The following is a 57,671-nucleotide window of genomic DNA, read 5'->3' as shown; positions in this document are numbered from 1 at the left end:
AGATAGCTGTGAAGTCCCATAGCGCCAAGACCAAAGGTATGCGCTTGGCTATTTCCGTGGTCAATTGTTGGAACAGCGACGATGTGAGAACTATCCGTCACAAAGGTCAAAGCACGAACCATAGCACGAATGGAACGACCAAAGTCAGGTGAGGTCATCATGTTAACCACATTGGTTGAACCAAGGTTACATGAGACGTCAGTCCCCATTTTAATGAATTCTTGAGCATCGTTGATCAAGCTTGGTTCTTGAACCTGGAGGATCTCTGAACACAAGTTACTCATGATGATCTTCCCTTCAACTGGGTTTGCGCGGTTAGCAGTATCGATGTTGACTACATAAGGGTAACCAGATTCCTGTTGCAATTTAGAAATTTCAGTTTCTAAATCACGGGCCTTGATTTTTGTCTTGCGGATGTTTGGATTAGCAACCAACTCATCGTATTTTTCAGTGATGTCGATGTAGTTGAATGGTACTCCGTATTCACGCTCAACAGAGTATGGGCTGAAGAGATACATTTCTTCATTCTTACGAGCCAACTCGTAGAACTTGTCTGGCACGACGACACCAAGTGAAAGGGTCTTAACACGAACTTTTTCATCGGCATTTTCCTTCTTAGTAGAAAGGAAGGAGATGATATCTGGGTGGAAGACGTTGAGGTAAACCACCCCAGCCCCTTGGCGTTGTCCCAATTGGTTAGAGTAAGAGAAGCTATCTTCAAAGAGTTTCATAACAGGAACGACCCCAGAGGCAGCTCCTTCATAGCCCTTGATCGGTGCTCCAGCTTCACGAAGGTTGCTAAGGGAAATTCCTACTCCACCACCGATACGAGAAAGTTGAAGGGCAGAGTTGATAGAACGTCCAATCGCATTCATATCATCGGTTACCTGGATCAAGAAACAAGAAACCAATTCCCCACGGCGGGCACGTCCAGCATTTAAGAATGAAGGAGTAGCTGGTTGGTAGCGTTGGTGGATGATTTCATTTGCGATGTCTTTTGCAATGTCTTCATTTCCATCCGCAAAATAGAGAGCATTGAAGAAGACGCGGTCTTCCATGCTTTCGAGATAGTATTCTCCATCATTTGTTTTCAGAGCGTACTGATTATAGAATTTATAGGCAGCCATGAAGGACTTGAATTGGAAGTTTTGATCTTTAATAAATTGATAAAGTTCTTCCAAAAATTCAGGACGGTACTTCTGAATGAAGGCTGTTTCGATATAGTTGTGTTCAATAAGATAGTTGATTTTATCCGTTATTGAATCAAAGGCCATGGTATTTGGCACAACATTTTCTTTGAAGAAAGCATCCAAGGCTTCTTTATCTTTATGAAGCATGATTTGACCGTTAACTGGACGGTTGATTTCATTATTAAGACGGAAGTAGGTTACGTCTTCAAGTGATTTTAATCCCATAATGTTCCTTTTTCTAATTCAAAAACAAAGGGGAGGCAAGCTCCCCTGTACAAGTAAAAGGGCCAGGGGAACACTGTAGTCGAGAACTACAGCAATCCATTCCCTAGACCAATCAGATCCTGTTTGATAATGTTAAGATAATTTCTTGAGCTTAGCTGGTTGGAAGCCAGAGAAGACTTCATCTGCCGTTTGGATAACTGGCGCAGCATTGAAACCAAGGTTTTTCACATGGTCCACAAACTCAGGTTGCTCATCTAGATTAATTTCACGGTATTCAACGTGATTGGTATCTAAAAAACGTTTGGTCATTTTACATTGAACACAATTATTTTTTGAATAAATTGTCACCATAATGTGATCTAACTCCTCTAAATTCATAAATCTGTATCTAGTATAAACAAAAGGTTTTTTCTTGTCAAGAGTTTTAACTAAATATTGTGCACATAAATTAACTATACCTAAGGATACCACAATATGTAGTGTTGTAAGAATTAGTGAAAATTGAGGAAAACGTGATAAAATATAGGTTTTTTAAGTCAAAGGAATTCCTATCTTTTTCCTAAAATTCTATATACTGTGTCCAAGAAAGCAATTCTAATTATTTAATAGAAGAAAGTAAAAAAAGAAGTTCAAAAGAAGAGAAAATTGAGTGCTTCTTGTAAGTATTTTCAGTAAGTGTGTGATAAAAATCTTGAAAAATAATGAAGAAGATGATATAATAGCAAATTGTAAGGGTTATCACAGATAACTCAAAACTAATTATAAAAGGAGAGTCAAACTATGGCTTCTAAAGATTTCCACATCGTGGCAGAAACAGGTATCCACGCACGTCCAGCAACTTTGTTGGTTCAAACTGCTAGCAAATTTGCTTCAGATATTACTCTTGAATACAAAGGTAAATCAGTTAACTTGAAATCAATCATGGGTGTTATGAGCCTTGGTGTTGGTCAAGGAGCTGACGTTGTAATCTCAGCTGAAGGTGCTGACGCTGATGATGCTCTTGCAGCAATCGCTGAAACAATGGAAAAAGAAGGATTGGCATAAACATGACAGAAATGCTTAAAGGAATTGCAGCATCTGATGGTGTTGCCGTTGCTAAGGCATATCTACTTGTTCAACCCGACTTGTCATTTGATACAATCTCAGTTGAAGATACAAATGCAGAAGAAGCTCGTTTGGATGTAGCTCTAGAAGCTTCACAGAACGAGCTTTCTCTTATTCGGGAGAATGCAGTAGCGAGCCTTGGTGAGGAAGCAGCACAAGTATTTGATGCTCACATGATGGTTCTCTCTGACCCTGAAATGGTTGGTCAGATCAAGGAAACAATTCGCACGAAGAAGGTGAATGCTGAGGCTGGATTGAAAGAAGTCACAGATATGTTTATCACCATCTTTGAAGGAATGGAAGATAACCCATACATGCAAGAACGTGCGGCAGATATTCGCGACGTGACCAAACGTGTTCTTGCAAACTTGCTTGGTAAGAAATTGCCAAACCCAGCAACTATCAATGAAGAAGCAATCGTGGTTGCGCATGACTTGACTCCATCAGATACAGCTCAATTGAACAAACAGTTCGTTAAAGCCTTTGTTACAAACATTGGTGGACGTACCAGTCACTCAGCCATCATGGCGCGTACACTGGAGATTGCAGCTGTTCTTGGTACAAACAACATTACCGATCTTGTAAAAGATGGTGATATTTTGGCTGTATCTGGAATTACTGGTGAAGTAGTCATCAACCCAAGCGAAGAACAAATTGCAGAATTCAAAGCAGCTGGAGAAGCTTACGCTAAACAAAAAGCTGAATGGGCTCTTTTGAAAGATGCGAAAACAGTGACTGCAGATGGGAAACACTTTGAGTTGGCAGCTAATATCGGTACACCTAAAGACGTTGAAGGTGTGAACGAAAATGGTGCTGAGGCTGTTGGTCTCTACCGTACAGAATTCTTGTACATGGATTCTCAAGATTTCCCAACGGAAGACGACCAATACGAAGCTTACAAAGCAGTTCTTGAAGGTATGAACGGTAAACCTGTTGTCGTTCGTACAATGGATATCGGTGGGGATAAAGAACTTCCTTACTTCGATCTTCCTAAAGAAATGAACCCATTCTTGGGTTACCGTGCTTTGCGTATCTCTATCTCTGAAACTGGTAACCAAATGTTCCGTACGCAATTGCGTGCATTGCTTCGTGCATCTGTTCACGGTAAATTGCGTATCATGTTCCCAATGGTTGCTTTGTTGAAAGAGTTCCGTACTGCTAAAGCTATTCTTGAAGAAGAAAAAGCAAAATTGGTTGCTGAAGGTGTCGCAGTTGCAGATGATATCCAAGTTGGTATCATGATTGAAATCCCAGCTGCAGCTATGCTTGCAGACCAATTTGCCAAAGAAGTTGATTTCTTCTCAATCGGTACAAACGACTTGATCCAATACACAATGGCTGCTGACCGTATGAACGAACAAGTTTCATACCTTTACCAACCATACAATCCATCAATCCTTCGCTTGATCAACAATGTTATCAAAGCAGCTCACGCTGAAGGTAAATGGGCTGGTATGTGTGGTGAGATGGCTGGTGACCAAACAGCTGTTCCACTTCTTGTCGGAATGGGCTTGGATGAGTTCTCAATGTCAGCTACTTCAGTACTTCGTACACGTAGCTTGATGAAGAAACTTGACACAGCTAAGATGCAAGAATACGCTAACCGTGCTCTTACTGAATGTTCAACAATGGAAGAAGTTCTTGAACTTTCTAAAGAATACGTGAACGTAGATTAATTGATTTTAAGAATCTGATAACAAAGTTATCACCTTGGAAGAGGTGGTAGCTTTTTTATTTTAAACCTGTATTTGTTTCTTTAAATGAAGTAGCTGAACAAAAATGGAGTAGGTGTTGCTATATCAAAACAAAAAATTTAAATTTTCCAAAAAAATTCGGAAATAGGTTTAATTACAATTATTTTTATAGTATAATATTGGAAAGATAGTTTGAAAACTGAACAATTATGAATCTGCTTTAGGAAATTTCAGGGAAACAATGAAAGTTTCAAATTCTTTTCATAATTTTTCATCGTAATATTCAAGAAAAAATCTTGAATATTTCAACTATTTATAGTAGAATAATATTAATAGGAAGCGCTTACATAAAAGCGAGAGAGGTGAGTGAATGGATACGAAACAAGCATTGTATACATTTGGAACCGGTGAGAACTTTCATCTTCAACATTATCTAGGGGCTCATAAAGAGCAAGTAGATGGTGTGGAAGGGTATAGTTTCCGTGTATGGGCTCCAAATGCTCAGGCAGTACACCTGGTAGGTGATTTCACCCAATGGGAAGAAAATGAAATTCCTATGGTGAGAAACGAAGCTGGTGTTTGGGAAGTTTTTACAACTGCACCTCAAGTTGGCGATATCTATAAGTACCATGTTACAAGACAAAATGGGCACCGCTTGATGAAGGTGGATCCTTTAGCAGTCCGCATGGAAAAACGTCCAGGAACTGGAGCGGTGATTACAGATATTCCAGAGCGGAAATGGAAAGATGGACTCTGGATGGCCAGACGGAGAAAACTTGGCTTTAGATCTCGTCCAGTAAATATCTATGAAGTTCATGCCGGTTCTTGGAAACGCAATGAAGATGGCAGTCCCTATTCATTTGCTCAGTTGAAGGAAGACTTGATTCCTTACTTGGTAAAAATGAACTATACCCATGTGGAGTTTATGCCGGTGATGGCTCACCCGCTTGGGCTAAGTTGGGGCTATCAATTGATGGGTTACTTTGCCTTAGAGCATACCTACGGAACTCAGGAAGAGTTTCAAGATTTCGTTGAGGCCTGTCATTTGAATAACATCGGGGTGATTGTGGATTGGGTGCCAGGTCACTTTACCATCAATGATGATGCCTTGGCTTATTACGATGGGACACCAACCTTTGAATATCAAGATCATCATCGTGCCCACAACTATGGCTGGGGAGCAATGAACTTTGATCTAGGGAAAAACCAGGTCCAATCCTTCCTTATCTCTAGTGTAAAATTCTGGATTGAGTTTTATCATTTGGATGGAATCCGGGTCGATGCGGTCAGCAACATGCTTTACTTAGACTACGATAGTGGTCCATGGACACCTAATATCGATGGTGGAAATCTCAACTATGAGGGAATTCATTTCCTTAAGCGGATGAATGCTGTGATTAAATCAGAACATCCGGATGTCATCATGGCAGCGGAGGAAAGTTCATCTGGCACCAAGATCACTGGTCCGGAAGAGTATGGTGGTTTAGGATTTGACTACAAGTGGAATATGGGTTGGATGAATGATATCCTTCGCTTCTACGAGGAAGATCCTATTTACCGGAAATTTGATTTCAACTTGGTGACCTTTAGCTTTATGTATGCCTTCTCTGAAAACTTCTTGTTGCCATTCTCTCATGATGAAGTGGTCCACGGGAAGAAGAGTCTCATGCATAAGATGTGGGGAGATCGCTACAACCAGTTCGCTGGCTTGCGCAATCTCTTGACCTATCAGATTTGTCATCCAGGTAAGAAATTGCTCTTCATGGGTTCAGAGTTTGGCCAATTCTTAGAATGGAAGTCTGAAGAACAGTTAGAATGGTCTAATCTGGAAGATGACATGAACCGCAAGATGCAAGAGTTTACTTCACAACTTAATCAATTCTACAAAGACAACAAGATGTTGTGGGAAATTGATGATAGCTATGACGGTATTGAGATTATTGATGCGGATAACCGAGATCAAAGTGTCTTGACCTTTACTCGTAAGGATAAAAAAGGAAATCATTTGCTTTGTATCTTTAATATGGCACCAGTAGAGCGCAAGGACTTTACAGTCGGCGTCCCTGTTGCTGGGGTCTATGAAGAAATTTGGAATACAGAATTAGAGAAATGGGGAGGTGTCTGGAAAGAGCACAACCAGGAAGTGAAGACTCAAGAGGGATTATGGAAAGATTATCCACAAACCTTGACCTTCACCTTACCGGCTCTTGGAGCTAGTGTATGGAAAGTGAAACGAAAACTTCGTTCCAATGTGTCTAAAACAAAAAAATAGTTGTTGGTGATCTACTGATCGCGGTCTATGATCCCCTTCCTAACTCTGTAGAAGAGGTCATGGTGCCTCTCGAAGTGGGAAGAAGGTCTCGTCAATCCAAAAAGGAGTAATCAATGAAGAATGAAATGCTAGCTCTGATCCTTGCTGGTGGGCAAGGAACTCGCCTTGGAAAACTCACTCAAAGCATTGCCAAACCTGCAGTGCAATTTGGGGGACGTTATCGTATTATTGACTTTGCCTTATCCAACTGTGCCAACTCAGGTATCCACAATGTTGGCGTGATTACTCAGTATCAACCGCTTGCCTTAAACAACCATATCGGAAATGGTTCAAGTTGGGGTCTTGATGGCATTAATACTGGGGTTTCTATCCTTCAACCGTATTCTGCAAGTGAAGGAAATCGTTGGTTTGAAGGAACAAGTCATGCGATTTTCCAAAATATCGACTACATCGATAGTATCAATCCAGAGTACGTGTTGATCCTTTCTGGAGACCATATCTACAAGATGGACTACGACGAAATGCTTCAGTCTCACAAAGATCACAATGCAAGCCTTACAGTAGCTGTATTGGATGTACCTTTAAAAGAAGCTAGCCGTTTCGGAATTATGAATACGGATGCTAACAATCGAATTGTCGAATTTGAAGAAAAACCTGCAGAGCCAAAATCAACAAAAGCTTCCATGGGAATCTACATTTTTGACTGGTCTCGCCTGCGCAATATGCTAGTGGCTGCAGAGAAGAGTGACATCGATATGTCTGACTTTGGTAAAAACGTTATTCCAACTTATCTTGAATCTGGTGAAAGCGTCTATGCTTATGAATTCAAGGGCTATTGGAAAGATGTGGGGACTATTGAATCTCTTTGGGAAGCGAATATGGAATACATTGATCCAAACAATGCCTTGGATAGCCGCGACCGTCACTGGAAGATCTATTCTCGTAACTTGATTTCACCACCAAACTTCTTTGGCGAACATGCCCATATTGAAGATTCCTTGGTAGTGGATGGGTGCTTGGTAGATGGAACAGTAAAACGTTCTATCTTGTCTACGGAAGCACAAGTTCGTAAAGGTGCAGTCGTTGAAGATTCTGTCATCATGAGTGGTGCCATTATCGGACAAGGTGCTGTGATTAGACGTGCCATTATCGGTGAAGGAGCAGTCGTTTCAGAAGGTGTTGTCATCGATGGAACGGAAGAAGTACAAGTCGTTGGATATAACGAAAAAGTGGGGGTAGCAACAGATGAAGATTGATAAGTATTCAGCTATTTTAGGAAACACAGTAGGCTTCCATGATATGTCGTCATTGACAGATCATCGTCCTGTTGCCAGTCTGCCATTTGATGGGAAATATCGTTTGATTGACTTCCCGCTTTCTAGCCTTGCTAACGCAGGAATCCGTAGTGTATTCGGTATTTTCCAACAAGAAAATATCAGTTCTGTCTTTGACCATATCCGCTCTGGTCGTGAGTGGGGCTTGTCAACTCTTTTGAGCCACTACTACCTTGGAATTTATAACACACCAGTTGAAAGCTCTAATGTTGGGAAAGAGTACTATGAGCAGTTATTAACTTATTTAAAACGCTCAGGATCTAATCAAACAGTCGCTCTCAACTGTGACGTCTTGGTAAATATTGATTTAAACCAGGTTTTCCATTTGCATAATACCGTTGATGCACCTATTACAGTCGTGTACAAAAAGTTGCATCATCGTGACATCTCTGAAGTAAATGCTATCTTGGATATTGATGAGACTGACCATGTTACGGGTCAAAGATTGTTTGATGGAACAGATTCAGATGCTCTCTATAATATGTCAACGGATATCTTTATTGTGGATACACCATGGTTGATTGAAAAATTAGAATCAGAAATCCATAAAGAACATCCAGAAAAATTGCGTTATATTCTTCGTGATTTAGCAGTAGAATATGGAGCCTTCGCTTTTGAATACACCGGCTATATTGCCAATATTCATTCAGTTGAATCCTACTATCGTGCTAACTTGGATATGTTGGAAACCAATAAATTTATGTCCCTCTTCTCACCAAATCAAAAGATTTATACCAAGGTAAAAAATGAGGAACCAACCTATTACGCTGCTTCAGCAGAAATTCGCAATTCGCAATTTGCATCAGGAAGCATTGTCGAAGCTTTGGTGCATGATTCTATCATTTCTCGTCGCGTTCATCTACACCAGGGGGCAGAAATTCGTAGCAGTCTCCTGTTTCCAGGTGTCGTTGTCCATGAGGGAGCAGTCGTTGAGCATGCGATTCTTGACAAGGGCGTCGTAGTTGAAACTGGTGTAACCATTCGTGGAACCAAAGAGGCACCTCTTGTAATTAAAAAAGGTGCTGTGATTACAGAGGATATTGGATAATGAAATTATTGTTTGTTGCCGCAGAAGGAGCTCCCTTTTCAAAAACAGGGGGGCTAGGAGATGTGATTGGAGCACTCCCTAAATCCTTGGCTAAAAAAGGACATGATGTTCGTGTCGTCCTCCCCTACTACGACATGGTAGAGGCGAAATTTGGCGACCAAATTGAAGATGTTTTACACTTCGAGACCAGAGTGGGTTGGAGAAGCGAATATGTTGGTGTGAAACGCATCCATCGTGATGGTGTTACCTTCTATTTTATTGATAACCAGAAATATTTCTTTAGAGGACATGTCTACGGAGATTTTGATGATGGGGAGCGCTTTGCCTACTTCCAATTGGCAACGCTTGAGATGATGGAACGAGTGGATTTTATTCCTGATATCATCCATGTTCATGATTATCATACAGCCATGATTCCTTTCCTACTAAAAGAGAAATACCGTTGGATTCAAGCTTACAATGGAATTAAGTCTGTCTTGACCATTCATAATCTGGAGTTCCAAGGTCAGTTTGACCCAGGAATGTTGTGGGATCTGTTTGGCGTTGGATTTGAGCGCTACGAAGATGGTACCCTTCGGTGGAAGGATTGCTTGAACTGGATGAAGGCTGGGATCCTTTATGCTGATCGTGTGACCACTGTTTCACCAAGTTATAGTTATGAAATCAGGACAGCTGAATATGGTTGTGGCCTTGATCAAATCTTGCGCATGGAGTCTGGTAAATTAACGGGGATTGTGAATGGAATCGATACAGACCTTTATAATCCTGAGACAGATCCGCTTTTGTCCTATCATTTCAATATAGATGATTTATCAGGAAAAGCAGTAAGCAAACGAGCTCTTCAGGAACGTGTTGGACTTCCAGTACGTGATGATGTACCTTTGTTTGGAATCGTTTCTCGCTTGACTCGCCAAAAAGGCTTTGATGTGGTGGTTGAAGAACTCCATAACCTTCTACAAAAGGATATCCAAATCGTTCTTTTGGGAACAGGAGATCCTGGTTTTGAACATGCCTTTGCTTGGTTTGGTCAAGCTTATCCAGATAAACTCTCTGCTAACATCATGTTTGATGTCCAGTTGGCGCAAGAAATCTATGCCGCTTCGGATGTCTTCTTGATGCCAAGTCGTTTTGAACCATGTGGACTATCTCAAATGATGGCTATGCGCTATGGTACGCTACCATTGGTTCACGAGGTAGGCGGACTGAGAGATACAGTTCAAGCCTATAATGTACTTGATGGTAGTGGTACTGGCTTTAGCTTTAACAACCTATCTGGTTATTGGCTAAACTGGGCTGTAGATCAAGCTTTGACGGTCTATACTCATGATAAGGATGCTTGGTATGGTCTCCAAAGAGAAGCCATGAATCGTGACTTCTCATGGGATACAGCTAGTCAACATTATGCTGATCTGTATCAATCATTATAAGATGAATGAGAGAGTGGGACAGAAATCGGTAATTCGTTAGAATTCGATTTCGTCGTCCCACCTCCGCATAGTTGAGTAGGGCTGTAAAAGCTGATGAAATCAGCGTAGTAGAGCCCACTCAACCACTGCGACTTGCTCGACAATCCAAAAACAATTGAGAGGCTAGGACTTTTGTCCCAGCCTCTTTTGCTTGTAGAAGGAAGAGTTTACTATTGAAATATAGGGAATCAAAAAAGGGAAGAAATCTGAGTAAGATAAGTTGATAAAAGATGCGAAAAAAGATAAGATAGATAAAGGTAATAATCACGGGAAGTGTTTTAGGGAAGTGTCATTCTTCTCCAAACATAAATGAGACTTCCTATGATTTACAAATATTACTATGTAGGAAATTATAGGATGAAACAAAGAAGACAAGCTTTTGAAAAGATCACCAAGTATTCGATTCGGAAATTATCCGTCGGAGTAGGTCCGGTTGCTATTGGAGCCTTTCTTTTTGCAGGGAGTGTATTAGGAGCGCCTTCTGTACAAGCTGACCAATTCACGGCAGAAGCGACAGTTCATATGGGGTATGTCACGGAAAATGAGTTGACTCCTGAGGAACAAGCTCAGGTGATTCGTGCAATTCCTGAAGAATACCAAAATGAAGATACCTTTTATCTGGTGTATAAGAAAAAAACACCTAGTCAAGGGCTACTACCACAAACAGGGACGACCGAATTGGCGGTTGCTGGCCTTAGTTTAGCGACTGCCTCTTTAGCAGTTCTTTTGCTGTCAAAAAAACACCGCAAAAAAGTAATGGGACTCCTATTAATTGGTTCCATGGGGCAAAGCCTGCTCTTATCCATTGATGCCGTAGCCTTGCAAAATATTGAATTAGCAAGCTACAATCAGACTCTTTCAATTGCAAGCAGTAAAGAACTAGCCAATGGTGTCATCCAGATAGAAGGCTATGACTATGTTGGCTACCTTCGTTGTCCAGTTGATCCAAGAGCTACGGGCCAAGAACCCCATGTAAGAGTGGAGGAGAAGCCGGTATCCCAACCTGCAACAGAAGGAAAGACTCTATCGCAGGTAACACCTGAAGAGGGTCCTGCTTTCCCTATAGTGGACAAGCCAAACGTTGAAGTTTCAACAGAAAGTATTCCGTTTGAAACTGTAGAACAAGCAGATCCTACTTTAGCAAAAGGTCAAACAGCAGTTTTAAGAGCTGGACAAAATGGTGAACAGACTGTTTTAACAGAAGTCAGTACGGTAAATGGTCAGGAAGTTCGCAAAGTAGTTGAAAGCAAGCTTACTAAAGAACCAGTTTCACAAATTCTTGCTGTCGGGACAAAAGAAGATGCCCAACCAACCCCTCAACCAAGTCCACAACCTGCTCCAGTAGTTACAGCTAAGGGAACGCAGGAAGAAGGTAATGTGGGAGAAGCGCCTGTTCAACCGGAAGCCCCAGCCTATACCGGTGTTGTGGAAGCCAAAGGGACCCAAGAAGAAGGCCATGTCGGTGAAGCCCCAATTCAACCGGAGACTCCATCCTATACCGGTGTCGTTGAAACCAAGGGAACCCAGGAAGAAGGTCATGTCGGCGAAGCTCCCGTTCAACCGGAGAACCCAGTTTACCAAGTGACTGAAGGGACAGTGACGGAGACAGAAACGGTGCTCCTTCCGTATGAATTTGAATATGTACCAGATGCGGACCGCTATACTGATGAAGAAAGTATCCTTCAAAAAGGAGAGGCAGGTAGCCAGGAAATTCGCCGTGTTTATAAAACAGTCAATGGCGAGAAGATTGGAGAGCCCCTCAGTACGACAACTGAAACGGTAAAAGCTCCTGTGACAGAAAAAATTAGTCGTGGAAGTAAGGCGATTGAAGGCCAAACAGAGGATGTTTCGTTTGAGGAAATTCCATTTAAGACGGTAACCGAACAAGATGTCACCTTGCTAAAAGGAACCGAAAGGGTTTCTCAAGCCGGTAAGAATGGGAAGAAGAAAATCACCAAGGTTTACAAGACTTTTAAAGGTGTAAAAACGGCGGATGCTCCAACGGTTTCGGAGGAAGTAGTTGAACAAGCCCAAGATCGGATCATTCAAAAAGGGACCAAAGAACTTGAAAAGCCAACCTTAACCTTGACCCAGGTCGAGAAGGAAGAGTTGAAGCGCAGTGCCAAAGCTACTTATCGTTTGGACAAACCAGACGGTGTGACCATCAAGTCTATCCAGGCTGTATTGAAGAAGGGTGATCAAGTGGTTAAAACATTTGCCCTTTCAGAGACGGACTTAGCAGCTGCCTTAGCGGACTTGGACTATTACAAGGATTATACGCTTGCGACGACTATGGTGTATGATCGCGGTAATGGTGACGAAGAAGAAGTTCTTAAGGAAGAACCACTGAGAATCGACCTTAAAAAAGTTGAAGTCAAAAATATTAAGGAAACAAGCTTAATCAGTGTGGATGACCAAGGTAATGAGACCGATAGTAGTCTCTTGTCCGAGAAACCATCGAATGTTAAGCCTTACTACTTAAAAGTTACGACTTACGATAACAAGGTTACAAAACTAGCAGTTGATAAAATCGAAGAAGTTACTGTAGATGGAAATAAACTATACAAAGTAACGGCTAAGGCACCTGATTTGATTCAACGTACTGCAGAAAATCGTTTCACTGAAGAGTATGTACACTATTTGCCTAAGCCAAAAGCTCATGAAGGTGATGTCTACTACGACTTTAATGAACTTGTGAAAGCTATGCAAGCCAATCCTACGGGGACCTTTAAGCTTGGTAGCAATATGAATGCTAATAATGTACCGCCAGCTGGCAAATCTTATGTAACCAATGCCTTTAAAGGTTCATTGGGAAGTACTGATGGTAATAAATTTGCTATTCATAATATCACTAAACCATTATTTGGAAACATTGAAGGTGGTTCAGTTAAGGATCTCATACTGGAAAATGTCAATATTGATATGCCTGGAGTTGATCGAGTAGCTCCAATCGCCAATATCATTAAAAACAATGCGACTATCGAAAATGTCAAAGTAACAGGAAGTGTTGTCGGTAACAATGATGTAGCTGGTATTATCAATAAAATTGATGGTAGTGGAAAAGTAAGTAATGTCGCCTTTATCGGTAAACTTCACGCTGCCGGCAATAGAGGAGGCTATTTAGCTGGTGTTCTTGGTGAAAACTGGAAGGGTGTTGTTGAGAAAGCCTACGTTGATGCTGAAATTACTGGTAATAAAGCAAAAGCTGCAGGACTAGTCTATTCATCTCAAAATGGTGCTAATAACTACACGGTCGGTAAAGAAGGGGTCCTCAGAAATTCAGTTGCTAAAGGTTCTATCGAACTGAAAGAAGCTGTTCAATCTGGTGGATTGCTGGGTACCAACTGGGCCTTGGGTACTATTGAAGACAACATCACTATGATGAAAGTCAAAACAGGTGAGATGGTATTTGGTCACTCAGATATTGATGCTGACGACTACTTCACCTATTCAAGAACCAAACGTAATTATAGTGTTGATGGCGTGAGTGAAGGGAAGAAATCCTTTAACAACTCCCGTAAAATCCCTAGCATCTCGCTGGCAGAAGCTGAGCAGAAAATCGAAGCAATGGGAATCACTGCTGATAAATTCACCAGCAGCAAACCGATTGAAGACAAGCTTAATAACAGTCTTAACAAAGACGATCAATACAAAGCAATTGATACTTATGATGCGAATCGTGAGCTAGCTTATCGCAATATTGCTAAATTGCAACCTTTCTACAACAAAGAATGGATTGTCGACCAAGGTAATAAATTAGCTGCAGGAAGTCCTCTCTTGACTAAAGAAGTATTGTCTGTAACTGCCATGAAAGGTAATACTTTCGTGACGGAATTAGCTGATGCTGATCATATTATGATCCACTATGCAGATAAGACAAAAGATATCTTTAGCATTACGCCGAAAGACTCTAAAGTCAAACAAGTGAAAGAGTACGGTATTGCAGAACTCGGTGAAGTAGTCTATACGCCGAATATGGTGGACAAAGACCGTAGTGATCTCATTGGCGCCATCGTAGGGAAATTAAGTCCTGTCGAATTGCAATCTGATCCGATCTACACTCATCTTGGTAGAACAGGACCAAACAAAGTCAATGCCATTAAGAACCTTTACCTCGAAGAAAGTTTCCAAGAAGTCAAGGACAATCTGACTCACTTGGTGAAACAACTAGTTGAAAACCAAGACCATCAATTAAACACGGATGAGGCTGCCAAACGTGCCCTTATCAAGAAGATTGATGATAACAAGGCAGCGGTTCTCCTTGGTCTTTCTTACCTGAACCGTTATTACGGAGTGAAGTTTGATGATTTTAATATTAAGCAACTCATGTTGTTTAAACCAGACTTCTATGGTAAGAATGTAAGTGTGTTAGACTTCTTGATCAAGGTTGGTTCCAAAGAAAATAACATTAAAGGTGATAGAACTTTAGAAGCTTATCGCGAAACTATCGGTGGAGTTATCGGTATAGGCGAGTTAAACAGTTTCTTAGACTATAATATGCGTCTATTCACAGAAGACAAAGATCTAAATGATTGGTTCATAAAAGCAACCAAAGACAATGTCTATATTGTCGAGCCTGAGACAACCAATCCAGCATTCGCATCTGCTAAGCATAGAGCCTATGAGGGCTTAAACAATGATGTTCACGGTAAAATGATTTTACCACTCTTGAACTTAAAAGATGCCCATATGTTCTTGATTTCAACCTATAACACCATGGCCTATAGTTCATTTGAAAAATATGGTAAGAACACTGAAGCAGAGCGTAATGCCTTCAAATCTGAAATTGATAAGGTTGCTAAAGGACAACAGAATTACCTAGATTTCTGGTCACGTCTATCTCTAGATAAAGTACGTAATCAGCTCTTGAAGAGCAATAATATGGTTCCAACACCTGTACTGGACAACCAGAATTATAAAGGCATTAGTACTGACCGTTATGGCCATACAAACAGTGGTAAAGATGTGGCACCTATCCGTGAATTGTATGGACCTACAGACCGTTACCATGCGACTGATTGGCGTATGGGAGCTGTTGCTCGCGTTTATGCGAATCCATATAAGGATGATTCTGTCTTCTTTATGGTGACGGACATGATTAGTGATTTTGGGGTATCTGCCTTTACTCATGAAACAACTCACGTAAATGACCGAATGGTTTACCTAGGTGGCTCAAGACACCGTGAAGGAACAGATCTTGAAGCATTTGCTCAAGGAATGTTACAAACTCCGTCAGTATCAAATCCAAATGGTGAGTACAAAGCCCTAGGTCTCAACATGGCTTATGAACGTCCAAACGATGGAAATCAATGGTATAACACTAATCCAAATGACCTTAAATCACGTGACGAAATTGATCGTTACATGAAGGGCTATAATGACACTCTCATGCTTCTAGATTATCTTGAAGGAGAAGCTGTCCTCAATAAAGCAAATCAAGATTTAAACAATGCTTGGTTCAAGAAAGTAGACAAACAGTACCGAGGAAACAAAACAAAGAATCAATTCGATAAGGTTCGACCTTTAAGTGATGAAGAAAAGACTATTCCTTTGCATACAGTAAATGACCTCATTACCAACAACTTCATGACCAATCGTGGTCCTGGAAATGGAGTCTATAATCCATCAGACTTTGGTTCAGCTTATGTGACCGTACCGATGATGACAGGGATCTATGGTGGGAACACTAGTGAAGGTGCTCCAGGAGCGATGTCATTTAAACACAATACTTTCAGAATCTGGGGTTACTATGGCTATGAAAAAGGCTTCCTGAACTATGCTTCTAACATGCTAAAAGCTGAATCTAAAAAAGCTGGTAAAGATACTCTAGGTGATGATTTCATCATTCACAAGATTTCTGATGGTAAATTTAGTACCCTTGAAGATTGGAAGAAAGCTTACTTCAAAGAAGTTGTGACAAGTGCTAAAAATGGAATACAATCTTTTGAAATTGATGGTAAAACATACAATAGCTATGAAGACTTGAAACAAGCCTTTGCTGAAGCAGTTGATAAAGATAAAGCTACCCTAAGTAACGGCTCTGTCAAATTTGATCATACTGTTTCACTGAAAGAAAAAGTCTTTAAGAAATTGCTGCAACAAACAGACAGTTTCAAAACCTCTATTTTTAAATAGGAAGAAAATGCTCATCTGCTCGTCAGGTGAGTTTTTTCTATCCTTGGTAATAATGCCTCCTCTTCTGATGAAAATAATATAAATTTGTGTGAAATACAAAAATAGACAAAGTGTCTAAAGATAATGAGAATCTTTTGAAAGCTAGTGGTAAGAGAAATTTTAAAAGTGGTGACAGAATTGCCGTAAAACGTTTTCTTTCTGAGCAAACATTTGACTATTATATTTTTTAGGAGTAAACTAAGGGAGTAAAATTTATTTAAGGAGAATTCATCATGAATTTAACATTTTTAGGTCTTTGTTTTGCCTGCTTCGGCGTATCCATTGCTGAAGGATTGATTATGAGTAATCTTTTTAAAGCTGCTTCTCGTCAACCAGAGATTATCGGTCAATTACGTAGCCTTTTGATCCTTGGGATCGCCTTTGTAGAAGGTACCTTCTTCGTAACCTTGGCCATGGCCTTCGTTATTAAATAGACTTCTCTATTTAGGAAAGGAGGTGTCAAACCTTGGAAGAAAGTGTGAATCCAACCCTAAATATTGGACCAGTATCCTTTGATTTGACCCTACTTGCCATGTCTCTTGTAACTGTTTTGATGGTCTTTGCTTTTGTCTATTGGGCAAGCCGCAAAATGACCCTCCGTCCTAAGGGCAAACAGAATGCTCTTGAGATGATCTATGATTTTGTCATTAGTTTTACCAAGGGAAACATTGGAGAGCACTACATGAAGAACTATTCTTTGTTCTTGTTTTCTCTCTTTCTCTTTATCTTAGTGGCCAATAATATTGGCTTAATGGCAAAAGTCCAAACAACAAACGGTTATAACTTGTGGACTTCCCCAACGGCTAACCTCGGCTATGACTTATCTCTCTCCTTTATGATCACCTTGATCGCACATGTGGAAGGAGTTCGTCGTCGAGGCTTTAAGGAATACTTGAAGGCCTTTGCGACTCCTGGTTTTATGACCCCGATGAACCTCCTAGAAGAGGTGACCAATTTTGCTTCCTTAGCAATTCGGATCTACGGGAATATTTTTGCCGGTGAAGTATTGGCAGGCTTGCTTTTAGCCTTGTCTCAACAAGCCTTTTATTGGTATCCAGCAGCTTTTATCGGAAGCATGTTATGGACAGCCTTTTCGATTTTCATTTCATGTATCCAGGCTTATGTATTTACCATGTTGTCATCCATGTACATAGGTAAAAAAATAAACGGTGAGGAAGAGTAAGTAGAGGAGTAGAAGATGGATTTAACAATTGGTACCATTATTGGTGACTTTATACTGATCGCTGGTTCCTTCCTCTTATTAATCTTTTTAGTAAAGAAATTTGCTTGGGGCAATATCACTAGTATTTTGGATGCGCGTGCTGAAAAAATCACCAACGATATTGACGAAGCAGAGGCAGCCCGTAAAAAGGCTGAGGAACTAGCTGCAAAACGCGAAGCAGAGTTGGCAGGTAGTCGTCAAGAAGCTACAACGATTCTTGAAACGGCTAAGGAAACAGCCGAAAAAAATAAGGCTCATATTCTCAGTGAAGCTAACCAAGAAGCCCTTCGCTTGAAAGAAAAAGCGCAATTAGAAATTTCGCAAAATAAAGAAGAAGCGATGAACAGTATCAAGGGGGATGTCGCAGATCTAACCGTTAACTTAGCAGGGAAATTGCTAAGCCAACAGTTGGACTCTGAAGGCCATCGCCAACTGATCGATCGCTACCTAAATGAATTAGGAGATGCCTAATGGACAAAAAGCAATTAATGGTAATTGAGAAATATTCCCAGCCTTTTGTTCAATTGGTATTTGAAAAAAATCAGCAAGATAACGTTTATGAAAAATTAAGTCAAATAAAGGCTGTTTTTGAGGAAACAGGCCTTGCTGCATTTTTAGCTCATATCGGTGTAGAGGATGAAGAGAAGGCGAAGAGTCTGCGACTTTTCCAAAACTCGGATTCAGCATTACTAGACCATTTGATTGAAGTGGTTATTCTCAATCATCGTGAAGCCTTATTTTATGATATTGTCAGAGTTAGTATGGAGCAAATTCAACAAGTGAGCAACTGTTTCGAAGTAACCATTTCTTCGGTTGCAGGACTCGATCAGGCTCAAAAAGAAAAGTTGATCCCTATTATTGAAAAGAAATTTGGTATTCAAGTTCGTTCTCTGAAAGAAGAACTGGATCCAGATTTGATTGGTGGTTTTGTGGTTTCAGCAAATCACAAGACGCTAGATACTAGTCTCAAACGTCAATTGCAAGTCATAAAAGCAAATTTGAAATAGAAAGTGGTGTGAATTTTGGCGATTAACGCACAAGAAATCAGCGCTTTAATTAAGCAACAAATTGAAAATTTCCAGCCAAATTTTGACGTCACGGAGACCGGAGTCGTTACCTATATCGGTGACGGGATTGCGCGTGCTCATGGCCTTGAAAATGCAATGAGTGGTGAGTTGTTGATTTTTGAAAACGGCTCTTACGGAATGGCGCAAAACTTGGAAACGACGGATGTCGGGATTATCATCCTTGGAGACTTCACGGATATTCGTGAAGGAGACTCGATTCGTCGGACTGGTAAAATCATGGAAGTCCCTGCTGGGGATGCCCTGATTGGTCGGGTTGTCAATCCTCTTGGTCAGCCAGTGGATGGCTTGGGAGACATCGTGACAGATAAATTCCGTCCAGTTGAAACACCAGCTCCTGGTGTTATGCAACGGAAATCTGTATCAGAGCCTCTACAAACTGGGTTGAAAGCCATTGATGCCCTCGTTCCAATTGGACGAGGCCAACGGGAATTGATCATCGGAGACCGTCAAACAGGGAAAACCTCGATTGCCATCGATACCATCTTGAACCAAAAGGATCAAGATATGATCTGTATCTATGTAGCAATTGGACAAAAAGAATCAACGGTTCGGACACAAGTAGAAACACTTCGCAAGTATGGAGCCATGGATTACACCATTGTGGTAACGGCATCAGCCTCACAACCGTCTCCATTGTTATTCCTTGCACCTTATGCAGGGGTTGCGATGGCCGAAGAGTTCATGTACAATGGTAAACACGTTTTGATCGTCTATGATGATTTGTCAAAACAAGCCGTTGCTTACCGTGAATTGTCCCTTCTTCTTCGTCGTCCGCCAGGACGGGAAGCCTTCCCAGGAGATGTCTTCTACCTTCACAGCCGTTTATTGGAACGTTCTGCGAAAGTATCAGATGAATTAGGTGGTGGTTCCATCACTGCACTTCCAATTATTGAAACACAAGCAGGAGATATTTCTGCTTATATCGCAACCAACGTGATTTCGATCACAGATGGACAAATCTTCTTGCAAGATAGTCTCTTTAACTCAGGTATTCGTCCAGCCATCGATGCGGGATCCTCTGTGTCACGGGTTGGTGGATCAGCTCAAATCAAGGCTATGAAGAAGGTTGCGGGGACTCTCCGTATTGACCTAGTTTCCTACCGTGAGTTGGAAGCCTTCACTAAGTTTGGTAGTGACTTGGATGCTGCTACTCAAGCCAAGTTGAACCGTGGTCGCCGGACTGTAGAAGTCTTGAAGCAACCGGTCCATGAACCATTAACTGTCGAAAAACAGGTGGTGATCTTGTATGCTTTGACACATGGATTCTTGGATAGTGTACCAGTTGATGATATCCTTCGCTTTGAAGAGGAATTGTTTGCCTTTGTAGAAGCGCATCATCCAGAAATCTATGAAACCATTCGTACGACCAAAGATCTTCCAAGTGAAGAAACAATGGATGCAGTGATTACTGACTTTGTCAACCAATCAAGTTTCAAATAGAAATAGGAGTGGCAGATGGCAGTTTCTTTAAATGATATCAAAAATAAAATTGCATCGACAAAGAATACCAGTCAAATTACAAATGCTATGCAGATGGTATCTGCTGCCAAACTTGGGAAGTCTGAGCAAGCTGCAAAGGACTTCCAAATTTACGCATCTAAGGTTCGTAAACTATTGACAGACCTCTTACATGGACACGAGGCTGAAAATGCTAAGTACCATCCATTTTTAAAGAGTCGTCCGGTCAAAAAGTCTGCTTATATTGTCATCACTTCTGACCGTGGACTAGTGGGAGGCTACAACGCCTCTATCCTCAAGTCAGTCATGGAATTGAAGGAAGAATACCATCCAACGGGTGAGGATTTTGAAGTCATCTGTATTGGAAGTATTGGGGCAGATTTCTTTAGAGCAAGAGGCATTCAGCCGGTTTATGAACTACGTGGCCTAGCGGATCAACCAAGCTTTGATGAAGTGCGGAAGATCATCAATAAGACAGTCCAAATGTATCAAAATGAATTGTTTGATGAATTGTATGTCTGTTATAATCACCACGTCAATAGTTTGACCAGTCAATTGCGGGTAGAGCAAATGCTTCCGATCATTGACTTGGACCCCAATGAAGCAGATGAAGATTATATTTTGAATCTGGAGTTGGAGTCAAACCGCGATGCGATTTTGGATCAATTGCTTCCACAGTTTGCGGAAAGTATGATTTATGGAGCTATCATTGATGCCAAAACAGCTGAAAATGCTGCCGGTATGATGGCCATGCAAACCGCAACAGACAATGCCAAGAAGGTAATTGATGAATTGACCATTCAATACAACCGTGCTCGTCAGGCAACCATTACGCAAGAAATTACGGAAATTGTTGCAGGAGCGAGTGCGCTTGAGTAGTTGATTCGATGCACATTTTAACAATAAAAAAATAAGCTTGATCGCAGTTATTAACAAGCTTAGAAACTTAATAGAATAGGAGGATGACATGAGTTTAGGCAAAATTTCTCAGGTTGTAGGTCCTGTCGTTGACGTAGCTTTTGCTGCGGGCGATAAACTCCCTGAGATTAATAATGCGCTTGTAGTCTATAAAAATGACCAACAAAAATCAAAAGTCGTTCTTGAAGTAGCTCTTGAACTTGGGGATGGTGTCGTTCGCACCATTGCCATGGAATCAACAGATGGCTTGACTCGTGGGATGGAAGTATTGGACACTGGTCGTCCAATCTCTGTACCTGTCGGAAAAGAAACTCTTGGACGGGTCTTTAACGTCTTGGGAGATACCATTGACTTGGAAGAAGCATTTCCAGAAGATGCTCCTCGTGAATCCATTCATAAAAAAGCTCCATCCTTTGATGAGCTTTCTACTTCAGAAGAAATTCTTGAAACAGGGATCAAGGTCATTGACCTCTTGGCCCCTTACCTGAAAGGTGGGAAGGTCGGCCTCTTCGGTGGTGCCGGAGTTGGAAAGACCGTCTTGATTCAAGAATTGATCCACAATATTGCTCAAGAGCACGGTGGGATCTCTGTATTTACCGGAGTTGGAGAACGGACCCGTGAAGGGAATGACCTTTACTGGGAAATGAAAGAATCTGGCGTTATCGAAAAAACAGCCATGGTCTTTGGACAAATGAACGAACCACCAGGAGCACGGATGCGTGTAGCTCTTACTGGTTTGACTATTGCAGAATACTTCCGTGATGTAGAAGGGCAAGATGTTCTCTTGTTTATCGACAATATCTTCCGTTTCACCCAAGCCGGTTCAGAAGTATCAGCCCTTTTGGGACGGATGCCTTCTGCCGTGGGTTACCAACCGACCTTGGCAACTGAAATGGGACAATTGCAAGAACGGATTACCTCAACCAATAAAGGTTCTGTTACATCGATCCAAGCCATCTATGTGCCAGCCGATGACTATACAGACCCTGCCCCAGCAACCGCCTTCGCCCATTTGGACTCAACGACCAACTTGGAGCGTAAATTGGTTCAATTGGGGATTTACCCTGCCGTTGACCCATTGGCATCTAGCTCTCGTGCCCTTTCTCCAGACATCGTCGGAGAAGAGCACTATGCAGTGGCTTCTGAGGTCAAACGCGTCCTTCAACGCTACCATGAGCTGCAAGATATCATTGCCATCTTGGGGATGGATGAATTGTCTGATGATGAAAAGACCTTGGTGGCTCGTGCCCGTCGTATTCAATTCTTCTTGTCTCAAAACTTTAACGTGGCGGAACAATTTACTGGTCAACCAGGTTCTTATGTACCGGTTGCAGAAACTGTTCGTGGCTTTAAGGAAATTTTGGATGGGAAGCATGATCACTTGCCTGAGGATGCCTTCCGTGGTGTCGGTTCGATCGAAGATGTGATTGCGAAAGCTGAGAAAATGGGATTCTAAGAAGAGGTGAAAGATGAGTCAAATGAACGTCCAAATCGTTACACCGGATGGACTGGTTTATGATCATCATGCCGCATTTGTATCTGTCAAGACAATTGATGGTGAATTAGGGATTTTACCTCGTCATATCAATACCATTGCGGTTTTGGCTGTAGACCAAGTCAAGGTCCGTCGGGTCGATGACGAAAAACACATTGATTGGATCGCCGTGAATGGTGGGATTATCGAAGTGGCAGATAATGTCATTACCATCGTAGCGGATTCGGCGGAACGCGCTCGAGACATTGATATTAGCCGGGCTGAGCGTGCAAAAATGCGTGCTGAAAAAGCCCTTGAAGAAGCCAAAGATCAACATTCTGTTGATATGGAGCGTCGTGCAAAAATTGCCCTTCAACGAGCTATTAACCGGATTAATGTCGGAAATCGATTATAAAAATAGAAAGAAGTTGATTAAATCGACTTCTTTTTTTTGAATCTAAAGAATATGAAAGGAAAGTTTTTCTTATGGTATAATAGAGGTATGATTCAAATGATTTTTACTTTTTGCAGTCACCTATTATTTATTTTCTTCGCCTACCACCTTCTTTCAACGGTGGTTCAGTGGGAGCGTTTTTTAAAGGTAAACGCCGAAACAGCCGTAAAAATTCGGCTTCTTATTTTATTGATCAGCATTAGTCTTGGCTATTTGACTAGTAGCTTCTTTATCAGTATTTATGAATTCAGTCGGCAGTTGTTTAACGGGAACTTTTAGCTTCTTTTTTAATGAATTTATGGTATGATAGTAGTCGTGACTGAATGAAATGGAGTAATAACAAGTATGGATAAAATTATTGTAAATGGTGGTCAAAATCGCCTAGTTGGAACTGTGAAGATTGAAGGAGCAAAGAATGCAGTCCTTCCCCTTTTAGCAGCAACTGTTTTGGCCAGTGAAGGAACAACAACTTTGACCAATGTTCCTGTTTTATCTGATGTCTTTACAATGAACAATGTCGTTCGTGGCTTGAACACTCAAGTTACGTTTGATGAAGAAACCAATACAGTAGTCGTTGATGCGACGCAACCATTAACAGAAGAAGCACCTTACAAATATGTCAGTAAGATGCGAGCTTCGATCGTCGTTTTAGGTCCTGTCTTGGCCCGGAATGGTCATGCCAAAGTTTCCATGCCAGGTGGCTGTACCATTGGAAGTCGTCCAATCGATTTGCACTTGAAGGGCTTGGAAGCCATGGGAGCGAAAATCACCCAAACAGCTGGTTACATTGAAGCAAAAGCAGATCGTCTTCAAGGAGCTCATATCTACATGGATTTCCCATCCGTAGGTGCCACCCAAAATATCATGATGGCAGCAACCTTAGCAAATGGAACAACGGTTATCGAGAACGCGGCCCGCGAACCTGAGATCGTGGACTTGGCCTCTCTGTTGAATAAGATGGGAGCTAAGGTACGTGGAGCAGGTACAGAAACCTTGACGATTGTTGGGGTAGATCGTTTGCATGGAGCGGTTCACAATGTCGTTCAAGACCGAATTGAGGCAGGAACCTTCATGGTTGGTGCAGCCATGACAGGTGGAGACGTTTTAATCGAGGATGCAATTTGGGAACACAACCGTCCTCTTCTGTCCAAAATGCAAGAAATGGGTGTTGAGGTAACAGAAGAAGAAAATGGTATTCGCATTCGCTCAGATGTCTCTAAATTGAAACCAGTAACGGTAAAAACCTTGCCTTATCCAGGCTTCCCTACAGATATGCAAGCCCAATTCACTGCTTTGATGGCCATGGCTTCTGGTGAATCAACAATGATTGAAACGGTCTTTGAAAATCGTTTCCAACATTTGGAAGAGATGCGTCGGATGGGCTTACACTCAGACATTATGAGAGATACAGCCCGCATCCAAGGTGGAGCTAGCTTACAAGGGGCTGAAGTGATGTCGACAGACTTGCGTGCTAGTGCGACCTTGATTTTAATGGGGCTTGTGGCTGAAGGAGAAACCAAAGTGAGCAAGTTAACCCACCTTGATCGTGGATATTTTAAATTCCATGAAAAATTGGTGGCTCTTGGAGCAGATGTACGTCGTGTGAAGGAAGATGATGATGAAAACTAAATTAAAAGCAATCGGAAAACAATTGGGGATCGTCTTATTGGTTCTTACCATTCTAGCGATTGTCTTTGCCCTTGGCTTGGTCATTGGATATGGTGTCATTGGCAATGGGAAGGATCCTTGGTCCATTCTCTCGCCAGATACCTGGAAGGAAATCCTTCAGAAATTTTCAGGTAAGTAACCATTTATCAAAAAGAGGAGCTTGAGATCGTGATCCCAGGCTCTTTCCCATTCAGTAGAAATAGAGGAAACCATTGTGGCAAACGATCAACAAAAACCACTTAAAATGAAAAAATCGAGACAAACCTTACTAGGCTTGGTGGTAGCTGCAGCTCTCTCAATCGGCGGGTATTATTTTAGTCAACCCCAGCCAATCGCCAGTCACTCTCAAGTTCAAACGGTTGTTACTTCGAGTCAAGAAGCAACACCGAGTAAGGAACTAGCGGAGAGTGTTCTGACAGATAGTGTTCGAGCTAAACTAGGAAAGAACATTCAATGGAACGAAGCAGGCGCTTTCATCATTAACCAGAATAAAACCAATCTGGATGCGGATGTTGCGAGTCTCCCTTATGCAGATACCAAGACAAAGACTGTAAAAGGACGAGAAATTCCCACGGTTGCCAACGCTTTGATGACCAAGGCGACTCGTCAATACCAAAAAAGAGAACAAATGGACATAGATTGGGCCCCAGCTGGTTGGCACCAAGTAACCAATTTAGCTGGGGAATATGACCATGCGGTTGATCGGGGACACCTTCTCGGCTATGCCTTGATTGGCAACTTAGATGGATTTGATGCTTCAACCAGTAATCCAAAGAATATAGCTGTCCAAACAGCTTGGGCTAACCAAGCGCGTGATAGAGACTCTACTGGTCAAAATTATTATGAAACCCTCGTTCGCAAAGCATTAGATAAAAATAAGCGGGTCCGCTACCGGGTGACCCTCCATTATGCTACAGAACAGGATTTAGTTCCCGTCGGTAGTCAAATTGAAGCAAAATCTAGTGATGGAAGTCTAGAGTTTAACGTTTTTGTACCAAATGTTCAAAGTGGAATTAGTTTGGATTATCGTACTGGAAAAGTAACAGTGCATCGCTAAGCTGCGTATAAAAGAAGAAGAAGGATGGAAAGGATTCAGTTGGCTTTGCTGTCAACTGGATCTTTTTCCTTTCATGACGTCACCCTTTAGCTTATTTTAAGAAAAGTAAGGTATATTATTGTCTTCTAGACCTAAACAGAGGTCTTCCCAAGGAAAGGAGGAGCTTGTGAGAACTATTATAGCCATGATTCGTTTTCTAATACGGGCCATTTGGAGTCTTGTTTGGGGCTTGTTTTGGACCCTAGCCCTCAGTTTTTCCCTACTGGTTGGTGTTCTATTCTTTAGTGGCAAAACCGGTAGCGGGATAGATGGGGTTAGTCGCGCAGCCCAAACGGTTGTCACGCAGGTGGATGCTTACTTTCATCGAACTGGTCCTTTGCTAGGTCCGGGAAGTCCATCTGCTCAAGAAGGTCTTGCAACAGATGGCCATACCTCTACAGGAGCAAGGTGGGATCATGCAACTGCAAAAGTTTATCTAGATCCTGCAATGGATGAGACTTTTACTCTTGCTTATGAGGAAGCTCTTGAGTCTTGGAATCAGACAGGGGCTTTCACTTTCCAACTTGTTACCAGTGAAGAAGAGGCAGATATCCTCTTGACAGAGATGGATGATAGCACCGTTTCTGCAGCAGGTGAAGCAGAAACCCAGACCAATGTTTTAACCAATCGTTTCAAACGGGTGATTGTTCGTTTAAATCGCTATTACCTATTAAATAAGCAGTACAACTATTCCCATCAACGGATTGTGAATACAGCTGAGCATGAACTAGGCCATGCTATTGGTTTGGACCATAATGAGGAAGAGTCTGTCATGCAGTCAGCTGGTTCCTTTTATAGCATTCAAGCGAGGGATATTGAGGCTGTTCGTCAACTATACAAGGAGTAAGGATGATCAAACGCTTACTGTATCTTATTCGAACCTTTCCAGAACAAGTGGCACTCTCCGTGTTTAACTCTGGAATCTTTCTTTGGATATTCCAAAAAGGTCAATCAATTTCCCATGAATTAGGCATTCAACAGGCTTGGGAAAACTATGCTCCTGGAGGGAATCCGTCAATTTTTCGGGGACAATAAGGAAGCTGTTCAAGCTTTCTTCTCCCATTTGGCCATTACTTGGCTGATTGGCTCTATGATAATCCTGCTTGTGATTCGCTTTGTGAAGGGAGTCATCAAATGGGGCTTGTTTTTGCTGGTGATTGGCATCGGGATTTTCCTAGCCTATCAGTACAGTCAAATGGCTTCCAATGTCTCAGCGATTTAAAAAGTAAGGAAAGGTCAAGCGCATCTAGCGTTTGGCCTTTTCTTCAATTGTCAATTTGTCAAAAGTAAGGTACAATGAAACTATGATTATTTTACAAGCCAACAAAATTGAACGCTCTTTTGCAGGGGAGGTTCTTTTTGATAACATTAGCCTGCAAGTGGATGAACGGGACCGGATTGCCTTGGTCGGAAAGAACGGAGCCGGCAAATCCACGCTCTTGAAAATCTTGGTCGGAGAAGAAGAGCCGACTTCTGGGGAAATCAATAAAAAGCGTGACCTTTCCCTCTCTTATCTAGCTCAGGATAGCCGCTTTGAGTCATCCAATACCATCTACGATGAGATGCTCCATGTCTTTGACGATCTCCGTAAGACGGAGAAAAGCTTGCGGCAGATGGAGCTGGAGATGGGGGAAAAAACTGGTGCTGACCTAGAAAAACTCATGCAGGATTATGACCGGCTATCGGAAGAATTCCGTCAAGCTGGTGGCTTTACCTATGAGGCAGATATCCGCGCCATTTTAAACGGCTTCAAGTTTGATGAGTCCATGTGGCAGATGAAGATTGAAGAGTTATCTGGTGGGCAAAATACCCGTCTGGCTCTGGCCAAGATGCTCTTGGAAAAGCCAAATCTCTTGGTACTGGATGAGCCGACCAACCACTTGGATATTGAGACCATTGCCTGGTTGGAAAATTACTTGGTCAATTATAGTGGGGCCCTTCTCATTGTCAGTCACGACCGGTATTTCCTAGATAAGGTCGCTACCATTACTTTGGATTTGACCAAGCATTCCTTGGACCGCTATGTCGGCAATTACTCCAGCTTTGTCGAGCAAAAAGAGCAAAAGCTTTTGACCGAAGCCAAGAACTACGAGAAACAACAAAAAGAGATTGCAGCGCTCGAAGACTTTGTTAATCGTAATTTGGTGCGGGCCTCAACCACCAAGCGGGCCCAGTCTCGTCGCAAGCAGTTGGAAAAAATGGAGCGCCTAGACAAGCCCGAAGCTGGGACCAAGTCTGCCCATATGACCTTCCATTCTGATAAGACCTCTGGCAATGTCGTCTTGACAGTAGAAGAGGCGGCCGTCGGCTATGATGATCAAATCCTGTCCGAGCCGATCAATCTGGATATCCGTAAGATGAATGCGGTCGCTATTGTGGGACCAAATGGAATCGGGAAATCTACTCTTATCAAGTCTATTGTCGGGCAGATTCCTTTCATCAAGGGGGAAGCCCGTTTTGGGGCCAATGTCGAGGTGGGCTACTATGACCAGACCCAAAGTAAACTAACCCCTCACAACAGTGTCTTGGATGAGCTCTGGAATGACTTTAAGCTGACACCAGAAGTAGAAATTCGCAATCGCCTAGGAGCCTTCCTTTTCTCAGGGGACGATGTCAAGAAAACCGTCGGCATGCTGTCAGGTGGAGAGCGCGCGCGCCTGCTCTTGTCAAAGCTGTCTATGGAGAATAATAACTTCTTGATTCTCGATGAGCCGACCAACCACTTGGACATCGATAGCAAGGAAGTACTGGAAAATGCCTTGATTGATTTTGATGGGACCCTGCTTTTTGTCAGCCACGACCGCTACTTTATCAATCGGGTAGCGACACAAGTTTTGGAACTCTCAGAAGAAGGCTCGACCCTTTATCTAGGAGACTACGATTATTATTTGGAGAAAAAAGCAGAGTTAGAAGCCCTTGCTGCAGCGCAAGCAGAAGCTGAGCCCGCTTCTTCAACGGAAGAAGTCACCAGCAATGATTATCATCTGCAAAAGCAAAATCAGAAGGAACTCCGTAAAATCACCCGCCGCATTGAGCAATTGGAAGCAGAGATGGAAGAGCTGGATCAAAAAATCCAAGCCATCACCGAAACCATGCATAGCACCAATGATGCAGCCGACTTAGTTCAACTCCAGAGTGACCTGGACCAACTGACTGTCCAGCAGGAAGCAGTTATGGAAGAATGGGCAGAACTGTCAGAGCAGGTGGAATAAATGGAAGATTTAGGCAAAGTTTTTCGTGAATTTCGAATCAGTAAAAATTATTCGTTAAAAGAAGCTGTAGGCCACCAATGAAACCGGCGAACTCATGGAGAGCCAGCAGCAAATCGACCAGCTGACCGCCGCCCAAGAAGAAGCCATGATAGAATGGGAAGAATTAGCGGAGAAAGTCTAGTTTTCTAATTTGCCTAAGGAGAACATTGTGATGACTGAAAATGATTGGTTTATGAAGCAGATTAAAGGTGTAGCCGATATAATTGGTACAACTTTGCGCCTGCAGATTCAGAATTTAGATTTGGGGCAGTATGAGGATGAGGAAGGAAAACTCATCAACGGGAATCACTATCTTCAGCAAGTTCTGGAAGAGCAGCGATTTGCAGAGGCCATTTCTTTTGTTGAAGAGCAGATGAAACGCCTACCTCTTCATCAGTATGATTTATTGGTTGATTGGCTGATTTCCTACTTAAGACAATTAGATGTTTCCGTGAAAGAAGATCAAGGATTCTACGAAGGGTACTTGCAAGAGTTAGAAAGGCACTTAAAGGAATTTAAGTGGTAATCAGATGGAAGATTTAGGCAAAGTTTTTCGCGAATTTCGAATCAGTAAAAAATATTCATTGAAAGAAGCTGCAGGAGAAGCTTGCTCGACTTCCCAATTATCCCGTTTTGAATTGGGGGAGTCGGATCTGGCTACGTCGCGCTTCTTTGAAATTTTGGACAATATCCATGTGACGATTGAGAATTTTATGGATAAGGCCAGAAATTTCCAACACCATGAGCATGTGGCCTTGATGGCTCAGATTATTCCATTTTACTATTCAAATGACATTGCGGGTTTTCAAAGGCTTCAAGGAGAACAACTGGAAAAGGCTACAAGTTCGACCAATCTCCTTTATTTTGAATTGAACTGGATCCTACTACAAGGGCTCATTTGCCAGAGAGATGCTAGCTACACGATGAAGCAAAGTGATCTGGACAAGGTGGCGGATTATCTCTTTCAAACGGAAGAATGGACCATGTATGAGTTGATCCTCTTTGGCAATCTCTATAGCTTTTATAATGTGGATTATGTCACTCGGCTTGGTAGAGAAGTGATGGAGCGGGAAGATTTCTACAAGGAAATTGGTCGCCATCGAAAACTGGTCTTGATTCTAGCTCTGAATTGTTACCAGCATTGTCTAGAACATCGTTCTTTCGAAAATGCCAGCTATTTTGAGCCTATGTAAAAAAGATTATCGGGAAGAGCATCAAACTCTACGAACGCAATGTCTTTCATTACCTCAAGGGATTTGCCCTCTATCAGAAGGGGCAAACAGAAGAAGGGAGTCAGCAAATGCAAGAGGCTATGCATATTTTTGATGTGCTAGGTCTTCCAGAGCAGGTAGCTTACTATCAAGAACACTTTGATAAATTTGTAATAGATGAATGTTCCTAAATAGGAGAGAGATAAAGGAGATTTTATGAACCGACATGCGGTCCAATTAATTAGTCGTGGAGCGATTACCAAAATTGGAAATATGCTCTATGATTATGGAAATAGTGTCTGGCTGGCCTCAATGGGGACTATAGGAAAGACGGTATTAGGAATCTATCAGATTTCTGAGTTAGTGACAGGGATCCTCGTGAATCCTTTTGGAGGGGTGATTTCAGACCGTTTTTCTCGTCGCAAGATTTTGATGACGACCGACTTGGTGTGTGGTCTCCTGTGTTTGGCGATTTCTTTTATCAGGAACGATCGTTGGATGATTGCGGCCCTGATTGTTGCCAATATTGTTCAGGCCATTGCCTTTGGTTTTTCTCGACCTGCCAATAAAGCCATTATTACAGAAGTTGTGGAGAAAGAAGAGATTGTAACCTATAATGCGCACTTGGAGCTGGTCTTACAAGTTGTTAGTGTCAGTTCTCCCGTGCTTTCTTTCCTAGTTCTACAATTTGCCAGTCTCCATGCGACCCTCTTACTAGATGCTCTGACCTTTTTCATTGCATTTGTCCTAGTGGCATCCCTTTCGAAAGAAGAAGCCAAGGTTCAAGAAAAGAAACAGTTTACGGGGAAAGATATTTTTTCTGATATCAAGGAGGGGTTAGACTATATCTGGCATCAGAAAGAGATTTTCTTTCTCTTGTTGGTGGCTTCCGGCGTTAATTTCTTTTTTGCGGCTTTTGAGTTTTTACTTCCATTTTCCAATCGACTCTACGGGGGCAAGGGGGCTTATGCGACCATCTTAACATTGGGAGCTATTGGATCTATTCTAGGAGCATTTGTTGCCAATAAAATTACATCAAGTATGAAAATTCTCCTGTTTTTACTGATCATGGCAGGTGTAGGAGTGTTCATGATGGGCTTGCCTCTTCCGACTTATCTTTCCTTTTCGGGAAATCTGGTCTGTGAATTTTTTGTGACCATTTTCGACATCCACGTTTTTACTCAAGTGCAAACCAAGGTGGAAGATGATTATCTAGGTAGAGTATTGAGCACAATTTATACCTTGGCTGTTCTCTTTATGCCCATCGCCAAAGGTTTGATGACTTGGTTGCCAAGTGTCCGAGTAGAATCCTTTCTCCTGATTGGAGCTGGAGTTATTCTCTTTTCACTCTTGGCTCAGCTAGTAGCTAAGCAGCTTCAATCAAAAGAACAGTAAGTATCCTATTATAAAATTGTAATTTATTATTTTTCCCAAATAAGGGACAAAATGAAAACCTCTTTCATGAACTGATACAATAGTTTCAGAAAATGAAGGAGGTTTTTTTGATGAATCGACATGCAGTCCAATTAATTGCTCGTGGGGCGATTAATAGAATGGGAAATATGCTCTATGATTATGGGAATAGTGTCTGGTTGGCCTCGATGGGGACGGTGGGAAAGACGGTATTGGGGATTTATCAAATTTCTGAGCTTGTCACCTCTATTTTAGTCAATCCATTTGGAGGCGTGATATCAGACCGTTTTTCTCGTCGCAAGATTTTGATGACGACCGACTTGGTGTGTGGTCTCCTTTGTTTGGCGATTTCTTTTATCAGGAACGATCGTTGGATGATTGCAGGCCTGATTGTTGCCAATATTGTTCAGGCCACTGCCTTTGCATTTTCTCGTACGGCCAACAAAGCTATCATCACTGAGGTCGTAGAGAAGGACGAGATTGTGACCTATAATGCCCGCTTGGAGTTGGTCTTACAGGTTGTCGGTGTTAGCTCACCTGTGTTCTCTTTCCTTGTTTTACAATTTGCCACTCTCCATGCGACCCTCTTACTGGATGCACTGACCTTTTTCATCGCCTTTGTCCTAGTGGCATCCCTTCCGAAAGAAGAAGCCAAAGTTCAAGAAAAGAAACGGTTCACGGGAAAAGATATTTTTTCGGATATGAAAGATGGACTAAACTATATCTGGCATCAGAAAGAGATTTTCTTCCTTCTTTTGGTGGCTTCCAGCGTCAATTTCTTTTTTGCAGCCTTTGAGTTTTTACTTCCCTTTTCCAATCGACTCTACGGAGTCAAGGGCGCTTATGCGACCATCTTAACTTTGGGGGCTATTGGCTCCATCATCGGAGCCTTGATCGCCAATAAAGTTAAATCAAGCATGGAGATGCTTCTCTTCTTATTGATTTTAACAGGAGTGGGAGTGTTCATGATGGGCTTGCCTCTTCCTCCTCTTCTATCCTTTTCTGGAAATTTGGTCTGTGAACTCTTTATGACGATTTTTAATATTCACTTTTTTACCCAAGTGCAAACAAAGGTGGAAGGAGACTATCTGGGCAGGGTCTTAAGCACTATTTTTACCCTAGCCATTCTCTTTATGCCCATCGCTAAAGGCTTGATGACTTGGTTACCAAGTGTCCGCATGGTATCTTTTCTTTTCATTGGTGCTGGCGTTATTCTCTTTTCACTCCTAGCTCAAGTAGTCGCCAAGCAGCTACAAGCAAAAAATGATTAGAACAACATGAAAAAAGCACCGATTGGTGCTTTTTAGTTTTCGATTTGTTTGATTTTTTCTTCTTTATCACCTGACATCTTTTGTCCTAGTTGTTTTTTCGCGGTTTTTAACTCATGTTTTAATGAGAAATTTTTTGGAAGGCTGACTAAGAAAGTCACAAGCGAACCAAGAAGGACACAAACCAGAATCAAAATGATAAGAGGGAGTTTAAATTGGACCAGCAAAAAGTTCACAGTCACCGTTTGCATATTGGCCAAGGAAATAATCGCTATAAGCAAGACTGCAATCAGTAGTGCAACATATTGTAGTTTTCGTTTATTCATTTTGTCTCCCTATTCTTCTAATTCAGCCTTGCTTTTCACATCAGTATATTCTTCTGCTTTTTCAAGGCTTAAGATATCATTGTAAGTTGCTAAGACGATGTCTTGTCCATATTTTTTCTTCAGAGCTGTTGTCACCAAGCGATAGGCCAAATTGGCGTTGCGAGAGAGGATAGGACCGTGGAAGTAGCTACCAAAGACGTTTTTGTAATGAACGCCTTCGCACCCATCTTCTTTATTGTTCCCATTTCCGTAGACGACCTTGCCTAGCGGTTTTTCATCCTCTGCCAAGAAGGTCCGACCTTGGTGGTTTTCAAAACCATAGTAGGTCTCGTTGAACTCTTCATTATGGATTTTGATGTCGCCAATATAGCGATTGTTTTCTTGGTTGAGAGTGTAATGTCCCATAATACCAAGGCCCTCAATGCGCTTGCCAGAGGCTTCAATGTAGTACTGGCCTAGAAGTTGAAAGCCACCACAGATAGCAAGGACCACACCATCTTCATCAATAAAGCGTTCGATGTCTTCTTTTTTATCTGGTAGATCTTCTGATACAATGGTCTGTTCGTAGTCTTGACCTCCACCGAAAAAGGCGATATCGTAGGCATCAGGGTCGAACCGGTCTTTGAGAGAAACGATATCCACAGTGACATGAGCTCCAAGTTTTTCCGCAACGTACTTGAGCATGAGGATATTCCCATTGTCCCCGTAGGTATTCATCAGATTCCCATAAAGATGGGCAATTCTCAATTCGTATTGGTAGTTTTCCTGATCAGGGGATTGTAGTGAAGTATACGTCATTAATTCATCTCCTTTTCAATCAGGTGTTCTTGAGCTAGCAATTCACGGAATTCTAGCATGGCCGTATAGGTGGCTAAGATATAGGCGTGAGGAGTTTCCTGTTGCTGGATGCGTTGGAAGACTTCTTTTAATTCAGCCATTTCTGTGATCTTTTCAGCCGGATAGCCTGTAACCCGAAGTCGTCGAGCAATTTCAGAGTGGCGTACCCCTCCGGCGTTGATCTCTGGGATGTCCATTTGGGTGATTTGCTCAAAGTCCGCATCCCAGATCCAACTGGTATCGATCCCATCAGCATAGTTAGCATTGAGAAGAACAGACAAGCTGAAAGGATATGGAGCTAGTTTGATCATTTCAATAGCCTGAGTAGCTCCAACCGGATTTTTGATCAGGACTAAGGTACATTCCTTGTCTCCAATCTTAAAGCTTTCCTGACGACCAAAGACAGCCTTACTCTTGTCGAAACCACGCTTAATGACGTCTGGGCTTACTTCAAAATAATGGGCAACAGCAACTGCAGCGAGGGCATTATAAATATTATAGAGGCCCCCGATATTGATGTGGTAGTTTGTCCCGTTGATTTTAAAGTGAGAAGAAGTATTGGTCAGCTCGGTCAATTCATTAACTGCCACAGTCAATGGAGGACGATGGAAGCCACAGCTTTCACAAATGTAATCTCCCAGATTGGCATAGGTGTTTAATTGGTAAGTTAAAATACTGTGACACTCTGGACAAACGATTCCTTCCGTATTGTAATGAGCTAGCTGCGGAGCAGTTTTTTCCGTGTCAAAGCCAAAATATTGAACGGGATTTGGTAGGGGAAGGGTATGGAAAAGAGGGCTATCCCCATTCATCAAAACAGTCGCTTGTGGCGCTTTTTTAATCCCATCTAAAATCATCCGATAAGTCGTGTAGATTTCCCCATAGCGGTCCATTTGATCCCGGAAAATATTGGTGATTACAAACAAGGTCGGAGTGATATAGTCACAAATTCGAGACAGGCTGGCTTCATCGATTTCAAGAACAGCAATTGGACGACCAGAAGAACCTTTTGCGTTCAAGAAAGTAGTCGTAATCCCTGAAATCATATTGGCACCACTAGGATTGGTCACGATAGGTCCGAAAGCCTCCTGAAGAATGCCAACAGTGAGAGCAGTTGTTAGGGTTTTCCCATTCGTACCAGTGATAACCACAATTTCGTAGTTCTGGGCCAGGTATTGTAAAATGTCTTTATCAATTTGGAGGGCGATTTTTCCAGGAAGGGTAGAGCCACGACCAAGCAAGCGCAAGAGGTGACTACTCGTTTTTCCGGCAATAAGCCCTATACTAGTCTTAATCTTCATAATTCATATTTTATCACAAAAACCAACAGAAGGTTACAGAAAAATCTGTTGAAACATGATATAATGATGTAGAGTAGTTTGAACGCGCTATCCATTTGCTAGAAGCCTTGCTGTTTCTAGTAATCATCCACAATTGTTAGCTGCGTGAAAAGCCTAGAAGAGAAGTGGTAGGTATGAGATTGTGAACATCCAACAATTGTCAAATCCCCAGTATTGGGCCAGTTTATTTCCCACTCCATGGAGTGTGGTTGTCAACCTTATTGACATTGCCCTAGTAGCCTGGTTATTGTATTATTTTATAAAAGCTATTGTCGGCACTAAAATTATGATTTTAGTCCGTGGTGTCTTGACCTTTTTCTTATTTGAGTTAGTTGCCAATATGATTGGTCTGACGACCATTTCTTGGTTGATCAACCAAATCATCACATACGGGGTCATTGCTGCGGTAGTGATTTTCTCTCCTGAAATTCGGACGGGATTAGAACGATTAGGTCGAGCAACTGAATTTTTCTCAACCAACCAGATTAGTACAGAAGAAAAATTGGTTCAATCCTATGTAAAAGCCGTTGCTTATATGAGTCCTCGAAAGATTGGTGCCTTGGTTGCTATTCAAGGGAGTAGAACTCTCCAAGAATATATCTCCACAGGTATTCCCCTCGATGCAGATGTTTCGGGCGAACTTCTGATTAATATTTTCATCCCCAATACCCCGCTTCACGATGGGGCAGTGATTGTCACCAATGATAAAATTGCTGTATCTTGTGCTTATCTCCCCTTAACAGAAAGCACGGGAATTTCAAAAGAGTTCGGTACGCGACACCGGGCAGCCATCGGCTTGTCTGAGGTAAGTGATGCCTTCACCTTTGTTGTTTCAGAAGAAACGGGTGGTATCTCCATTGCGAGAAATGGGAGCTTTAGACACGACCTTAGTATCGAAGAATTCGAACAAGAATTGCGTTCCTTCATTATTCCAGAAGATCAAGGAAAAAAAGATTTGAAATCAAGAATTTTTGGAGGACGTATCAAATGATTCCAAAAAGAAAAATTGTCTATATTGTGACATCAGTCTTTTTCTCAAGTCTCTTATTCATCATTGCCACCTCTGTTAATTTCCAGAATAACAGTAGTGCGCGTCAAGTGAGCTCTGAAACTTACACGAACACCTTAACCAATATTCCGATTGATGTAAAATATAACGATAGTAAATATTTTGTTAGCGGGATTAGTTCAGAAGTAACAGTTTTTCTTAAGGGATCTAACCGTGTCGCCTTAGCATCAGAAATGCAGGCTAGTACTCGTAAATTTAAAGTGGTAGCTGATCTTAGCAATCTGAAAGAGGGCCAGCATGAAATCACCTTAAAGGTCGAAGACCTGCCTTCAGGATTGACTGCAACCATCGAACCTCAGAAAGTTACTGCAAAAATTGGTAAGAAAAAAACGAAAAAGATTGATGTTTCCGTCACGGTACCAGACAAACAAATTGCCCCAGGGTGGAGTCTCTCACATGTTACTTTTTCTGACGATAAGGTCTCTGTAACCAGCGACCAGGACACTTTAGCCAAAGTTGATCATGTAGAAGCCATCTTCCCTGAAGGAGATCTTTTAAACAATACCTACACGGCAACCGTCTCCTTAAAGGCGGTAGATAGCGAGGGGAATGATTTACCTGTCATTATCTCTCCATCCGAGCTATACATGAAGATTGAGTTGAAACAGACAGGTTCTAGCTCGTCGTCATCCAGTTCCTCATCAAATAATAGCAATTAATAAAGATTCATCGAAAGGATTATCATAATGGGTAAATATTTTGGAACGGACGGAGTCCGTGGAGAAGCAAACGTCGAATTGACGCCAGAGTTGGCCTTCAAGCTCGGTCGATACGGAGGTTATGTCCTCAGTCAACATGAGCAAGAAACTCCACTTGTTTTCGTAGGACGAGATACCCGTATTTCTGGTGAAATGTTAGAAAGTGCTCTCGTAGCAGGTCTCCTATCTGTAGGGATTAAAGTTTATAAATTGGGTGTAATTGCAACACCAGGTGTAGCTTATTTAGTTCGTTCTGAAGGTGCAAGTGCTGGGGTCATGATTTCTGCCAGTCATAATCCAGCCCTAGACAATGGGATTAAATTCTTTGGGAATGACGGCTATAAATTAGACGATGACCGTGAACTAGAGATTGAAGCCTTATTGGATGCGGAGACTGATACTCTTCCTCGTCCTAGTGCAGAAGGTCTTGGAACAGTGATGGACTATCCTGAAGGACTTCGTAAGTATCAAGAATACTTAGTTTCAACTGGAACCCAGCTTGAAGGAATGCACGTGGCTTTGGATGCTGCGAATGGTTCCGCATCTACAAGTGCCCGCCAAGTATTTGCTGACTTAGGAGCACGCTTGACAGTTATTGGAGAAAGCCCAAATGGTCTCAATATCAATGACCAAGTAGGCTCTACCCATCCTGAGGCTTTGCAAGAGGCTGTCCGAGAATCTGGTGCGGCCATTGGTTTGGCTTTTGATGGAGATAGTGACCGTTTGATTGCAGTTGATGAAAATGGAGACCTAGTTGATGGTGATAAAATCATGTACATTATCGGGACCTACCTTTCTGAGAAGGGCCTCTTAAAAGATAACACTATCGTAACGACGGTTATGTCCAATCTAGGCTTCCATAAGGCTTTGGATGCCAAGGGCATTAACAAGGTTGTGACTGCTGTCGGAGACCGCTATGTGGTCGAAGAGATGCGGAAGTCTGGTTACAATCTAGGTGGTGAACAGTCTGGTCACGTGATTGTCATGGACTACAATACTACTGGGGATGGTAAGATGAGTGCCGTTCAATTGACCAAGATTATGCAAGAAACTGGTCGTACTTTATCAGATCTTGCATCAGAAGTTACCATCTATCCTCAAAAATTGGTCAATATCCGTGTTGAAAACAGCATGAAAGATAAGGCTATGGAAGTTCCTGCCATTCGCGCGATTATTGAAAAAATGGAAGCTGAAATGGCTGGGAATGGTCGTATCTTAGTGCGTCCAAGTGGTACCGAACCTCTTCTTCGTGTCATGGCAGAAGCTCCGACTGATGAAGAAGTGGATTACTATGTAGATACAATTGCCGCTGTGGTCAAAGATGAAATTGGTCTTGAAGATTAAATAAAGAAGTGAACTCTCCAAGCGAGAGTTGAGGAGGTCAATATGAAATATTTACGTCGAATCATGTGGTCCCTAGCCCTTGTTGCTACAGTTCTCTTTTCGAATGCTTTTGTTCAAACTATTCAAGCGTCTGAAGTCCTGTCTTATACGCAAACAGCTAGTCTGACCAAGGAAAACCAAGTAGTAACCAGTGGAACTACAGTTTTAACAAACGAAAAATTGTCCGCTACCATCAATGTAGCCTTTCCAGATACACAAGCCATTCAAGCAGGAGATACCCTGACCTTGTCTTTGCCGAAAGAATTAACCTTCTATACAGCTCTCGAATTTGATGTGGTGGAAGAAGGTCAAACAAATGGTCAGACAGTTGGGAAAGCTGTTGTCAATACAGCAAACAAGACCGTAACCGTTACTTTTAACGATTACTTTGCTTCCCACCCACTCAATAAACGCGTAGCTTTGCGTTTTGATGTGAAAGTGGATCCAGAGGTTGTTACAAAAACATCCCCATTGACTTTTAAAATTGGCAATACAGATTTTTCATTAAACTACGAAAAAACAGATGGTCAAGCTGGTGACTATGAAATGAAATATGGCTACCAAGACCAAAAGGATCCAACGATTGTAAAATGGCGGATTATCTTAAATGCTCGTCAAGATATTCTTCGTGGAATGGTCATTAAAGATCAATTTGGAGATGGCTTGACACTGGTAGAAGGTAGTTTCCGTGCGGTTCGCTTTAGTTCAGTAGAAGGTGGCATTAGAAATGAAGCCCATATTTTAAGTCTGCCAGTTTTAGACAATTTCAGTAAAAAAGCTGTCTTCGACAAGAATGAAGCTGGTCAGATTACAGGATTTACAATTGACTTTGGAGATAATTACAATTGGCCAATGTACATCGAATACTCTACTAAAGTAGCTCCTGGTACAAAAGTTGGTGATCTCGTTCATAACACCTTGACATGGAAAGCAACCAATTTCCCAGAGCCACGTAGCTTAACACGAGAAGTGAGATTGGAAACAGGTTCTGGAGAAGGACTGGGTGAGAAAGAACAAACGCCACCGACACCAAGTTCTAGTTCTTCATCAAGCTCATCCTCTTCATCAAGCTCATCCTCTTCATCGAGTTCTAGTTCTTCATCAAGCTCATCCTCTTCATCGAGTTCTAGTTCTTCATCAAGCTCATCCTCTTCATCAAGTTCTAGTTCTTCATCAAGCTCATCCTCTTCATCAAGTTCTAGTTCTTCATCAAGCTCATCCCCTTCATCAAGCTCTAGTTCTTCATCAAGTTCATCTACGACAACAACGACATCAAAACCTTCCGATCCGACTACAACTGAAAACAACGATATTCCAAAAACAGGTAAGAAAAAAGTTCTTCCAAGTACAGGTGAAAAGATGATGCCTGTGATTATCCTGGTTGGTATCTTGGGCTGTGCAGTTGGCTTTACTGTGTTACGGTCTAAGAAGTTAACAAAATAATCCTCGTATTTAAAAGGCTGGATTTTTCCAGTCTTTTTTGTTGCCTATATAAAAGTGGAGTTAAACAAGTGTCGATGTTGAAAAATTTATTTCAACCAATAGCTCCCTTTCCTCTAGGAAGTGGATGTTTGAAAAATGCCCTTATTCGTGGTAAAATAGGGCTAATGAATTTATTGTAATTGAGGTAAAAAACGTGGCTTTTGGAGACAACGGAAAACGCAAAAAAACTTTCTTTGAAAAATTGACCATGCTGGTCATTGTAATTATGTTGATTGTAACGGTTGGAGCAATCTTTGCTGCAGCTTTGGGCGCACTATCCTATTAAGGGACTACCAAGTGATTCTTGGTTATAAAAGGAAAACGATAAACTATGAGTATGTTTTTAGATACAGCCAAGATTAAGGTCAAGGCTGGAAATGGCGGCGATGGCATGGTGGCCTTTCGCCGTGAAAAGTATGTTCCCAATGGCGGTCCTTGGGGAGGCGATGGTGGACGCGGAGGCAATGTCATCTTCGTTGTAGACGAAGGCTTGCGCACGCTGATGGACTTCCGCTATAACCGGCATTTCAAAGCCCAAAATGGCGAGAAAGGAATGACCAAAGGGATGCACGGACGGGGAGCAGAAGACCTATATGTGCGAGTACCGCAAGGGACAACAGTACGAGATGCTGAGACTGGTAAGGTCATTACCGACTTGGTTGAAAATGGACAAGAATACATTGTCGCACACGGTGGCCGTGGAGGACGAGGAAATATCCGTTTTGCAACTCCTAAAAATCCAGCTCCTGAGATTTCAGAAAATGGGGAACCAGGTCAGGAACGCGAACTCAAATTAGAACTCAAGGTCTTAGCAGACGTTGGTTTGGTTGGCTTCCCATCAGTAGGGAAATCAACTCTTCTCAGTGTGATTACTTCTGCTAAGCCAAAAATTGGGGCTTATCATTTTACAACCATCGTTCCAAATTTGGGCATGGTTCGGACACCGTCAGGTGAATCCTTTGCAGTCGCTGACCTTCCTGGATTGATTGAAGGGGCTAGCCAAGGAGTGGGACTAGGAACCCAGTTCCTTCGTCACATTGAGCGCACCCGTGTCATCTTGCATGTCATCGATATGTCAGCCAGTGAAGGACGCGATCCTTATGAAGATTATGTTCAAATCAATAAAGAGCTCGAAACTTATAATCTTCGTTTGATGGAACGTCCTCAGATTATCGTGGCAAATAAGATGGATATGCCGGAGAGCCAGGAAAATTTGAAAGAGTTCAAGAAAAAATTGGCGGCCAACTACGGCGATTTTGATGAACTGCCACATATCTTCCCAATCTCTAGTTTAGCGCATCAAGGTTTGGACAACTTGTTAGAAGCAACAGCAGACTTGTTAGACAAAACACCAGAATTCTTGCTCTATACAGAAGAAGATATGGCGCAAGAAGAAGTCTACTACGGCTTTGATGAGGAACAACCAGCCTTCGAGATTAATCGTGATGATGATGCTTCTTGGATCTTGTCCGGCGATAAGTTAGAGAAGCTCTTCAATATGACCAATTTTGATCGCGATGAGTCTGTCATGAAATTTGCGCGTCAATTGCGTGGAATGGGTGTCGATGAAGCCCTTCGTGCGCGTGGTGCCAAAGATGGAGATATCGTACGTATCGGTAAATTTGAATTTGAATTTGTTGACTAGTTAGAGCTAAAGAGGAGAAGAAGATGGGAGATAAACCTATATCCTTTCGTGATAAAGACGGAAATTTTGTCTCTGCTGCAGACGTTTGGAATGCAGAAAAATTGGAAGAACTCTTTAATAAGCTGAATCCCAAACGTAAGTTACGCTTAGAACGGGAAAAATTAGCAGCATCCAGTGAAAATTAGGAATCAGGAGAAGAAAATGGCAAAAACAATTCACACAGACAAAGCACCGGCAGCAATTGGACCTTATGTTCAAGGAAAAATTGTGGGCAATCTTTTATTTGCAAGTGGGCAAGTACCTCTTTCACCAGAAACTGGTGAAATTGTTGGAGAAACCATCCAAGAACAAACCCAACAAGTGTTGAAGAATATTGCTGCAATCCTTGAGGAAGCTGGAACGGACTTTGATCACGTAGTGAAAACAACTTGTTTCTTAAGTGATATGAATGATTTTGTACCTTTTAACGAGGTTTACAAGACAGCATTTTCAAGTGAATTTCCAGCACGTTCTGCAGTAGAAGTGGCTCGCTTGCCACGCGATGTCAAAATCGAAATTGAAGTCATTGCAGAAGTTTAGTCTCAAAAGAAGGAATGCATTCGGGAAATAAGAATGCTGGAGTGAGAGCCATCGACTGACCAACTGGAAAGATGATGCCCTCCTCCTTTTTTGTAAGGAAAAGGTGATTAGGATGACAGATACAGAAAAGACCATTCAACTGGTCATTGTAACAGGAATGAGTGGTGCAGGAAAGACCGTAGCAATTCAATCCTTTGAAGATATGGGCTATTTCACCATCGACAATATGCCACCAGCTCTCTTGCCGAAGTTCATTGAGCTGATTCAACTTTCGATGGACAATAACAAGTTGGCTCTCGTCGTGGATATGCGTAGTCGGTCTTTCTTTGCAGAAATTCGCTCCATTTTAGACGAATTAGAGAACCACGAAGGGATTGATTTTAAAATTCTCTTTTTGGATGCGACCGATAGTGAATTGGTTGCTCGCTACAAAGAGACTCGTCGTAGCCATCCACTGGCTGCTGATGGGCGTGTCTTGGATGGTATTACATTGGAACGGGAACTTTTGGCTCCACTTAAAAACATGAGTCAAAATGTCATTGATACGACGGAACTAACGCCTCGTAATCTTCGTAAAGTGATTGCTGAACAATTCTCCAGACAGGATAGTCAGCCTGAGTTTCGGATTGAAGTCATGTCCTTTGGCTTTAAGTATGGTTTGCCTTTAGATGCAGACTTGGTCTTTGATGTTCGTTTCCTACCGAATCCTTATTACCAACCAGAGCTACGGAATCAAACGGGCTTGGATGATGATGTCTATAACTATGTCATGGACCATCAAGAATCAGAGGAGTTTTATCGCCATCTTTACGATTTGATTGCTCCCATCTTGCCAGCATACAAACGAGAAGGAAAATCCGTTTTGACAATTGCAGTGGGCTGTACAGGGGGTCAACACCGTTCAGTAGCCTTTGCTGCTCGTCTTGGACGGGATCTAGCGAAAGATTGGACGGTTAATATGAGTCATCGCGACAAAGACCGACGGAAAGAAACGGTGAATCGTTCATGAGAAAACCAAAAATGACCGTCATCGGAGGCGGTACAGGGATTTCCGTCATCTTGGATAGCCTTCGGAAAAAGGATGTTGAAATTACGGCTATTGTGACAGTGGCGGATGATGGGGGTAGTTCTGGGGAACTTCGAAAAAATATTCATCAATTGACACCACCAGGTGACTTGCGAAATGTGCTAGTAGCCATGTCTGACATGCCTCGCTTTTATGAAAAAGTCTTTCAATACCGTTTTGCAGAAGACGATGGACCACTAGCTGGTCATCCTCTTGGGAATTTGATCATTGCCGGGATTTCTGAAATGCAGGGCTCGACCTATAATGCCATGCAATTGCTGACTAAATTTTTCCATACGACAGGAAAAATTTATCCTTCCAGCGATATACCGTTGACCCTTCATGCCGTCTTTATGGATGGGTCAGAGGTGGCTGGTGAGAGTGAAATCGCCCATCATGAGGGGATGATTGATTATGTCTATGTCACCAATACCTATAATGATGAGACACCGAAAGCGAGTCGAAAAGTAGTAGATGCGATTTTAGAAAGTGATATGGTGATTTTAGGACCCGGTTCTCTCTTTACATCAATCCTTCCTAATCTAGTGATTGAAGAGATTGGGCAGGCCTTGCTTGAGACGAAAGCAGAGGTCGCTTATGTCTGCAATATCATGACTCAACGTGGGGAGACAGAACACTTTACCGATAGTGACCATGTTTCCGTCCTTCATAAACACTTGAAGAAGCCGTTTATTGATACTGTTTTAGTCAATATTGAAAAAGTCCCTCAAAAATATATGGACATGAATCGCTTTGATGAATACTTGGTTCAAGTAGAACACGATTTTGCAGGTTTAAAATCGCAGGTTCCCCGAGTTATTTCAAGCAATTTCCTTCGCTTGGAAAACGGCGGCGCCTTCCATGATGGAGGAGCTGTGGTAGATGAGTTGATGCAAATTGTACAGGTGATTAAATGAGTTTTACCATTAAAGTAAAAGAAGAGCTCTTGACCCTTCATCGCTTTGAGAAAAGTGAGTTATCTGCTCTGATTAAGATGTCAGGTAGTTTGGGCTTGAGTATGGGGGGCTTAAGTTTGTCTCTGACAACGGAGAATGCTAAGATTGCCCGCCATATCTATGAATTAATTGTAGAGTTTTATCAGGTCAAATCTGACATTCGTCACCATCAAAAAACCAATTTGAAGAAGAATCGTGTCTATACTGTTTCTATTGATGAAAAAGTCGAAGAGATTCTTGCAGACCTACACTTAGCGGATTCTTTCTTTGGTATTGAGACTGGGATTGACCCGAGAATCTTAGAAGAAGATGAAGCGAGTCGCGCTTATCTGAGAGGGGCTTTCTTAGCAAGTGGGACCATCAAGGATCCGGAGTCTGGCCGCTATCAATTAGAGATTAGCTCTGTTTATTCTGACCATGCCCAGGACTTAGCAAACTTGATGCAACACTTCTTGTTAGATGCAAAGACCATCGAACGCAAAAAAGGAGTCGTTACCTATTTGCAAAGAGCGGAGGATATTATTGATTTCCTCATCTTGGTAGAAGCTAAGCAGGCCATAGAAGAATTTGAGTCTGTCAAGGTTTTGCGAGAGGCGCGCAATGATCTCAATCGAGCCAATAATGCTGAAATGGCCAACATTGCTCGTACAGTTACGGCTAGTATGAAGACCATTAACAATATTGTCAAAATCATGGATACTATTGGATTAGGTGGCCTTCCGGTTGAGCTTCAGGAAGTTGCCTATGTTCGAATTCAGAATCCCGACTATTCTATCCAGCAAATTGCGGATACCCTGAAAACTCCCTTAACCAAAAGTGGGGTCAATCATCGCTTGCGAAAAATCAATAAGATTGCAGACGAGCTAGATAGTCTATAAGAAAAACCTTTGAATTGTTTAATTCAAAGGCTTTTTCTTATAAGCTAGTCGAGTGGACCGGTTGAACTTTCTTGTCTGGATAAATGTAGTTTATCGCATTATTCACCGCAGTCGGAGCCTCGCCTAATCCGGTTGCGATTAAGTCGATTTTCCCTTCGTAGAAGCAACAATCGCCACAAGCGTAGATTCCTTCGCGACTGGTTTCTTGTTTGCGATTCACGAGGATTTTATGACGTTGGAGATCCAAGCCCCATTCTTTTAATTTGCCGACTGAGGATTTGAAGCCGTAGTTGACAAAGAGTTCATCGATGGGGAGTAATTGAGTTTCATCTGATTTAACCTTGGTGATTTCTAGATGGCTGGCACGGCCGTTTTCTCCGATTAAACGACTAGGAACATGAGGAGTTTGAATAGAGACAGAAGAAGCCTTTAATTCCTCAACGCTATGTTCGAGAGCGCGGAAATTATCACGACGATGGACCAGAGTTGTCGGTGCGATTTTCTCAAAGGCCAGGGCCCAATCGACAGCAGAATCTCCTCCGCCTAGAATAGCAACTTGTTTGCCGGCATATTGTTGGATATTTGAAACATGGTAGTGGACGTTCTCGAATTCCTCAGCCCCGTCCACTTCTAAAGGACGTGGTTTAAAGGCACCACCGCCCATCGCAATAATAACAGCACGACTGAAATGCTGGCCTTTATTGGTTTCAATAAGGAAGTGATCTACGTTTTTATGAATGTCTAAAACAGTTTCATTCAAACAAATGTCGGTCTCGAATGTTTCTAATTGATCGATCAACCGTTGGGACAATTCTTCTCCAGTTAAGTTCGTAAAACCAGGGACATCCAGGATTCGTTTTTCAGGATAGAGAATAGCGGGTTGACCACCTAGTTGAGGAAGGGAATCAATCAATTTCACTTTTACTTGACGCATATGGCCATAGAAGGCAGCAAAGAGCCCAACAGGGCCACCGCCGATAATGGTAATGTCATAGATTTCAGACATGATATCTCCTTTGTGATGTGTAACTAATCCTATTGTATCATAATTCGGAGTTAAATAGAAAGTGGAGGAGAATACAGGGATAGAAAAGGATGAATCAGGGGATTGAGAGATATTTTTTAAAAATAATGTTCGGTTTATTTACAAGTGTTCGATAATCTGATAGAATAAATTATTATTATTTTTATTTATAAGGAGATTATTCAAAAATGCAATTTGATTTTTGGGTTAAGGTTGCGACCGAATTTATTGCAACAGCATTATTGATTATTTTAGGAAATGGTGCCGTTGCAAACGTTGAGTTGAAGGGGACCAAGGGGCATCAAAGTGGATGGCTCGTGATTGCGATTGGCTACGGAATAGGTGTTATGATGCCAGCCTTGATGTTTGGTAACGTTTCTGGTAACCATATCAACCCTGCCTTTACGATTGGTCTTGCAGTTAGCGGACTCTTCCCTTGGGAAAATGTTTTATACTACATCGTTGCTCAACTTCTTGGGGCGATGTTTGGGCAATTGGTTGTCGTTGCGACTCACCGTCCTTACTACCTTCAAACGGAGAATCCAAACAATATCTTGGGAACATTCTCAACGATTTCTAGCTTGGATAAAGGAACTCCAGAATCACGTAAAGCAGCAACCATCAATGGTTTCGTCAATGAGTTTGCTGGATCATTCGTCCTTTTCTTCGGTGCACTTGCCTTGACAAAACACTTCTTTGGTGCAGAGGTTGCTTCTCTAGCTCAAAGAGCAGCGACTGAGCAGGGAGGGATTTTTGATGCTTCTTCAACAGCCGCAAAATTGGCTTTGTCACAAGCACATGCTCCTGGTTTAGGAGTGGCTCACTTGGCACTTGGATTCCTCGTTATGGCTTTGGTGACATCACTTGGTGGTCCTACAGGACCTGGTTTGAACCCTGCACGTGACCTTGGTCCACGTTTGGTTCACGCTTTCCTTCCAAAATCTGTTTTAGGTGAACACAAGGGAGATTCAAAATGGTGGTACGCTTGGGTACCAGTTGTAGCACCAATCTTGGCTGCAATCGTTGCTATTGCCCTCTTTACCTTCCTTTATAAGTAAGACCAGAACACTTTTCGTAGACATTACGGAAAGTGTTTTTTTAAGAAAGTTTCGTGTAGAAACAATAATTAAGTCTATTTTTTTATGGGGCTTTAATTGTGTTATTTTAATAAAGGAGTTAGTAGCTTGTTAATTATAATTATTACCATCTGCTTATTATTTTTATATTTCTTAATGCATCATCTAATTCAGCAGTCAAAGAATCCTACAGGAATACTCGGGAAAGGAATGATGAAAATTTGGAATTATACTTATTTTCCTATGTATGTGTGGGCAACCAGACAACTGGATAAAAATGATGTCCATAGAATACTAGATGTAGGAGTAGGAAACGGTCGTTCAAGTATCTTTTTAAAAGAAATCTATCCAAGAAGTACAGTTATAGGAATCGATAGTTCAGCAACTGCTATCTCAGAAGCGAAGGATTCTGAAAGTTTAAACCTTAAGTTTGAACGAAAAGATGTTAGAAAGACAGGTTATCCTGATGAAACGTTTGATTTAATAACAGGCTTTCAAACGCATTTTCATTGGGAGGATATAGAGACTTCATTTACGGAGTTAAGAAGAGTTCTTACATCAGATGGACTGCTTTTGCTAGCTTGTGAATGTCAAAAATTAGTTTATTTCTTGCCACAATTCAGAGTGGAGGATGAGTTTAGTAAGTTCTTGTCGTCAAAAGGACTGAATCTTTTAACAAGTCAGAAGAGTGGGCGATGGATTCTTTATAAGATTGTAAAAGAGACGAATTAAGTCAGTAAATGCTTATTATTAGGAGTAGGGATGAAAGAAAGGAATCTAATAGAAGCTAATAGAAGAGCTGATCATTTTAGTTTTCTATATTATTTGCATGAGAAGAAAGTGTTTCATTCGGAGTCACTTGCTGCTCTTTGTCAGTACCTAGTAGCATTGGAATCAGTCAGCATCGAGCAACTAAGAGACTTGCGTTGGATTGAAAATCAAATCTTGCGCCATCTGGTCTATCATTTTGATGAGAATGATCTAAGTAGAATTCGCAATCTCCCAACGAATTACTGGGAGGAATTTGAAAGATTAGAACAAGCAGTGTTAAACCTCTATGACCGTTATGAATGAAAGGATTTTCCAAAATCTGAAATTCAAGAATAATTTTGAAGATAAAATGACGGTGAGAGATGAATTCCTTTAACTTTTTCTTGACAATCTATAGAATTCCGTGTAAAATAGAATAGATCTTGAACTTGAAGGGAGTGAAAAACATGTCAAAAACAGTAGTACGTAAGAATGAATCTCTTGACGATGCTCTTCGTCGTTTCAAACGTGCGGTTACTAAAGCTGGTACTCTTCAAGAAACACGCAAACGTGAATTCTATGAAAAACCTTCTGTAAAACGCAAACGTAAATCAGAAGCAGCTCGTAAACGTAAAAAATTCTAATTGAATACAAGAACAGACTTCGGTCTGTTTTTTGTTTCTCTAGAAAAATTGTAGACAAAAAGATCCGACCTTCTAGCTAGAAGATCGGATCTTTTTATCTGATTATTTGTTAGCAAGCAAGTCGCGGATTTCAGCAAGCAACTCTTCTTGAGTAGGAGCAGCAACTTCTTCTTCAGCAGCTTCTTCTTTTTTACCAAGGTTTTGAGCTTTCTCAGCAGCTTTCACTACGAAGAAAAGAACAGTACCGATAACAAGGAAGTTGATTACAGCGCTCAAGAAGCTACCGTATGCAACACCGTTCCAAGTCAATTCAGCAATCTTTTCAACACCAGCGGCTTTCAAAGCTGGGTTCAAAATAAGTGGAGTGATGATGTCGTTTACAAATGATGTAACGATAGCTCCAAATGCAGCTCCGATGATAACTGCAACAGCAAGGTCAACAACGTTTCCACGAAGGAGGAAGTTTTTCAATTCTTTCAACATATCCTAAATATGTCCTTTCATAATAAATTTTTACAGAGCATAGTATAACTGAAATTTTTTTCGTATTCAATAAATATGCTCAAATTTTTTTAAAAAGTTGATTTAAGAAAAATGGAGGCTTTCAAAACTCAGGAAAAATGTGGAAAAATCGGGTGAAAATCAATGCGGATGATTTACAATTGACAAAAATTAGTTTAAAATAGTTAATGATATTCTATGGTAAAATGGAGGCACTGTTTATGGTTGACAAACAACTGATTTCAGAAATAAAAAACAGTGTGAATATTGTAGATGTAATCGGAGAAGTCGTTCAATTGACAAAGGCAGGACGAAACTTTTTAGGTCTCTGCCCTTTTCATGGTGAAAAGACGCCTTCTTTCAATGTGGTCGAGGATAAACAATTCTATCATTGTTTTGGTTGTGGTCGCTCAGGCGATGTTTTTAAGTTTATCGAAGACTATCGTGGTGTCTCCTTCATGGAAGCTGTTCAAATTGTCGGAGATCAGGTGGGCATTCGTGTCCAGACTCTTCCTCCAAGTCAGTCTAGGCCCCAACAAGCAGATGGGAAACAGCCCTTCTATGAGATCCATCAAGAGGCTGCCAAGTTCTATCATGCCATCCTGATGACGACAAAGATGGGTGAAGAGGCTCGGCAATACTTGTATGATCGAGGGCTTGATGATGAGGTTCTTCGGCATTTTCAAATAGGGCTTGCACCAGCAGAAGGAAATTATCTGCTTCAGAGTGTTTCAGGGAAGTTTTCAGAAAATATTCTGGCCGACTCAGGTTTATTTCATATTAGTGATAGGGGGACCATGTATGATGCGTTTCAAGATCGCATCATGTTTCCCTTGTCGGATGATACTGGCCGAGTCATTGCCTTTTCTGGTCGACTCTGGCGTGAACCAGTTGAGGGAGCAAAGCCTCAGGGGAAATACAAGAACAGCCGCGCTACGCTCCTTTTTAACAAGAGTTATGAGCTCTACCATTTGGACAAGGCCAAGCAGGTCGCTAAGAAGAACCATGAGCTTTATCTGATGGAAGGATTCATGGATGTCATCGCAGCCTACCGAGCTGGGATTGAGAATGCCGTTGCTTCTATGGGGACAGCCCTCACACAGGAACATGTGGCTCATCTGAGCAAATTTACCAAAAAGGTTATCTTGGCCTATGATGGGGATAAGGCGGGAAGGCTGGCGACAGCAAAGGCTTTGGAGGTCCTAGAAAAACAGGAGGTAGAGGTCGTCCAGATTCCTGATCAGATGGACCCAGACGAGTATCTCAATAAGAATTCTCCTCAGGCTTTGGCGGACTTATTGGAAAAAACACGTCTCAGTCGGGTAGAGTTTCTCATGGATTATTGGAAGCCAGACAATATTGAAAATTTGCAGGCGCAGATTGAATTTGTTGAAAAAATGGCTCCCTTAATAGCTCAGACGCCATCTGTAACGGCACAGAATACCTATATTTATAAATTAGCTGATCTCTTGGTAGACTTTGATTATTTGCAGGTGGAACAAACAGTTAATGCTAGTCGCCTACAGATGCGGAATCAGCGTCAGGAGCAAGGGAAAATTCAGACACAGGCTCCAGTTGCTAGTCCAACTGTTGTCCAGAAGCAGTTGCCTCGCTTGGTTCGGGCTGAGAATCATCTTCTTCATCGGATGAACGCTTTTTCTTATGTTTTGAATGAATATCGTCTTCGGACAGATTTTTCATTTGATACCCCTGCCTTGCAAACCTTGTACCAACTTCTTTGTCAAAATGGAGAAGTGACATCGCAGGATTTGTCAGAGCAGACAGAGGAAGTCCAACGGGCCTGGTATCTGATGTTAGAAGAAAATTTACCAGATGAAATAGCGGAGAATGAGCTGGAAGAAGTGGAAGAAACGAGAAATCGTGAGCTTCTCCGTAAAGAAAGTCAACAAATAGGGAAAAAAGTCCGAGAAGCCTCTCACAGTGGAGATGCGGATCAGGCTTTATTGGAACTCGAGCGACTAATCGCTCAAAAAAGAAGAATGGAGTAGGAATGGCGAAAGAACAAAAAGATATCACAACTTTAGATGTCCAAATTGCAGAGTTTATTCGTAGTCATAAGAAAAGTGGTACTGCAACAGATGATGAAATCAATGATCAATTGGTCATTCCTTTTACCTTGGATGCCGATGGAATTGATGATTTGTTGCAACGGATTCAAGATGCTGGGATTTCCATCACGGATAAGGAAGGAAATCCAAGCGCGCGTGTCTTGAACACCGAAGAGGAAGAACCAGAGTTGACGGATGAGGAATTGCTTGGAAGTAACTCTGCCAAGGTCAATGACCCTGTTCGGATGTATTTGAAAGAAATTGGGGTCGTTCCTCTTTTAACCAATGAAGAAGAGCAAGAATTGGCCATCTTAGTGGAACAAGGGGATTTGGAAGCTAAGCAACGTTTGGCAGAAGCCAACCTTCGTTTGGTTGTTTCCATTGCGAAACGCTATGTTGGTCGTGGGATGCAATTCCTAGATTTGATCCAAGAAGGAAATATGGGCTTGATGAAGGCCGTTGATAAGTTTGACTATACAAAAGGCTTCAAGTTTTCTACCTATGCCACTTGGTGGATCCGTCAGGCCATCACTCGTGCTATTGCAGACCAAGCGCGTACCATTCGGATCCCTGTTCACATGGTGGAAACCATTAACAAATTGGTTCGGGAACAACGCAATCTCTTGCAAGAATTGGGACAAGACCCAACACCAGAACAAATCGCTGAACGCATGGATATGACGCCAGATAAGGTACGTGAAATCTTGAAAATTGCCCAAGAACCTGTTTCTTTGGAAACGCCAATCGGGGAAGAAGACGATAGCCATTTGGGGGATTTCATCGAAGACGAAGTGATCGAAAACCCAGTAGACTATACTACTCGTGTGGTTTTACGCGAACAATTGGATGAAGTCCTCGATACTTTGACAGATCGGGAAGAAAACGTCCTTCGTCTCCGTTTCGGTTTGGATGATGGAAAAATGCGGACCTTGGAAGATGTGGGCAAAGTCTTTAACGTGACCCGTGAACGGATCCGTCAGATCGAAGCCAAAGCCCTCCGTAAACTCCGCCACCCAAGCAGAAGCAAACCATTGCGTGACTTTATAGAGGATTAAAAAGATCCTGCGGATCTTTTTAACCCGAGCCCAGAAATTCAAAAGCGAGGCTGGTCCAGTGGACATTTTTAACAGTCGCCTAGAAATGAAGAAGCGACCTAGGTCCGGGGGACCTTTTTAACCCGAGCCGAGAAATTCGGAAGCGAGGCAAGGTTGGGTGAACTGTTATGGAGGCCTAAGGATAAAGGTCTTGCTTTAAACAAAAATATTCTTCATGGGGTTGAACCGAGTGAAGAAGGAGTGAAGAATGAGTTATACGACAGAAGAAATCGAACAAATTAAAAACCGTATTCTTGAAAATCTAGAGCAGGTCATCGATCCTGAATTAGGGATTGATATTGTCAACCTTGGTTTAGTCTACGAAATTCGGTTTGATGGTGAAACTGGTGAAACAGAAATCGATATGACCCTAACCACTATGGGGTGTCCATTGGCAGACTTGCTGACGGATCAGATTTATGATGCCTTAACAGGAATGGAAGAAGTGACTAAGGTCGATGTAAAATTGGTCTGGTATCCAGCTTGGACGGTTGAAAAGATGAGCCGCTATGCGCGGATTGCATTGGGAATTAAATAAAATTGATTTAAAGGAGGGACAGATGTTCCTCTTTTTTTTATGAAGATGGTTTGGATGTCAAATAGTACGAACATTCTACCTTCTTTTACGATTATATCTTGCAATCACTTCTTAGTAAGGTTATAATAGAATCATTATTAAATTAAGGAGAAGATTATGAATCAGTACCCTTTGGTCTACTTAGACCATGTTCAAAAAGTGTATGGTAAACATATTGCCTTAGGTGATGTGAGTGTCAATATTCAACCGGGTCGTATCATTGGTTTGTTAGGGCCAAACGGAAGTGGGAAAACCACTATTATCAAATTAGTGAATGGGCTCTTGCAACCTACTTCAGGTAATGTCTACATCCATGGCCAAGTACCGTCTGCAAAAACCAAACAAGTCGTTTCTTATTTGCCAGATACAACTTATTTGGATGAAAATATGAAGATTTCAGAAACAATCCGTTTCTTCCAAGACTTCTATAAGGATTTCAATGCTCAACGTGCTTATCAATTGTTGAATGATTTACATTTGCACCCAGAGCAAAAATTGAAACAACTCTCTAAAGGGAATAAGGAAAAAGTTCAATTAATTTTAGTCATGAGCCGTGAAGCGGATTTGTACATTCTTGATGAACCTATTGGTGGAGTGGACCCTGCTGCGCGTGATTACATTCTTAGAACCATCATTCAAAATCGTCGTCCAAACTCATCTGTATTGATTTCAACCCATTTGATTGCGGACGTTGAACAAGTCTTGGATGAAGCGCTCTTTATCAATCAAGGTCGTATTCTGTTGCATGAAAACACAACTGTTCTTCGCAACCAATACGGTAAATCGATTGATGAGATCTTCCGTGAACAATTTAGAATGTATTAGGAGGTTCTTATGTTTGGGAAATTAATGAAATATGAATTAAAAGCAACCTATAAGTGGTATCTCATTATTTCGGGTGTGCTTGCTATTCTCTCCATTTTTGCTGGTCTATTAGCTTCTAGTGTTATAACTGGGGCATCAACTTTCACAGAAAATACAGCCTTAACTATTGGGAGTATTGTTGTTTTGGTCATTTTTGCGGGTTACATTGGCTTGACCTTAACCAACTATATCATTATTATTCGTCGTTTTTACAACAATATTTTTGGTCGTGAAGGTTATTTGACCTGGACCTTGCCAACTGGATCTCATACTGTTTTACTTGTAAAAGTAACATCAGCTTTGATTTGGAGTATCTTCTGTTTTATTAGCTTGGTTCTTTCTTTGCTTATTTTCTTAGGAGTGATCGGCCTCGCTCAACAACAGAATATTTTTGATTTGCTTGGTCCATTGTTCGAGCATATTGGGTCATCTCTTATTTGGCAAAGCTTGCTATTTCAAGTGTTAGCGACTATTTCAGGTATTTTAATGCTCTACTGTGCCATCTCACTGGGTCAGCTCTTCATTAACAATCGTATCGTGATGGCCTTCGTCTTTGGATTTATCCTTTGGGTTGTACTAAGTATCATTGGAAGATTGTTCCCTTCTATATCTATTTCAGAACTTTCAAGAACTGCAACTATGTCTTCTGATACTCTTAGTGATATCTTGGTTGTTAACTTTATTCCTGCCTATATCTATGAAGTGGTGAAAATTGTAGCGATGTATTTCACGGTACATTATGTAACAAAATTCAAACTAAACTTGCAATAAAAGTGAAAGAGGGAAGAGATCCCTCTTTTTCTTTTGCCATTTTACCCAAAAAATGATACACTTGAGTATATCATTTTGGGGTCGTTACGGATTCGACAGGCATTATGAGGCATATTTTGCGACTCGTGTGGCGACGTAAACGCTCAGTTAAATATAACTGCAAAAAATAACACTTCTTACGCTCTAGCTGCCTAAAAACCAGCAGGCGTGACCCGATTCGGATTGCTCGTGTCTGATGACAGGTCTTAATTTTAGCGAGATACGATCAAACTTTGTCTAGCAGTTTGATAAGAGATTAATAGACTCGCAGTTCCTAGGCTTGAGTTATGTGTCGAGGAGCTGTTAAAGCAATACATAACCTATGGTTGTAGACAAATATGTTAGCAGATGTTTGGACGTGGGTTCGACTCCCACCGGCTCCATATATACTTTCTAAAGTTTTCTAAAACTTTCTAAAACGTTGTAAATACAACGTTTTTTGTTTTATACTTTCTATTCCTTTTTGAACCTTTTTGAAACTGGCAGACCCAAAAACAGACCCTTTTTTGTCCAAAGGGTCTGTTTTTATGTTATTTGTTTAAAAATCAATATAGTTTGCGAATTTCTCACCAATGTCGTCCTTAGCCTCTCTGGTGATGTGCGTATAGATGTTCATGGTTGTTTTTAAATCCGAGTGTCCAAGTCTGTATTGGACCTGCTTGAGTGTCATTCCAGCTTCAAAGCATAGGCTGGCATGTGTGTGGCGGAATCCATGGATCCTAATCGGACGCATATCCGAATCTTTGACAATTTGTTGTAGCCATTTACGTGGTAGTGTTCCCGGTATTGGTTTTCCAAATTCATTTTCAAAGATATAAGTAGTAGTAGGATTCATTTCTCTCCACTCAGTAAGGAGTTCACTTGTCTTTTTGTCCAAGCTAATTAATCGGTTACTACTTTTGTTTTTTGTAGCACCGACAGATTCCCCGTCAAATCCTCTCGTAATGGCTTTGTTTATGCTCAGAGTGTTATTGGTCCAGTCTTCCCATTTGAGGGCTAAAACCTCCCCTTTTCGAGCTCCTGTAAAGGCTAGAAGCCGAAAGAGGACTTTCTTTCTTAGTTCATCTGTTTTATCTACTAACTTAAGGAAAGTTTTTAGTTCATTTTTGTCGTAAAAATCGCTATCTGTATCAACTCGCTTCTTGACAAGCGTCGTTACACTCTCGACCGGATTGGTTGAGATGTATCCGTGTCTGATAGCGTATTTACATATGTTATTCAACAGGCCTTTCATCTTACGGCCATAGACTAACTTCTTAGACCAGGAATTGACTTGTTCTTGAAGCTGAAGAGGAGTGAGAGAAGATATTTTTTGATCTCCTAAATTCGGATAAATATGATTTTTTATATTCCGTTCGGTCTTGATGTAGGTGCTATCCTGTACTGTGTCGGCATATTCCTTGAGCCATTTTTCAGCGACTTCCTCGACAGTGATTTCCTTGACAGTGATTTCCTCGCTATTTTTAAGGTCAGTTTGAAGTTGGAGAAGTGCTGCTCTTGCCTTGGCTTTTGTCGGGAAGCCCTGACGCTTTACATACTTGTCTTTTCCATTTTCTTTGCCGACATAAATTCTGAACTTATAGGCTGTGTCGCCATTTTTCTTTTTATATGACTTAATTTCCATTGCGTTTCACCTCATTTCTTGTTAAAATGGGTATAGTAAAGAGGGCTTTTTAATGCCATTCTTTCTATACAGCACATCCTCACATTTTAGCTTGCAGGCGATTGTGGGGATTTTTTATTTTCTTAAGACTTTCAACTTAATTTGTATCTTGAATGAATCCTTGACAGTACGAAGTTTATCGCTTTCTGGATCAATATCTTTGTAATCACCACCATAAATTTTAGCAATTTTTATAACTTCATTATTTGAATCTGCGGTTAATCTTAATACTTTTCTATTTTTAGACTTAGTTACATAGCCTAAGTGATAACCTCGAACCACAATTTTAACTGCATTAGGGTCAAATTGGTTATCCATTTCAGGGACAAAGTCTACATCTGAAAGTTCAAAAGGGGAATATTTGTAAAATCTATCACTAAAAATCAACTCCTCTTTAATTTCTTTAGCAGTACATCCTAAATAAGGTGCATCATCTGCTTCTTTTATGAGTTCTTGACATAAATCTGAGAAAGATTCCTGGTGATAAGATATTCCTTTCACTTTCAGAACAACATCATAAATAGTCCTCTCATCAATTTCCTGTCTTTTTATTTCATCTTCTATTCGAATAGCCAATAGTTTATTCAGCTCTTCAATTTCATACTCTAGTTGTTCAGTATTAGATTGCTTAGGAAAAACACTAATCAAAAAGAGAAGAACTAAACTGCCAATAATAAAAGAGAAAATTGTTAGTAGTATATTTCCAACAATACTAAGCAGAAAAACAGATATTAAAGTCAGCAAAACCAAAAAGGCTATCAGAGACCTTTGGTTTTCCAGTTTACTAATTGTTTTTCTGTGTTCATCTATTAGTTCTTTGATTTCCTTTTCTGTAAGAGTAGTAAACATATAGCACCTTAACCTTAATTTTCAGATGGCATGAAGTTTCCGACTATTTTTCCAATAATTCTAGGACCTTCATCAAATGGTGCGAATTTATCTTTATATTTTGGATTAAGTGAGACTAAACGCAATCCATCAGGTTCACGATAAACCTTTTTAATATACGTTTGACCGTCCCAATCAACGGCATAAACCGCTCCGTCATAATCAAAACCTGTTTCTTTGATAAGAACGACCTCTCCATTCATATACTTAGGTTCCATGGAATCTCCGAAAACCCAAGAAGCAAAATCGTGATCTAGGTCTTTGTCATAAAAAACAGTGTCATAGTTCCCATCGTTGAAGTATGAGAATCCAGTACCAGCTGATAGCTTTTCATACACTTTATATTCGATAAATTGCAAGAATAAGTGCAACATTTACTTGAACTCATCCTCTAGAGCTTCACAAGCAGTTCTGTAAGCTAAAC

53 protein-coding genes, 1 other RNA gene and 3 pseudogenes (1 of these 57 running past the window's edge) are annotated in these 57,671 nt (G+C 41.5%); 47 read left to right on the top strand and 10 right to left on the bottom strand.

All coding sequences use genetic code 11. The annotated features are described in order from the left end of the window. On the bottom strand, window positions 1-1,415 hold the 5' portion of the coding sequence (nrdE, locus tag K1J10_RS02730; protein ID WP_223355788.1) for a class 1b ribonucleoside-diphosphate reductase subunit alpha. It extends 745 nt beyond the left edge of the window; only the first 1,415 of its 2,160 coding nucleotides appear in the window; it begins with the start codon at window positions 1,413-1,415; its stop codon lies off the left edge, out of view. A 132-nt stretch (window positions 1,416-1,547) separates the two neighbouring features. Then, window positions 1,548-1,766 carry a glutaredoxin-like protein NrdH gene (gene nrdH, locus K1J10_RS02725; RefSeq protein ID WP_006596951.1) on the bottom strand — a complete coding sequence of 73 codons (219 nt, stop codon included), beginning with the start codon at window positions 1,764-1,766 and terminating at the stop codon, window positions 1,548-1,550. Window positions 1,767-2,195: 429 nt separating this feature from the next. Here nrdH and K1J10_RS02720 point away from each other — a divergent pair, with 429 nt between their 5' ends. The 26 genes and pseudogenes from K1J10_RS02720 (at window position 2,196) to K1J10_RS02595 (ending at window position 33,031) form a co-directional block, all read left to right on the top strand. After that, complete coding sequence (locus K1J10_RS02720) at window positions 2,196-2,459, top strand: phosphocarrier protein HPr (protein WP_006596636.1); 264 nt, start codon at window positions 2,196-2,198, stop codon at window positions 2,457-2,459. 2 nt (window positions 2,460-2,461) lie between these two features. After that, window positions 2,462-4,195, top strand: a complete 1,734-nt coding sequence (ptsP, locus tag K1J10_RS02715) for a phosphoenolpyruvate--protein phosphotransferase (protein WP_223355787.1) — start codon at window positions 2,462-2,464, stop codon at window positions 4,193-4,195. A 388-nt stretch (window positions 4,196-4,583) separates the two neighbouring features. Beyond that, window positions 4,584-6,485, top strand: coding sequence for a 1,4-alpha-glucan branching protein GlgB (gene glgB, locus K1J10_RS02710; RefSeq protein WP_223355786.1), 1,902 nt, complete (start codon window positions 4,584-4,586; stop codon window positions 6,483-6,485). A gap of 113 nt (window positions 6,486-6,598) precedes the next feature. Then, window positions 6,599-7,741 carry a glucose-1-phosphate adenylyltransferase gene (locus K1J10_RS02705; protein ID WP_125329616.1) on the top strand — a complete coding sequence of 381 codons (1,143 nt, stop codon included), beginning with the start codon at window positions 6,599-6,601 and terminating at the stop codon, window positions 7,739-7,741. Further along, on the top strand, window positions 7,731-8,867 hold the full coding sequence (gene glgD, locus K1J10_RS02700; protein WP_061563774.1) for a glucose-1-phosphate adenylyltransferase subunit GlgD: 1,137 nt from the start codon (window positions 7,731-7,733) through the stop codon (window positions 8,865-8,867). The genes K1J10_RS02705 and glgD overlap by 11 nt, the downstream gene beginning before the upstream one ends. Further along, complete coding sequence (glgA, locus tag K1J10_RS02695) at window positions 8,867-10,294, top strand: glycogen synthase GlgA (protein WP_223355785.1); 1,428 nt, start codon at window positions 8,867-8,869, stop codon at window positions 10,292-10,294. Before glgD ends, glgA begins: the two co-directional genes overlap by 1 nt. 396 nt (window positions 10,295-10,690) lie before the next feature. After that, window positions 10,691-16,468: a ZmpA/ZmpB/ZmpC family metallo-endopeptidase gene (locus tag K1J10_RS02690; RefSeq protein WP_223355784.1), complete on the top strand. Its 5,778-nt coding sequence runs from the start codon at window positions 10,691-10,693 to the stop codon at window positions 16,466-16,468. 272 nt (window positions 16,469-16,740) lie between these two features. Beyond that, window positions 16,741-16,941 (top strand): F0F1 ATP synthase subunit C, encoded by a 201-nt coding sequence (locus K1J10_RS02685; RefSeq protein WP_006596628.1) that lies wholly within the window; start codon window positions 16,741-16,743, stop codon window positions 16,939-16,941. Window positions 16,942-16,973: 32 nt separating this feature from the next. After that, window positions 16,974-17,690, top strand: coding sequence for a F0F1 ATP synthase subunit A (atpB, locus tag K1J10_RS02680; RefSeq protein ID WP_048789648.1), 717 nt, complete (start codon window positions 16,974-16,976; stop codon window positions 17,688-17,690). 15 nt (window positions 17,691-17,705) lie between these two features. Then, complete coding sequence (gene atpF, locus K1J10_RS02675) at window positions 17,706-18,200, top strand: F0F1 ATP synthase subunit B (protein ID WP_126404017.1); 495 nt, start codon at window positions 17,706-17,708, stop codon at window positions 18,198-18,200. Beyond that, on the top strand, window positions 18,200-18,736 hold the full coding sequence (locus K1J10_RS02670; protein ID WP_223355783.1) for a F0F1 ATP synthase subunit delta: 537 nt from the start codon (window positions 18,200-18,202) through the stop codon (window positions 18,734-18,736). The genes atpF and K1J10_RS02670 overlap by 1 nt, the downstream gene beginning before the upstream one ends. A 15-nt stretch (window positions 18,737-18,751) precedes the next feature. Beyond that, window positions 18,752-20,257, top strand: a complete 1,506-nt coding sequence (atpA, locus tag K1J10_RS02665) for a F0F1 ATP synthase subunit alpha (RefSeq protein ID WP_223355782.1) — start codon at window positions 18,752-18,754, stop codon at window positions 20,255-20,257. A 15-nt stretch (window positions 20,258-20,272) separates the two neighbouring features. Then, window positions 20,273-21,154, top strand: a complete 882-nt coding sequence (locus K1J10_RS02660; protein WP_223355781.1) for a F0F1 ATP synthase subunit gamma — start codon at window positions 20,273-20,275, stop codon at window positions 21,152-21,154. Window positions 21,155-21,242: 88 nt separating this feature from the next. Beyond that, on the top strand, window positions 21,243-22,649 hold the full coding sequence (gene atpD, locus K1J10_RS02655) for a F0F1 ATP synthase subunit beta (RefSeq protein ID WP_006596622.1): 1,407 nt from the start codon (window positions 21,243-21,245) through the stop codon (window positions 22,647-22,649). 13 nt (window positions 22,650-22,662) lie between these two features. Further along, on the top strand, window positions 22,663-23,082 hold the full coding sequence (locus K1J10_RS02650; protein ID WP_125335373.1) for a F0F1 ATP synthase subunit epsilon: 420 nt from the start codon (window positions 22,663-22,665) through the stop codon (window positions 23,080-23,082). Window positions 23,083-23,169: 87 nt separating this feature from the next. Further along, window positions 23,170-23,400, top strand: a complete 231-nt coding sequence (locus K1J10_RS02645) for a DUF1146 family protein (protein WP_040803274.1) — start codon at window positions 23,170-23,172, stop codon at window positions 23,398-23,400. A gap of 66 nt (window positions 23,401-23,466) precedes the next feature. Beyond that, complete coding sequence (gene murA, locus K1J10_RS02640; protein ID WP_048789652.1) at window positions 23,467-24,750, top strand: UDP-N-acetylglucosamine 1-carboxyvinyltransferase; 1,284 nt, start codon at window positions 23,467-23,469, stop codon at window positions 24,748-24,750. Then, window positions 24,740-24,928 (top strand): DNA-directed RNA polymerase subunit beta, encoded by a 189-nt coding sequence (locus tag K1J10_RS02635; RefSeq protein WP_006596916.1) that lies wholly within the window; start codon window positions 24,740-24,742, stop codon window positions 24,926-24,928. The genes murA and K1J10_RS02635 overlap by 11 nt, the downstream gene beginning before the upstream one ends. Before the next feature lie 105 nt (window positions 24,929-25,033). Then, window positions 25,034-25,846: a DNA/RNA non-specific endonuclease gene (locus K1J10_RS02630; RefSeq protein ID WP_223355789.1), complete on the top strand. Its 813-nt coding sequence runs from the start codon at window positions 25,034-25,036 to the stop codon at window positions 25,844-25,846. A gap of 166 nt (window positions 25,847-26,012) precedes the next feature. Next, entirely contained in the window at window positions 26,013-26,732 is a 720-nt protein-coding gene (locus K1J10_RS02625) for a matrixin family metalloprotease (protein WP_223355780.1), read from the top strand. Between the two features lie 2 nt (window positions 26,733-26,734). After that, a pseudogene (locus K1J10_RS02620) lies at window positions 26,735-27,107 on the top strand (hypothetical protein). Between the two features lie 82 nt (window positions 27,108-27,189). Continuing rightward, on the top strand, window positions 27,190-29,097 hold the full coding sequence (locus tag K1J10_RS02615; RefSeq protein WP_223355779.1) for an ABC-F family ATP-binding cassette domain-containing protein: 1,908 nt from the start codon (window positions 27,190-27,192) through the stop codon (window positions 29,095-29,097). Window positions 29,098-29,308: 211 nt separating this feature from the next. Continuing rightward, window positions 29,309-29,662 carry a hypothetical protein gene (locus K1J10_RS02610; RefSeq protein ID WP_223355778.1) on the top strand — a complete coding sequence of 118 codons (354 nt, stop codon included), beginning with the start codon at window positions 29,309-29,311 and terminating at the stop codon, window positions 29,660-29,662. 4 nt (window positions 29,663-29,666) lie between these two features. Continuing rightward, window positions 29,667-30,538: pseudogene (locus tag K1J10_RS02605) on the top strand (Rgg family transcriptional regulator). 25 nt (window positions 30,539-30,563) lie between these two features. Beyond that, window positions 30,564-31,742 (top strand): MFS transporter, encoded by a 1,179-nt coding sequence (locus K1J10_RS02600; RefSeq protein WP_223355777.1) that lies wholly within the window; start codon window positions 30,564-30,566, stop codon window positions 31,740-31,742. 110 nt (window positions 31,743-31,852) lie between these two features. Next, on the top strand, window positions 31,853-33,031 hold the full coding sequence (locus tag K1J10_RS02595; protein WP_223355776.1) for an MFS transporter: 1,179 nt from the start codon (window positions 31,853-31,855) through the stop codon (window positions 33,029-33,031). A gap of 32 nt (window positions 33,032-33,063) precedes the next feature. Here K1J10_RS02595 and K1J10_RS02590 read toward each other — a convergent pair whose 3' ends face one another. The 3 genes from K1J10_RS02590 to murT are packed head-to-tail and all read right to left on the bottom strand — an operon-like array spanning window position 33,064 to window position 35,492. After that, a complete protein-coding gene (locus K1J10_RS02590) occupies window positions 33,064-33,354 on the bottom strand; it encodes a LapA family protein (protein WP_048689338.1) in 291 nt (96 codons plus the stop codon). A 9-nt stretch (window positions 33,355-33,363) separates the two neighbouring features. Then, window positions 33,364-34,152 (bottom strand): lipid II isoglutaminyl synthase subunit GatD, encoded by a 789-nt coding sequence (gene gatD, locus K1J10_RS02585; protein WP_223355775.1) that lies wholly within the window; start codon window positions 34,150-34,152, stop codon window positions 33,364-33,366. Then, window positions 34,152-35,492, bottom strand: coding sequence for a lipid II isoglutaminyl synthase subunit MurT (gene murT / locus K1J10_RS02580; protein ID WP_223355774.1), 1,341 nt, complete (start codon window positions 35,490-35,492; stop codon window positions 34,152-34,154). The genes gatD and murT overlap by 1 nt, the downstream gene beginning before the upstream one ends. A 181-nt stretch (window positions 35,493-35,673) precedes the next feature. Here murT and cdaA point away from each other — a divergent pair, with 181 nt between their 5' ends. The 11 genes from cdaA to whiA all read left to right on the top strand — a co-directional run bounded on the left by cdaA (window position 35,674) and on the right by whiA (window position 45,287). Continuing rightward, window positions 35,674-36,522, top strand: coding sequence for a diadenylate cyclase CdaA (gene cdaA, locus K1J10_RS02575; RefSeq protein WP_129822207.1), 849 nt, complete (start codon window positions 35,674-35,676; stop codon window positions 36,520-36,522). Continuing rightward, complete coding sequence (locus K1J10_RS02570) at window positions 36,519-37,259, top strand: CdaR family protein (RefSeq protein ID WP_223355773.1); 741 nt, start codon at window positions 36,519-36,521, stop codon at window positions 37,257-37,259. Before cdaA ends, K1J10_RS02570 begins: the two co-directional genes overlap by 4 nt. Before the next feature lie 27 nt (window positions 37,260-37,286). Beyond that, a complete protein-coding gene (gene glmM / locus K1J10_RS02565; RefSeq protein ID WP_223355772.1) occupies window positions 37,287-38,642 on the top strand; it encodes a phosphoglucosamine mutase in 1,356 nt (451 codons plus the stop codon). A 42-nt stretch (window positions 38,643-38,684) separates the two neighbouring features. After that, window positions 38,685-40,124 carry an Ig-like domain-containing protein gene (locus K1J10_RS02560; protein ID WP_223355771.1) on the top strand — a complete coding sequence of 480 codons (1,440 nt, stop codon included), beginning with the start codon at window positions 38,685-38,687 and terminating at the stop codon, window positions 40,122-40,124. A gap of 193 nt (window positions 40,125-40,317) precedes the next feature. Further along, window positions 40,318-40,449 carry a DUF4044 domain-containing protein gene (locus tag K1J10_RS02555; RefSeq protein ID WP_006596603.1) on the top strand — a complete coding sequence of 44 codons (132 nt, stop codon included), beginning with the start codon at window positions 40,318-40,320 and terminating at the stop codon, window positions 40,447-40,449. 45 nt (window positions 40,450-40,494) lie between these two features. Then, entirely contained in the window at window positions 40,495-41,808 is a 1,314-nt protein-coding gene (obgE, locus tag K1J10_RS02550) for a GTPase ObgE (protein WP_223355770.1), read from the top strand. A 23-nt stretch (window positions 41,809-41,831) separates the two neighbouring features. Beyond that, complete coding sequence (locus K1J10_RS02545) at window positions 41,832-41,993, top strand: hypothetical protein (RefSeq protein WP_006596601.1); 162 nt, start codon at window positions 41,832-41,834, stop codon at window positions 41,991-41,993. A 16-nt stretch (window positions 41,994-42,009) separates the two neighbouring features. Continuing rightward, window positions 42,010-42,387, top strand: coding sequence for a RidA family protein (locus tag K1J10_RS02540; RefSeq protein ID WP_117744069.1), 378 nt, complete (start codon window positions 42,010-42,012; stop codon window positions 42,385-42,387). A 112-nt stretch (window positions 42,388-42,499) separates the two neighbouring features. After that, entirely contained in the window at window positions 42,500-43,396 is an 897-nt protein-coding gene (rapZ, locus tag K1J10_RS02535) for an RNase adapter RapZ (RefSeq protein ID WP_223355769.1), read from the top strand. Further along, window positions 43,393-44,370: a YvcK family protein gene (locus tag K1J10_RS02530; protein WP_223355768.1), complete on the top strand. Its 978-nt coding sequence runs from the start codon at window positions 43,393-43,395 to the stop codon at window positions 44,368-44,370. The genes rapZ and K1J10_RS02530 overlap by 4 nt, the downstream gene beginning before the upstream one ends. Beyond that, window positions 44,367-45,287, top strand: coding sequence for a DNA-binding protein WhiA (gene whiA, locus K1J10_RS02525; RefSeq protein ID WP_223355767.1), 921 nt, complete (start codon window positions 44,367-44,369; stop codon window positions 45,285-45,287). Before K1J10_RS02530 ends, whiA begins: the two co-directional genes overlap by 4 nt. Window positions 45,288-45,324: 37 nt before the next feature. On the opposite strand, the gene K1J10_RS02520 is transcribed toward whiA, so the two are convergent. Continuing rightward, window positions 45,325-46,293, bottom strand: coding sequence for an NAD(P)/FAD-dependent oxidoreductase (locus K1J10_RS02520; RefSeq protein ID WP_126404038.1), 969 nt, complete (start codon window positions 46,291-46,293; stop codon window positions 45,325-45,327). A gap of 206 nt (window positions 46,294-46,499) precedes the next feature. Between K1J10_RS02520 and gla the strand changes: the two genes are divergently transcribed. The 4 genes from gla to rpsU all read left to right on the top strand — a co-directional run bounded on the left by gla (window position 46,500) and on the right by rpsU (window position 48,781). Continuing rightward, window positions 46,500-47,369 (top strand): aquaglyceroporin Gla, encoded by an 870-nt coding sequence (gene gla / locus K1J10_RS02515; protein ID WP_048689380.1) that lies wholly within the window; start codon window positions 46,500-46,502, stop codon window positions 47,367-47,369. 126 nt (window positions 47,370-47,495) lie between these two features. Further along, entirely contained in the window at window positions 47,496-48,119 is a 624-nt protein-coding gene (locus K1J10_RS02510; protein WP_223355766.1) for a class I SAM-dependent methyltransferase, read from the top strand. Window positions 48,120-48,149: 30 nt separating this feature from the next. Beyond that, window positions 48,150-48,461, top strand: a complete 312-nt coding sequence (locus K1J10_RS02505) for a hypothetical protein (RefSeq protein WP_223355765.1) — start codon at window positions 48,150-48,152, stop codon at window positions 48,459-48,461. A gap of 143 nt (window positions 48,462-48,604) precedes the next feature. Beyond that, complete coding sequence (gene rpsU / locus K1J10_RS02500) at window positions 48,605-48,781, top strand: 30S ribosomal protein S21 (protein WP_000048054.1); 177 nt, start codon at window positions 48,605-48,607, stop codon at window positions 48,779-48,781. A 102-nt stretch (window positions 48,782-48,883) separates the two neighbouring features. On the opposite strand, the gene mscL is transcribed toward rpsU, so the two are convergent. After that, window positions 48,884-49,264 carry a large conductance mechanosensitive channel protein MscL gene (mscL, locus tag K1J10_RS02495; RefSeq protein ID WP_223355764.1) on the bottom strand — a complete coding sequence of 127 codons (381 nt, stop codon included), beginning with the start codon at window positions 49,262-49,264 and terminating at the stop codon, window positions 48,884-48,886. A gap of 239 nt (window positions 49,265-49,503) precedes the next feature. Here mscL and dnaG point away from each other — a divergent pair, with 239 nt between their 5' ends. The 6 genes from dnaG (at window position 49,504) to ssrA (ending at window position 55,082) form a co-directional block, all read left to right on the top strand. Beyond that, complete coding sequence (gene dnaG, locus K1J10_RS02490) at window positions 49,504-51,291, top strand: DNA primase (protein WP_223355763.1); 1,788 nt, start codon at window positions 49,504-49,506, stop codon at window positions 51,289-51,291. 2 nt (window positions 51,292-51,293) lie between these two features. Further along, entirely contained in the window at window positions 51,294-52,406 is a 1,113-nt protein-coding gene (rpoD, locus tag K1J10_RS02485; protein ID WP_006596591.1) for an RNA polymerase sigma factor RpoD, read from the top strand. Window positions 52,407-52,653: 247 nt separating this feature from the next. Beyond that, the gene (locus tag K1J10_RS02480; protein ID WP_006596590.1) at window positions 52,654-52,983 is read left to right on the top strand and encodes a metal-sulfur cluster assembly factor; all 330 of its coding nucleotides are present in this window, start codon (window positions 52,654-52,656) and stop codon (window positions 52,981-52,983) included. A gap of 156 nt (window positions 52,984-53,139) precedes the next feature. Continuing rightward, window positions 53,140-53,847, top strand: coding sequence for an ABC transporter ATP-binding protein (locus tag K1J10_RS02475; RefSeq protein WP_023022796.1), 708 nt, complete (start codon window positions 53,140-53,142; stop codon window positions 53,845-53,847). Between the two features lie 9 nt (window positions 53,848-53,856). After that, the gene (locus tag K1J10_RS02470; protein ID WP_223355762.1) at window positions 53,857-54,657 is read left to right on the top strand and encodes an ABC transporter ATP-binding protein; all 801 of its coding nucleotides are present in this window, start codon (window positions 53,857-53,859) and stop codon (window positions 54,655-54,657) included. 77 nt (window positions 54,658-54,734) lie between these two features. Further along, window positions 54,735-55,082, top strand: a transfer-messenger RNA (tmRNA) gene (ssrA, locus tag K1J10_RS02465). Window positions 55,083-55,234: 152 nt separating this feature from the next. Here ssrA and K1J10_RS02460 read toward each other — a convergent pair. From K1J10_RS02460 to K1J10_RS02450, 3 genes and pseudogenes are all read right to left on the bottom strand, one after another. Next, window positions 55,235-56,320 carry a tyrosine-type recombinase/integrase gene (locus tag K1J10_RS02460; protein ID WP_223355761.1) on the bottom strand — a complete coding sequence of 362 codons (1,086 nt, stop codon included), beginning with the start codon at window positions 56,318-56,320 and terminating at the stop codon, window positions 55,235-55,237. 114 nt (window positions 56,321-56,434) lie between these two features. Beyond that, window positions 56,435-57,208: an HIRAN domain-containing protein gene (locus K1J10_RS02455; RefSeq protein ID WP_125329598.1), complete on the bottom strand. Its 774-nt coding sequence runs from the start codon at window positions 57,206-57,208 to the stop codon at window positions 56,435-56,437. 14 nt (window positions 57,209-57,222) lie between these two features. Next, window positions 57,223-57,591: pseudogene (locus K1J10_RS02450) on the bottom strand (S24 family peptidase); the annotation flags it as partial. Window positions 57,592-57,671: the final 80 nt, after the last annotated feature.

Source organism: Streptococcus australis, assembly GCF_019930045.1.
Lineage (GTDB): Bacteria > Bacillota > Bacilli > Lactobacillales > Streptococcaceae > Streptococcus > Streptococcus australis_D.
This window is presented reverse-complemented; position numbering and strand designations above follow the sequence as displayed.

Bases quoted from the DNA above. Each gene is read 5' to 3' on its own strand.
- rpsU (WP_000048054.1), top strand. From the start codon at position 48,605: ATGTCAAAAACAGTAGTACGTAAGAATGAATCTCTTGACGATGCTCTT.
- glgB (WP_223355786.1), top strand. From the start codon at position 4,584: ATGGATACGAAACAAGCATTGTATACATTTGGAACCGGTGAGAACTTT.
- murA (WP_048789652.1), top strand. From the start codon at position 23,467: ATGGATAAAATTATTGTAAATGGTGGTCAAAATCGCCTAGTTGGAACT.
- atpF (WP_126404017.1), top strand. From the start codon at position 17,706: ATGGATTTAACAATTGGTACCATTATTGGTGACTTTATACTGATCGCT.
- K1J10_RS02670 (WP_223355783.1), top strand. From the start codon at position 18,200: ATGGACAAAAAGCAATTAATGGTAATTGAGAAATATTCCCAGCCTTTT.
- K1J10_RS02645 (WP_040803274.1), top strand. From the start codon at position 23,170: ATGATTCAAATGATTTTTACTTTTTGCAGTCACCTATTATTTATTTTC.
- K1J10_RS02600 (WP_223355777.1), top strand. From the start codon at position 30,564: ATGAACCGACATGCGGTCCAATTAATTAGTCGTGGAGCGATTACCAAA.
- K1J10_RS02685 (WP_006596628.1), top strand. From the start codon at position 16,741: ATGAATTTAACATTTTTAGGTCTTTGTTTTGCCTGCTTCGGCGTATCC.
- K1J10_RS02560 (WP_223355771.1), top strand. From the start codon at position 38,685: ATGAAATATTTACGTCGAATCATGTGGTCCCTAGCCCTTGTTGCTACA.
- K1J10_RS02650 (WP_125335373.1), top strand. From the start codon at position 22,663: ATGAGTCAAATGAACGTCCAAATCGTTACACCGGATGGACTGGTTTAT.
- rapZ (WP_223355769.1), top strand. From the start codon at position 42,500: ATGACAGATACAGAAAAGACCATTCAACTGGTCATTGTAACAGGAATG.
- gla (WP_048689380.1), top strand. From the start codon at position 46,500: ATGCAATTTGATTTTTGGGTTAAGGTTGCGACCGAATTTATTGCAACA.
- K1J10_RS02720 (WP_006596636.1), top strand. From the start codon at position 2,196: ATGGCTTCTAAAGATTTCCACATCGTGGCAGAAACAGGTATCCACGCA.
- K1J10_RS02470 (WP_223355762.1), top strand. From the start codon at position 53,857: ATGTTTGGGAAATTAATGAAATATGAATTAAAAGCAACCTATAAGTGG.
- nrdH (WP_006596951.1), bottom strand. From the start codon at position 1,766: ATGGTGACAATTTATTCAAAAAATAATTGTGTTCAATGTAAAATGACC.
- ptsP (WP_223355787.1), top strand. From the start codon at position 2,462: ATGACAGAAATGCTTAAAGGAATTGCAGCATCTGATGGTGTTGCCGTT.
- K1J10_RS02705 (WP_125329616.1), top strand. From the start codon at position 6,599: ATGAAGAATGAAATGCTAGCTCTGATCCTTGCTGGTGGGCAAGGAACT.
- murT (WP_223355774.1), bottom strand. From the start codon at position 35,492: ATGAAGATTAAGACTAGTATAGGGCTTATTGCCGGAAAAACGAGTAGT.
- glmM (WP_223355772.1), top strand. From the start codon at position 37,287: ATGGGTAAATATTTTGGAACGGACGGAGTCCGTGGAGAAGCAAACGTC.
- K1J10_RS02520 (WP_126404038.1), bottom strand. From the start codon at position 46,293: ATGTCTGAAATCTATGACATTACCATTATCGGCGGTGGCCCTGTTGGG.
- K1J10_RS02505 (WP_223355765.1), top strand. From the start codon at position 48,150: ATGAAAGAAAGGAATCTAATAGAAGCTAATAGAAGAGCTGATCATTTT.
- K1J10_RS02570 (WP_223355773.1), top strand. From the start codon at position 36,519: ATGATTCCAAAAAGAAAAATTGTCTATATTGTGACATCAGTCTTTTTC.
- K1J10_RS02610 (WP_223355778.1), top strand. From the start codon at position 29,309: ATGACTGAAAATGATTGGTTTATGAAGCAGATTAAAGGTGTAGCCGAT.
- obgE (WP_223355770.1), top strand. From the start codon at position 40,495: ATGAGTATGTTTTTAGATACAGCCAAGATTAAGGTCAAGGCTGGAAAT.
- K1J10_RS02475 (WP_023022796.1), top strand. From the start codon at position 53,140: ATGAATCAGTACCCTTTGGTCTACTTAGACCATGTTCAAAAAGTGTAT.
- K1J10_RS02595 (WP_223355776.1), top strand. From the start codon at position 31,853: ATGAATCGACATGCAGTCCAATTAATTGCTCGTGGGGCGATTAATAGA.
- K1J10_RS02630 (WP_223355789.1), top strand. From the start codon at position 25,034: ATGAAAAAATCGAGACAAACCTTACTAGGCTTGGTGGTAGCTGCAGCT.
- glgD (WP_061563774.1), top strand. From the start codon at position 7,731: ATGAAGATTGATAAGTATTCAGCTATTTTAGGAAACACAGTAGGCTTC.
- K1J10_RS02455 (WP_125329598.1), bottom strand. From the start codon at position 57,208: ATGTTTACTACTCTTACAGAAAAGGAAATCAAAGAACTAATAGATGAA.
- rpoD (WP_006596591.1), top strand. From the start codon at position 51,294: ATGGCGAAAGAACAAAAAGATATCACAACTTTAGATGTCCAAATTGCA.
- K1J10_RS02690 (WP_223355784.1), top strand. From the start codon at position 10,691: ATGAAACAAAGAAGACAAGCTTTTGAAAAGATCACCAAGTATTCGATT.
- K1J10_RS02530 (WP_223355768.1), top strand. From the start codon at position 43,393: ATGAGAAAACCAAAAATGACCGTCATCGGAGGCGGTACAGGGATTTCC.
- K1J10_RS02615 (WP_223355779.1), top strand. From the start codon at position 27,190: ATGATTATTTTACAAGCCAACAAAATTGAACGCTCTTTTGCAGGGGAG.
- K1J10_RS02590 (WP_048689338.1), bottom strand. From the start codon at position 33,354: ATGAATAAACGAAAACTACAATATGTTGCACTACTGATTGCAGTCTTG.
- atpD (WP_006596622.1), top strand. From the start codon at position 21,243: ATGAGTTTAGGCAAAATTTCTCAGGTTGTAGGTCCTGTCGTTGACGTA.
- K1J10_RS02635 (WP_006596916.1), top strand. From the start codon at position 24,740: ATGAAAACTAAATTAAAAGCAATCGGAAAACAATTGGGGATCGTCTTA.
- gatD (WP_223355775.1), bottom strand. From the start codon at position 34,152: ATGACGTATACTTCACTACAATCCCCTGATCAGGAAAACTACCAATAC.
- K1J10_RS02480 (WP_006596590.1), top strand. From the start codon at position 52,654: ATGAGTTATACGACAGAAGAAATCGAACAAATTAAAAACCGTATTCTT.
- mscL (WP_223355764.1), bottom strand. From the start codon at position 49,264: ATGTTGAAAGAATTGAAAAACTTCCTCCTTCGTGGAAACGTTGTTGAC.
- K1J10_RS02540 (WP_117744069.1), top strand. From the start codon at position 42,010: ATGGCAAAAACAATTCACACAGACAAAGCACCGGCAGCAATTGGACCT.
- K1J10_RS02460 (WP_223355761.1), bottom strand. From the start codon at position 56,320: ATGGAAATTAAGTCATATAAAAAGAAAAATGGCGACACAGCCTATAAG.
- glgA (WP_223355785.1), top strand. From the start codon at position 8,867: ATGAAATTATTGTTTGTTGCCGCAGAAGGAGCTCCCTTTTCAAAAACA.
- dnaG (WP_223355763.1), top strand. From the start codon at position 49,504: ATGGTTGACAAACAACTGATTTCAGAAATAAAAAACAGTGTGAATATT.
- K1J10_RS02660 (WP_223355781.1), top strand. From the start codon at position 20,273: ATGGCAGTTTCTTTAAATGATATCAAAAATAAAATTGCATCGACAAAG.
- K1J10_RS02545 (WP_006596601.1), top strand. From the start codon at position 41,832: ATGGGAGATAAACCTATATCCTTTCGTGATAAAGACGGAAATTTTGTC.
- whiA (WP_223355767.1), top strand. From the start codon at position 44,367: ATGAGTTTTACCATTAAAGTAAAAGAAGAGCTCTTGACCCTTCATCGC.